This is a genomic window from Gallibacterium genomosp. 3, from assembly GCF_001678475.1.
GTDB lineage: Bacteria > Pseudomonadota > Gammaproteobacteria > Enterobacterales > Pasteurellaceae > Gallibacterium > Gallibacterium faecale.
In genome coordinates this window covers 1-57,671 of the sequence record NZ_JTJR01000007.1, presented here as the reverse complement: position 1 = coordinate 57,671, position 57,671 = coordinate 1, and the positions used below count along the sequence as shown (strand labels likewise).

The window sequence follows — 57,671 nt, the reverse complement described above, 5'->3', positions numbered from 1 at the left end:
TTCCCAACATCGTCAATTTCAGGCATTTCAACTAGCAACACGGTTCCAGATGGAATTAAACTACGATCAGAAGCAACTGAAGCTAATGGCACTAATGGCACACCAGCAGATCCTTTTACTTTGCCGTTAGGTACATTTTTGAAGAAAACATAAGATGCATTACGTTCTAATAACCCTTGCAAATGGCTTGGATTACGATTAGCCCAATCTTTAATCGTTTGTACTGACATTTTTTCTTTTTCAATTTCCCCATCTTCAACCAATAGTCGTCCAACACTAGTATAAGGAAAACCATTTTGTCCCGCATAAGCAAAATAGGTGAGATCATTGTTACCAAAATCAATATAACCACTGCCCTGTACTCCGAGTAAGAAGTTATCTAACATCGAATCACTATAAGCAAGCTCTAAACCTTTACCTTTTAAAGCGCCAGCATAAATTTGTGCTCTGGAAAAACGTTTGTAACGTGGCATTGCATAAATAGGATGCTGATATTTACCTTGTGGGCTGTGACGTGCATGAATAACCGGTGAGTAATAACCTGTCATCAACACATTTTGGAAACCATCTTCTCCTGCCATTTTTTGAATACCAATACCAAAGTTATTAAGCTGCGATACATCTGCTCCTGCTAATACCCAACTGGTAATTTTGTCATAGGTACTACGGAAATTAGCACTCAATCGTGGAGAAACATCGGCAATAATACTCAGTTGAGTCAAAAAATCGCCTTGGTTCACCACTGCACTTTGATTTTCTACCATTCCCACTGGCGTTAATGGCATCCGCATATAGCTGCGTCCTTGATAGACTGCCCCTAATTGTTCGTGTAATGAACGTTCTGAAATCGTTGATGAGGAATGATTAGATGAAGAACAACCTGCTAAAACTAATATTGCCGCCGCAACAGCAGCAAATTTTTTCATTTTTCTCATGGACAACAATAAAACCTCTAAACTTGCACAATGAATTGAATGTCAAAATGGAGATAATGATAACAATTTTATGACTTGCTTGCTGAAATTTCTGTGAAATGTTCGTTTTAATTTCGTTAATGATTATTTTTTTATCAAAAAAACTTTAAAATTTAAAAAAATCTTGCAAAAACGAAAAAAGCGAGTATAGTTACGCACATCTGACGCGGGGTGGAGCAGCTTGGTAGCTCGTCGGGCTCATAACCCGAAGGTCGTTGGTTCAAATCCAGCCCCCGCAACCAATCTTTCCTCTCTCTTTTATTTTTATAAATTAATCCTTGACTTCCTCCAACAGTAACCTTTATTATCCATTTATCATTTAATCCAATGTATAAATTATTATGTGCCATTCCGTTGATCCTATGACATCAGAAAAATCTTCTCACACTCACCATCACCATGATCATCCACATACTGACAATAAGCTGATTTTATTTTTCAGTTTTGCCTTAATTTCGGGTTTTATGTTAATCGAGTTTTGGGCAGGTTATGCTTTTCATAGTTTAGCGTTACTCGCCGATGCGGGGCATATGGCAAATGATAGTTTTGCCTTACTATTAGCATTAATTTCTCTCTTTTTATCCGCAAGAATGCAAAAAGGATTCGCTATTTTGAATGGTGTTTCTCTGTTAGTCGTTGCAATAGTTATCTTATTTGAAGCTGTACAACGCTGGCAACATCCATTAGTCATAGAAGCTCTACCAATGTTATCTGTTGCCGTAATCGGTTTAGTAGTAAATATGATTGTTGCTTTTTTAATGTTACGTAGTGATTTAAATAATCTAAACTTAAAAGCTGCTTACTTACACGTTCTAGCTGATGCTTTAGGCTCTGTGATTGCGATTATTGCAGGATTAAGTGCTTGGCTGTGGGCAATCAGTTGGGTAGATATTGTGGCTAGTGCATTATTAAGTTTGTTTATTTTTAGAAGTGGCTGGCAAATTGTGGTGCAAGCATATAGAAGCTTGCTAGAAATGAAATAAAATCTATTAAAAATAGATTTGGCAGTTTGGTAATAAAGTCTATTTAATATTTTTTAGATATTTTTGTTCTAATTAGCATTTAGATTTCGCCCTAAAGAACGACCTTCTTTTATTCGCAAGCAAGCTTGCTCCCTCTAACGAGCCGTTGCAAGCAACGTTCAAAAAGCTACGCTTTTTGTCATTGAGTTTGCAAAGAAAAGAAGGCAAAAGACAACGCAAAGCGTTGAAGGTTGCTGAAAGCAACAGCCTGAAGGGTAAGCGAAGCGAATAATGCAAACCCTCGCACACTTGTTGATTTAGATTTCCTCAACCAGCGTGCAAAATATACATCTAAATTTAGTATCACCTAGAACTAGGTCTGCGCCTCAGACCATTTATAAAGGAATTGCTACGGCTAAATGAGACGTATCATTTTTACGCTCAATCTGAAAACTTCGCTGTTCTGCATTTTGCTGATAACGTACTACACTAATACTACAATTAATCAAACTTTCACTCACACCGGGTTCTCGATGTGTTTGCCATGTATAGCCACCCAATAATGCAAGTAATAATCTTAATGTATGCCCGTGAGAAACGACTAAAATATTACCTTGATCATGAATTTGAATAATATCTTGTACTGCTTGCCACGCACGTGCTGCTAATGCAGAAAAAGGTTCTCCTTGGTTATATTGCTCAATATTTTGATCATAAATTTCAGGATACTTAACTAAATTTTGAAACGCCTCGGTATGACGAATAGTATCAATCTTAATTCCTTCCCATTGACCAAAAAATTGTTCATTCAATCCCTGATGTTGGAATAATGGAATAGCACGTTCTCCAATAACGTGTTTTGCAGTATCAATTGTACGTTGTAAACAACTTGAATAAGCAGCAACAAAAGGTATCTCTTTTAATGCTTCTCCCGCAGCTAAAGCACCATTAATTCCTTCACTGGTTAAAGGTGAATCGCCTTGCCCTTGCAGCAGCCCTGTTTCATTCCATTGTGTCCGACCATGACGTAAAAAATAAAAGGTAAGATCTTTCTGCATTGTTTCCTCTAAATATAAAAAAATAGCCCTCATTGTTTGAGGGCTGTTTTAGCATAATTATGCTTGTTGTTCTTGATCTGCATATTTTGCTGCAGTTTCTTTTAAAAGTGGCTGTAATTCACCTTTTTGGAACATTTCAAGAATAATATCGCAACCACCAATTAACTCACCTTCTACCCATAATTGTGGGAATGTTGGCCAATTTGCAAATTTTGGTAATTCAGCACGAATATCAGGATGTTGTAAAATATCCACATAACCAAAAGGCACTTGGCAATTAATAATTGCTTCTACTGCTCTCGCAGAAAAACCACATGATGGGAATTTTGGTGAACCTTTCATATAAAGAATAATTGGATTTTCACTAAGTTGTTGTTTAATTCTTTCAATAGTTTCCATAGACTAACCTCAAATGTTAAGGAGATAAGACAAAAAGTGGCAAGATTGTAGCACAAGCCTCTAGATAAACCAATCTTCCTCATTTGGGTTACCAGCTTCCGCCAGCACCACCCCCACCGAAACTACCACCACCAAATCCACCGCTGCTTCCGCCACCAAAGCCACCATCATGACGATCAAAATCATGTGGATTAATATAGATTCCACCATTTTGATAATGACGCGATCTTGGACTCACATAAGTTCTACGCTTATGGCGCTCACTTAAAAAGACAACCAAAAAGAAAAACGCAACCATTAACAGCGGAATAAAATCATATCGCTCTTCTTCAGCCAGTTGTTCTGGTTTAAATTCTCCTTGACTAGCCGCAATAATATATTTTAAGCCTTCAGCAATCCCTGTTGCATAACGATTCTCTTTAAATGCTGGCGTAATTACTTGGCGAATCACTTTACCTAAAAAAGCATCTGGTAAAGCCCCTTCTAAACCTTGCCCCGTAGCAATAAAAATCTTACGATCGTTTTTTGCAATCAGCATTAAAACGCCATTATTTAACTGCTTACGCCCAATTCCCCAACGATCGCCTAATCTAAATGCATAATCAGCAATTTCAACATCACCTGTGGAAGGAATCATTACCACCGCAATTTGTGAACTTGTCTTTTGACTATATGCCACTAATTGTTGCTCAATCGCTTGTTGCTGCTGTTGCGTTAATGTATGCGTATAATCATTTACATAGCGAAAAGGTTGTGGTGGTTCTGGATAAGTTGCTCCCCAACTTAATACCGGAAAAAATAACCAAAATAGCAAAAAATAAGCATACTTTCTCATTTAATCACCACTTCATTTGGTAATTCATTACGATCATTTTCTTGATATGGAAAATGTAACGCTAAACGCTCTCCAATCAATGCAATCGCACTCACAATTCCTTCGGTATATTGTTTTTGTTTTGCTGCCGCAATGATCAAGTCGCACGCTTGCTGCCAAAAGCCATCTTCAACATGATGATCGATACCTTGATCACCAATAATTGCACATTGCTTCGATTGAAAAGCGAGATAAATTAATACCCCATTTCGCTGTGCTGTTTTTTCCATTGCTAATTGTTGAAACAATTCCGTGGCTCTCTGTACACCAGAGATTTCGCGATCCGCAGGGAGTTTTCGTTCTACATAAACTCGCAATTCCGCCGAAGTTTGCAATTCTAAACGAGCAATCGCCCGCTCTACACGGGCTTTATCTATCGGTTGTTTGAATAACATAATGTTTTAATTTATTAGTTAAAATTGACTGTTGGTGCTTTTTCTGCTCCCGCATCTGCTTTGAAATAAGGTTTTTCATTAAATCCCAATAACATTGCCACTAATTTAGTTGGGAAAGTGCGGATTTTTTTATTATATACTTTAGCTGCTTCATTAAATGTATTACGAGCAACATTGATACGATTTTCAGTACCTTCTAATTGCGTTTGTAAGGTTAAAAATCCTTCGTTCGCTTTTAGTTCAGGATAGTTTTCTACAGTAGCCAATAAACGTGATAATGTAGAACCAACTTGATTTTGTTGTTGTTGAAATTGAGCTAATTGTTCTTCTGTCATATTCGCAGGATCAATTTTAATTTGTGTTGCTTTTGCTCTTGCTTCAACCACATTAGTTAATGTTTCTTTCTCAAAATTAGCTTGGCCTTTAACGGTATTAACTAAGTTTGGAATTAAATCTGCTCGACGTTGATATTGGGACTCAACATTCGCCCACACAGAATCAATATCTTCTTCCGCTTGCACCAAACTGTTATAACTTCCCATTACAGTGAACCCAAGAACAATCGCAACTAAAATCGCAATTAATGTACTTTTTTTCATATATTCCTCTTTATGATTGAATTAACAACGTCATAAAACGACATAGTCTGTTTAATAAAGCTATTTATTGTAATGCAATTTACTCACTGGCTAAACTTCTATCCGACTTAATGATGATTAATTGTGCGCTTATGCCTCTATTACTAAATAACAATTAATATTTGTGATTTGCTTCACAGATTTTAATGAAATTATCCACTCGGAAAGGAGTAGAATAGCCAAGCTCATTATCGCAATAACTTCAAGGAGAGAACAATGAGAACATTAAAGTTAAGTGTTTTGGCTATTTCTGCTGCATTAGCATTATCTGCTTGCAGTACACAGCAAAATGTTGAACAACAAGCTGCACAACGCTTAGTTGATCAAGCTACTTTTGGTGTGAACTGGGTTCAACAATCTGGTGAATATCAAGCTTTAGCTTATCAAGCCTTTAATATTGCTAAAGTAAGCTTTGATAAAGCCAAAGTACAAAAAGGGAAGAAAAAAGCAGTTGTTTCTGACCTAGATGAAACCTTATTAGATAATAGTGCTCATGCTGCATGGCAATCTAAAAATTTACAACCTTACACTAGTGAAGGTTGGACTAAATGGGTAAATGCACGCCAAACTGCCGCAGTGCCTGGTGCCGTAGAGTTTGCTAATTATGTAAATAACCATGGTGGTACCATGTTTTATGTGTCAAATCGTAAAGATAGTAATGAAAAAGCTGCAACTATTGATGATATGAAACGCCTTGGTTTTACTGGTGTTAATGATAAAACATTATTATTGAAGAAAGATAAATCAGCTAAATCTGCTCGCTTTGCAGAAATTGAAAAAATGGGTTATGAAATCGTGATGTATGTTGGCGATAATCTTAATGATTATGGTGATGCTACTTATCATAAACCAAATGCAGAACGTCGTCAGTTTGTCGCAGAAAATGAAAGCAAATTTGGTAAACAATATATTGTTTTACCAAATCCAAATTATGGTGACTGGGAAGGCGGTTTAGATCCTAACTATTTCAAAAAATCTGCTTCTGAACAACTAAAAATCCGTGAAGCAGCATTAAAAGCATGGGATGGTAAATAATCTTTTAGATTATTTTTGTATATCAGGTAGTGAATTATCAAGAATTCACTACCTTTATCTGTAGAAGATCAAACCTAATCTGACAGTCCCCATTTAAATTTAAATTATATCCTACTGATCACAAATGCCTTAAATAGCATTACTATTTAAGGCATTATCTGCCAAACTCTTTTTAAATCATTATTTAATTTAAATAAGTAAATACTCTTACAACTTTCTTAACACCATTGATAGTTCGCACCGCATCTACCGCAGCATTTGCTTGTGCTTGTGTCAAACGACCTAATAGATAAACGATACCATTTTCTGTCACGACTTTTACATCTGTCGCTTTCACATTACCATTCACAAAGAGTTTAGATTTTGCTTGAGTGGTAATCCAAGTGTCCTTGCTTGCTTGTGCAAAAGTGACTTTTGGTCCGATCTCAATTTGTTGATAAACATCGGCAATATCTTTCATACCTCGAGCAAGGTTAGTTGCAACCTCACGTAAATCTTCACTTGGCGCTTGTCCTACTAGCAACACTCTCGCATTATAAACAATCGCACTAATATGTGCTTGTTCATCAAGCTGTTTATCTTTACGTAATGCATCCGCAACACGCAATTCTAATGTTTGATCATCAATTTGAGTGCCAGTAGTACGTGGATCGGTAGCAACTTTAGTCGCTAATGCACCACCACCAAGAACTGCTGCGACACAGCCTTGTAATAAGAGGATAACCGCTAAGGTTGAACCTAATTTGATCAAGTTTTTCCACTGATGATTTTGCATCATTGCCTCCTTTATTGGGATTAATGAGAGAAAAGCGAAAAATCAATTAATTCGCATAAAGTATTAATAATAAATAAATGTTGTTCTAAAGTACGTACTTCTTTTTGCACTGGAACTGCGATGTTAATATCTTTTTCATCTAGCAGCCCATTTAGATGATCGCTTTTATCGCCTGTTAATGCAACCACTAAAATATCTTTTTCTTTTGCATTACGAATTAGTGAGAGCGAAATTTCTTCTGTATCTGGGGTCAAAACGACAAAAATATCGCCAGTTTGTATTAATGTATTAAACTGCTTTTGATATGCTTCTAATAAATTATTATCACTTAATAATGCTGCACCTACCGCACCATCTAATCCTAAATAAACTGCGGGAAAACTTGGACGTGCTAATTGGTAACGATTAATTAAGTTAGCAACAAAAAGTTGTGCATTGGCTGCAGAACGACCATAACCAAACACCACCATTTTATTACCACGTAATAGACATTGAGTTAATTCATTGGTCGTTTTTTCTAAGATTTCTGAAATAACGGCGGCAGTGGCTATATGCCCTTTAATGCTCTCTTCATATAATGCTTTTATTCGATCTAACATAAAATCAACCATTGAATTCAATAAAATTTTTTAACCATGTTAATTGATGTTGAGTGCCATCATAAGCGATCACATCAAATCGACAATCTACGGTATCTAAACTCTCTGCAAATTGACTTAACCATAAATTTGCCGCATTAATCCATTTCTGCTGTTTACGCCAAGAAACACTCTCTACGGCTGAGCCAAATTTATCACTCTTACGCTGACGCACTTCAACAAACACTATCGTTTGCCGATCTCGCATAATGAGATCAAGTTCACCACATTTAAATACCTGATTTGCAGCAATAAATACTAAACCTTTTTGTTCTAAAAAACGGCGAGCTTGTTGTTCAAACTCGCCGCCTTGTTTTCTTGGTTGGAATAACGCCATTATTTAGTTAATTGTCTTAATATTGCCGTTATCGTATTGCATCCAAGTCATTGCGCGCTCAATATTACAGCCATCGCCTGCGCTCAATACGCCAGTAAGCCCATTAATTGTGAAGCCTGGAATTTGACGCATTTCAGCAAATTTGTTAATCAACATCCAAGCATCAGCTCCCATTGCATATAAACGGAGTAATGAATAATCCCCATTCGCGAGTTTTAATGCTTGTTGATAGCTTGCTGAATTTATATCGCTTAAGAACGGAATATCACTAAATTTTACGCCATTCATTGTTAAACGATAATCTGGACCATTATTGGCTGAATTACTACGTGACATAGTATAAATCGCAATGTCATGTGCATCAGAATTATCTAATGCAGTTTTGATCTCTTGTAATTGTTGGCTATCCGCAACAACATAAATTGCATTCACTTTTCCTGACATAGTCGCATTTTTAATATTTGCTAAAATATCATCCACTAAATTGTAGTAGTAAGTGTTAGCATCTGTGCCGGCTAAACTTTGCCATTTCGCATTAAATGCAGAAGAACTACGCTGACCTAAATCATTTTGTGGTACAAACACAATCGGGTTAGTTTCGCCGTCATTCCACATTTTTACTGCTGCTGATTGCGCTTCATCTTCTGGTGATAAACCATAATAACAAACACCTTGTAATGGACGCATACTTGGTGCAGTATTTAAGGTTAAAACGCTTAATCCTTGCATTGCATTACTATTTAATAACGACTCTACATTATCCTTTAATAAAGGACCAACAACTGCTTGCGCACCTTCTTGTTTTGCTTGATTAACTAAATCCGCAACCGGTGTTCCCGCCATCGTATCATATGCTTTTACAATAATTGGTGAATTACCATGTGCATCATTAAACCCTTGTTGGATAATTTTACCGATAAGCTCTCCATTACCACTTAACGGAAGCAATAATGCAACTTGTTGGATCTTTAAATCTTCAAAGTTAACTACGCCGCGTAAATCGGTTGGTAATAGGAATGCTGCTGGGTGGTTGGTATATATTGTTTTCCAATTTTGGATTGCGAAACGCATTTGATCTGGTTGAGAAATATGATCATTATAAACTTTAGCTAAATCTACCCAGCCTTTTAATGTCGCATCATTTGGATCAACGATTAAGCTATTTAGCATATTTTTATCTAAACGTCTTAATAAGCGCCAAATTATATCGTTATTTTGTTGTTTACGCTGCATATCACTAATGAAGCGATCCATTTGCACATGCGCATTAACTGCCCCCATTGTATCTAGGCTATTTTCTGCAACCTGTGCTAATACATCATAATAGCGTACTTTTTGTGAATTACTTAAACTATTGATATCTAATGTATTAAGTAACCCAGTTGCATTACTATTATCATGCTGTGCAGCAAATAATCTCGCTTTTAAGAGTGAAGCATCTAGTTGTTGAGGCTTATCCAATGCTTTGAGAGAAGAGAGTAAACTTTCCGCCCGAGCTACTTTGTTTTCACTTAATAAAGCACGCACTGCCAATAATTGGTAATTTGTGCGTTCTTCTTCATCTTGACTACTGTTGGCTTTATCTAAATAAAAATCTGAACTTGCGTAAGCATCATTTTGCAACATCGAATTACCTGAAGTAATTAATGAACTACAACCTGCGATGCTAAACATCACAAAAAAAATCAGTAAAAGATTTTTTAAATTCATTCGTTGTAATAGAATGTTTAACATATTCATCCCTATGATAATTTGAACTATCATGACAAAAGAAAACCGCTCAACTTACTGTTGAGCACCTGTGAAATCTTACTTATCTATTAGTTTAAAAGCAAATAAAAGACTTAATTATGAGCAATTTATTTGGCACATTGTATATTGTTGCTACACCAATCGGAAATTTAAATGATATTAGCCAACGTGCGTTGGATATTTTAACTCAAGTTGATCTTATTGCGGCAGAGGATACTCGCCATAGTGGATTGTTACTCAATCATTATGCGATTAAAAAACCTTTATTCGCTCTACACGACCACAACGAACAGCAAAAAGCTACTTTATTGATTGAGAAATTACAGCAAGGTATCAATATTGCGTTAATTTCTGACGCGGGCACACCTCTAATTAGCGATCCAGGTTTTCATCTCGTCAGAGCTTGTCGTCAAGCTGAAATTCAAGTTGTACCTATTCCTGGCTGCTGTGCTGCAATTACTGCATTATCTGCTGCGGGAATTGCCTCTAATCGCTTTTGTTTTGAAGGTTTTTTGCCAGCTAAAAGTAAGGCTCGCCAAGATCGTTTAACCGAATTAAAAACAGAAGCTCGAACCTTAATTTTTTATGAATCAACTCACCGAATTTTGGATACATTACAAGATATGTTGTTGATCTTTGGTGAAGATCGTTACCTGGTCATGGCACGTGAGTTAACAAAAACATGGGAAACTATTTATGGTAACACGCTAGCTGAATTAATTACTTGGTTAAAGCAAGATGCTAATCGCTGTAAAGGGGAAATTGTCCTTGTAGTGGAAGGTGCTCCTGAATTAGATAAATCTAATTTTAGTGAGCAGGCTCTTCTCAGCTTACGATTAATCAGCCAAGAATTACCATTAAAAAAAGCAGCAGCGATTGTTGCCGAAGTTTATGGTTATAAAAAGAATGCACTCTATCAATATGGCTTAGATCATTTTACGACTGAGCGTTAATCACAGAGAAAGGAATTATTATGTATCGTCATCACTATCTTGAAATGCAAGAACATTACCTTTATGTGCCATATTTTGATCATATGCGCCGGGTACGTGTTCTTTTGCCAAAAAACTACCATCAAAAAGAATGGCAACGTTATCCTGTACTCTATATGCACGATGGACAGAATGTCTTTTATAGCAAAGAGTCCTATTCTGGTTATTCATGGAAAATTATTCCTACCATCAAACATCACAAGGAATTTCCCAAAATGATCATTGTTGGTATTGATAATGCTGGGACTGAACGCCTTGATGAATATGCCCCTTGGAATACAGACGTTGGTTCGCCTGATATGCGACACATCGGTGGACTTGGTATGCAGTATGGACAATGGGTTGTTGAAGTGGTTAAACCTTTTATTGACCAACATTATCGGACATTACCTGAACGTGAACATACCCTGTTAGCAGGTAGCTCAATGGGTGGGATTATTACTGCCTATATGGGTGCCGCTTACCCGCATATCTTTGGGCATTTAGGCGTCTTTTCTCTAGCCTCTTGGTTTAGTGAATCAGCCTTTCTTGACTTTATTCATCATCATCCACTTGATCAAGCAACAAAAGTATTTATTCAAGTTGGGACTAAAGAGGGAGATGATGCCGATGCACAATTTATTTCTAATATGAATCAAGCTTATATCGACTGTACTTTACGTTATTATCAAGCGTTAATTCGCGGCGGGCATCCACTAGATAATATCTGTTTACGTTTAATGGCAAATGAAATCCACCATGAAAAACATTGGGCTGATCATTTTGTTGAATTCTTACAGTTTGCATTTTTTAAAGAGTAGATAATGATTTTTATACGTTTATTTTTAGTTGGCTTAATATTATTTATTGCTCTTTTTTGCTTTATTCCCGTTGTGATGGCTTTTGACGCAGGAATCAAATTATGGAATAGCCTTTTTTTCATTGGATATATACTCTTTTTTGGTTCCATTTTACTCTTGGTTGTGTTACCAGAGAATATATTAACGCCAAAATTATATCTTAGGATCTGTACTACTGGCTTTGTTATTCCACCATTGTTATTTTTTATTTTACTAATGCTTCCAAATTCCTAAACGATAGATTTATTGCTGCTGGCGTTTTATCATAGTAATCTCAAATTAATTCACTGAGATAACCTTATGGAATATATCTTTACCAGCATCTTTCCCGTATTTGGGTTGATATTAATTGGCTATTTCTTTAAACGTATTTCCTTTCCATCGCATGAGTTTTGGCCTCTGGCAGATAAACTCACCTATTTTATATTAATGCCCTCGCTATTAATTATTGAGCTAACCAATGCAAAATTTTCACCCGATAGTTTGAATTTAATCTTAGTTGTATTGTTATCGCTATTTGCCACTTTACTCGCCTTAATTCTGATTAATCTTCTGTTTAAAACGAGTAACGCATCTTTTACTTCTATCGTGCAAGGTGTCATCCGTTTTAATACCTATGTTTTTTTAGCATTGGCAAGTGCTTTATTTGGCAGCGAAGGGTTAGTGTTAAGTGCGATTATTCTTACCGTAGCGATTCCTTTTGTGAATGTCTGTTGTGTGACGATTTTTGCTTTCTATTCTGATAACAATAAACTTGGTTTCAACTATCTTATTAAATCAATTATCAAGAATCCTCTTATTATCGCTTGTTGGGGCAGCGATCAATCTATCTGGATTAGGAATGCCGGTCAGTCTAGAAAATTTATTAAAGATTCTAAGCAAAGCCGTATTACCACTTGGATTACTTTCTATTGGTTATGCGTTAGTGATTCGGGACTTAAATAGTTCAAAAGGTGATCTATTTATCAGTTCACTTGCAAAATTTATTCTATTACCATTTTTTATGTATCTGTTTGCCCGATGCTTTGATCTCAGTCCATTAATGCAAGCAACGTTAGTCTTGTTTGGTATTATGCCTACCGCTCCCAGCGCTTTTATTCTTGCTCGACAACTTGGTGGAAATTTACCATTAATGACTAGTATTATTACTACGCAAACTTTAGTCACTGTGATTTGGATTGTGTTGTTTTTGCAGCTTTTTGTGTGAGTTACCGTAATAAAAAGCTAGCAAGCTCTTTTTAGAGTTAACCAAACCTAAAATTAATCACAAATCTTAATAAAGGCTTAATGGGTCCCCCTCTCACACTTGCCCGAATGCAAATAAGATTGTCAGGCAAAAAAAGTGATCATTTTTCGAACATAGTGAGAAAAATCTCTGTTTTTTGCCGCCCGGAAAATCTTATTGGAATGAGGAGCAGCAAGTGTGCGAGGGTGTGTTTCTTTTGCTTCATTTTCTTTACACAAGTAAAGAAAATGAAGTCGCCCTTTAGGGCGAAACCTAAATGATCGTTAAAGAAAAATATTAAATAGATTTTATCCTAAAACTAAAAAAGGGCTTATTAGCCCTTTTCCCTTAAATAATACCTTGCTCTTCTAGTTTTCCTAAGAAAAACGGCATTTGCACTTTCCACCAAGGCCAATCATGATCAACATCATGCCCCCAAAAATCGAACCATGCTGGAACTCCTTTGTGCTGGAAAGCTTCTTGCAAACGTGCTGTATCTGCAATATGTTGCTCTTCCCAAGCCCCTTGTCCTACGGCAACAATATAGTGATTTTGACGATAACGATCTAAAAACCAGCTATCATATTGTCCCCATAGATAATCAATCGGAGAGTTAAAATAGACCACTTCATCACCATAAAATTCTCCGGTGAAGAAACGTGCATCATATACACCACTTAACGCAATTGCGGTATCAAACAGATCAGGATGACGTAAGGCAAAATTAATCGTATGAAATGCCCCCATGCTACACCCTGTTGCAATCATTGCTTCATACCAGTTCGATTCATAACGAATCAAAGGTACCAATTCATTGACAATATAACGATCATAAGCATTATGTGCTAATGCCATATCATGACCTGATTTATTTGGGGCTAACCAAGACTCTTTATCTAAAGAGTCTGGGGTATAGAATTTCACTAATCCACGATCAATAAATGAACGGCACGCTTCAATCATCCCAAAATCACCATACTCATTTTGGCTACCGCCTGATGATGGGAACACAATAATTGGCTTCCCTGCATGTCCATAAACATTGAAATACATTTCCCGCCCAAGTTCACCACTCCAATGGCTTCTTCTTTCAAAATGCATAATCCTCTCCTTACTGTTTAGCGTGTGCAAATTGAATAATTTCACGCATTTGTTCTATGGTTTCAGTACGTGCCAAAATACCTTCTTCCCCCATAATTTTAGCAAAAATACCTGGCACATTTTGCACACTAATAATATTGCCACTAAAGCGTTCACAGATAGCTTGCGTTGAATTCACATAATTTTTATTGGCTTTACGTGAAATATAAACCACATTCCAAGGGTGAGTAATCTGGGAGTAGAATTTATTCTCTTTAACGATATGTGCATATTCATTAAATACATCAAAATCATTAGCATAGTTCCACATATCAATCGTTAAACCACCTGGTGGACGGCAGTTAATTTCTAATGGCATTAATTCGTTTGTTTTTTTCACACGGAAAAATTCAAAGTGGAAAAAACGTTCACGCACTTTAAACGCTTCAACACACTGTTTACCTAACTCTACCAATTCAGGGGAAATTTCGCGCGGTACGTAATAGAACATATCGCCATCTTTCTCAACTGTATCTAATACCGCTTCGGAATACTCAAGGCTCGCATAAAAAACAATATTGCCATTAATATCAGCCAGTCCATCAAAGGTAACAATATCACCGTCAATAAACTCTTCCATGATGTATTCAACATTTAGATTTTTATAACCAAAAAATGCCTCTAACTCTTCACTAGATTTAATTTTATAAGTGTCGCTTGCACCAACACCTGAATTCGGTTTAATAATCACTGGGAAATTTAATTCTTTTGCCAAATCGCGAGCATCTTGATCATCTTTGAATACACGACCTTTTGCTACCTTTAACCCTGCGACACGAAAAATTTCTTTCATTTGTGATTTGGTTTTAATTGCGTGCATATCTTCATTTTTATAACCAAACACATTGAAATCTGTACGTAGTTTAGCGTCTAACTCTAACCAATATTCATTATGTGATTCAATACGATCAATACGACCATATTTATGGGCAAAATAACCAACGGCACGATAAACCTGATCATAATCTTCCATATTATCGACACGATAATATTCCGTTAAGGCATTACGTAATCCCTCACTTAAAGATTCATATGGCGCATCTGCAATCCCTAATGTATGAAAGCCGTTTTCCCGCAATCTAACCGCAAACGTTTCAAAATTCATTGGAAAATGTGGTGAAATCATCACAAAATTTAACGGTCTTGACATTCAATTTCCCTCAAAATAAAAGTTGATAATTGTGTTGTGCATAAGATCGTAAGATCCGCTGTTTATTTTGCCATAAATTCTATTTTTTTGTGCAGAAAAGATCCGTATAAAAATAGTCAAAACTGATAATTTAAAGTAGAATAAGCGCCTTTTCATCTAAACCACACAAAAAGCGAGAATTATGTCAACACAATTTGTTTATACCATGCATCGCGTGAGCAAAGTTGTGCCGCCGAAGCGTCAAATTTTAAAAGATATCTCTTTAAGCTTTTTTCCAGGTGCCAAAATTGGTGTATTAGGCTTAAATGGTGCTGGAAAATCTACACTATTACGGATTATGGCTGGCGTAGATAAAGAGTTTGAAGGTGAAGCGCGTCCACAACCCGGTATTAAGATTGGTTATTTACCACAAGAGCCGAAGTTATCTCCACAGCAAACTGTACGTGAAGCTATCGAAGAAGCTGTTGCAGAGGTAAAAAGTGCATTAACGCGTTTAGATGAAGTTTATGCGTTATATGCCGATCCTGATGCTGATTTTGACAAGTTAGCTGCTGAACAAGCTAAATTAGAAGCAATTATCCAAGCACATGATGGGCATAACTTACAAAACCAATTAGAACGTGCTGCCGACGCATTACGCTTACCTGATTGGGACAGTAAAATTGAACATCTTTCTGGGGGTGAACGTCGTCGTGTTGCACTTTGCCGTTTACTATTAGAAAAACCAGATATGCTATTACTCGATGAACCAACTAACCACTTAGATGCTGAATCAGTTGCTTGGTTAGAACGTTTCTTGCACGATTACGAAGGTACTGTGGTTGCTATTACCCACGACCGTTATTTCTTAGATAACGTTGCTGGTTGGATTTTAGAGTTAGACCGTGGTGAAGGTATTCCATGGCAAGGTAACTACTCTTCTTGGTTGGAACAAAAAGAGAAACGTCTTGCACAAGAAGCTGTAACAGAATCAGCTCGTCAAAAATCAATTGAGAAAGAGCTTGAATGGGTACGCCAAAATCCAAAAGGTCGCCAAGCGAAAAGTAAGGCACGTATGGCGCGTTTTGAAGAACTTAACTCTAGCGAATACCAAAAACGTAATGAAACCAACGAACTCTTTATTCCGCCTGGCCCACGTTTAGGGGATAAAGTGATTGAAGTAGTAAATTTATCTAAATCATACGGTGATCGTACATTAATTGATGATCTCTCTTTCAGTATTCCGAAAGGGGCAATCGTTGGGATTATTGGGGCGAATGGTGCAGGTAAATCAACCTTATTTAGAATGTTATCAGGTCAAGAACAACCAGATAGCGGGTCAATTACGTTAGGTGATACGGTAGTGCTCTCTTCTGTTGAACAATTTAGAGATAATATGGACAACAGCAAGACCGTTTGGGAAGAAGTTTCTGGTGGATTAGATATTATGAAAATCGGTAACTTTGAAATTCCGAGCCGTGCTTATGTTGGGCGTTTTAACTTTAAAGGCGTAGATCAACAAAAACGTGTTGGCGAACTTTCAGGGGGTGAGCGTGGCCGTTTACATCTTGCTAAGTTATTGCAACGTGGTGGGAACGTGTTGTTACTCGATGAACCAACCAATGATCTTGATGTTGAAACCTTACGTGCTTTAGAAAATGCGATTTTAGAATTCCCTGGTTGTGTGATGGTAATTTCGCACGACCGTTGGTTCTTAGACCGTATTGCCACTCACATTTTAGATTACGGTGATGAAGGAAAAGTCACTTTCTATGAAGGTAACTTCACTGACTATGAAGAGTGGAAGAAGAAAACCTTTGGTGCCGATGCAGTACAACCAAAGCGGATTAAATATAAACGTATTACTAAGTAATCCTAATTGATAAAAAATCCTGTTGTTTAATTGAATAACAGGATTTTTTACTCTCTTCCTTTTATGATTTCCTCTCTTATTTTCTGCTTTTTTATGCTAGAATCTGCAACCGTTTTTGTTCATCTATATTTGGATATATTGGAGAAAATATGAAAGTTTTAGAAGGTCAAGTTGCTGCACCAAATGCCAAAATTGCAGTGGTGATCGCTCGTTTTAATAGTTTTATTAATGATAGTTTATTAGAAGGCGCGCTTGATGCCTTAACCCGTATTGGGCAAGTAAAAGATGAAAATATTACTATTGTAAAAGCACCAGGTGCTTATGAATTACCTCTTGTGGCTCGCCGTCTTGCTTCCAGCAAAAAATTTGATGCAATTGTTGCATTAGGTACGGTGATCCGCGGAGGTACAGCACACTTTGAATATGTGGCTGGTGAAGCAAGCAGCGGTCTTGGTCAAGTTGCTATGCAAGCAGAAATTCCTGTTGCTTTTGGTGTACTCACTACTGAAAACATTGAACAAGCGATTGAACGCGCTGGTACTAAAGCAGGAAATAAAGGGGCTGAAGCTGCATTAGTAGCTTTAGAAATGGTTAACTTATTAGCTCAAATTTCAGAATAATGACTCAACAAGCAAAACCAACAAAACGTCGTCGTGCTCGTGAATGTACAGTTCAAGCACTTTATTCTTGGTTTGTATCACAAAATACACCTGAAAAAGTTGAACTAGATTTCATCACTGATGAAGATATGAAAGGCGTGGATTTGCCTTATTTTCGTAAATTATTCCGTGAAACAGTGAATAATATTGATACCATTGAACAACTCTTTAGTCCGTATTTGGATCGTTCTATTGATGAATTAGGTACGATTGAGCGTGCTATCCTCTCAGCGGCAACTTATGAATTAAAATTTGCCCCAGATGTCCCTTATAAAGTTGTCATCAATGAGGCCATTGAAGTAGCAAAAACTTTTGGTGCAGAAGACAGCCACAAATATATTAATGGCGTATTAGATAAACTCGCACCACAACTTGGCCGTAAATAATCTTGGCGTATATTCACCTTATCTTGCAAAAGATAAGGTGATCTCAACAAAGGATGTGAGAATATGACAGGTAATGGCGAATTCGATATTATTCGGCGTTATTTTGCTTCCTCAACTCGTCAGCCACGGCGAGATGTTTGGTTATCAATCGGTGATGATTGTGCAATTACTGAAATCAAACCAAACCGCCGCCTCGCTATGACAACGGATACCTTAGTCGAAGGTACACATTTTCTACCGACTATTTCCCCAGCTGATCTTGCCTATAAAGCTGTTGCGGTCAATTTAAGCGATTTAGCTGCAATGGGTGCTGAACCAGCATGGATTAGTCTGGCATTAACCATGCCCAAAATTGATCACCAATGGCTTGAACAATTTAGTCAAAGTTTCTTTGCTATTCTTGATCACTATAATGTTGATTTAATCGGTGGTGATACTACTCGCGGTTTGTTATCTCTCACTATTACTGCACACGGTTTAGTCGCAAAAGAAAAAATTTTATGCCGACATACTGCAAAAGTAGGCGATTGGATTTATGTATCTGGTACCTTAGGTGATAGTGCAGCCGGACTTGATCTTCTATTAAACAATACACCTATTGAAAATGAGGAACAGCGTTATCTATTACAACGCCACTTACGCCCTACACCGCGTGTATTAATGGGAATGGAATTAGCAGGAATCGCTAATGCGGCAATCGATCTCTCTGATGGCTTGATTTCAGATTTACAACACATTTTAGATCGCAGTCAGTGTGGTGCGGTGATTGAATTAGATCAGTTGCCTTTATCACCACAGCTCCTAAGCCAATACTCCTTAGCACAAGCACAGCAATTTGCCTTAGCTGGCGGTGAAGATTATGAATTATGCTTCACTGTTGCGGAACAGCAGCGTGAAAAAATGGAGCGTACTTTACGTTATCTCGGCGTTCCATACCAATGTATTGGACAAATTCGTGCTAATAAACAATTACAATTTATGCAAAATAATAAACCAGTAGAGGTAGCAGTTTCCCATGGCTTTGACCACTTCAGCGAAAAATAATCATGCGGCATTGCAAAAAACTAAATTAACTAATCCTATTCATTTCCTTGCTCTCGGCTTTGGTTCAGGCTTAATTTACCCTGCACCGGGGACTTGGGGAACATTAGCAGGATTAATTACCGGCATTATTTTATTGCAATGGATTACTCCGCCAATTTTTTTAGTATGTACGCTAGTTGCTTTCTTATTGGGTATTTATCTTTGCGGAAAAACAGCAGAAGATATGCAAGTTCACGATCATGGTAGTATTGTATGGGATGAAATTGTCGCAATTTGGTTAGTGCTTAGTGCATTACCTGATTACTCTTGGATGTGGTATTTAGCTGCATTTGTGTTATTCCGTTTGTTTGATATTCTCAAACCAATGCCTATTCGCTATTTTGATCGTAAATTAAAAACCGGCTTTGGTATTATGTTCGATGATTTACTTGCAGCAGTTTACGCCATTCTTGTGCTGCTACTTTGTCAGTGGATGTTATAAAAGGATTTAAATATGTTGTGGAATATTATGATTGTTCATCTATTAGGCTTGATGACCCCCGGCCCTGACTTTTTTTATGTCAGCCGTACTGCAGCCAGTAATTCACGAAAAAGCGCTATTTGTGCAGTAATTGGCATTACGATAGGTGTTGCCTTTTGGGCAACTTCTGCGTTATTAGGTTTAGCCATTATTTTTGCTACCAGCCAGCTTTGGCATGGTGTGGTAGTGTTACTTGGTGGTGCTTATTTAAGTTATATTGGCTACAAAATGCTAAATGTACGAGCTAATGTCACGTTTGATCAGGATAACTCACATCCTACTGCCCCAGCAGTTAGCTCAATTAAACAAGAAATCTTAAAAGGGTTATTGGTTAATCTTTCTAATGCAAAAGTGGTAATCTATTTTAGTAGTGTGCTTTCTCTGTATTTAGCCAATGTTAATGGTATTCAACATATCTTAGCCGTATTGGCCGTGATCTTGTTAGAAACTTTCTGTTATTTCTATGTGATTTCACTCCTCTTTTCTCGACCTATCGCTAAGCGCTTTTATAGTAAATATAGCCGTTGGTTAGATAATGCTGCTGGTATTGTATTTCTTGCTTTCGGTCTTTATTTAGTTTACTCAGGTATCCAGTACCTACTTTAATAAATCCTTTAAATTTTTCTTCATTGCCTGGATTTGTGATTCATATAAGACCTTGCTCTCTTGCTCATCAATCATATACATAATGGTTTGCGACAAGGTCATTTTCATTTTGCGGGAATAACGAGAAAGGCGATGCCAAACAGCATAATCAAGATCAATCGATTTCTTTTTCGTTGTTTGTTTTTCTGCATTAAAAAAGCGCTTACGTTTTGCACGAATCGCCTGATCAAGTTTAATTACTAAATCTGGCGACATATGGGTTTCAATCCACTGTTTAACATCATCTGTCTGATGTTCTAACTTTGTGAGCTGCTGAATTTTATCTTCCGCCATACTTTGCTCAAGATAACGAGTGATATTAATTCCCTCTCGTGCTTTACGTGTTAAGTAAAGCCATTTCCAATGCGTTTCTTGATTGTCGAGTTTTTGGTAGCGCATAATAACCTCACAAAGTTAAAGTCGTTTAACCGCAAAATCAGATCGGTGATTTAGCTTTATCCTAGAAGCTAACTAAATAAATCACTCGATCATTATTTCTTACAGTGACAAGGTAACTCGATGATTATAGAGTTTTTTTTGCGCTTAAGCTATTTCTCTGCTAACTAAAATTTATAGCCCGATCAATTTATCACGCAAAATTCCTAACCATTCACGTAACACTAATCCTGATTGATAAAAGCTCACTGGCTGCGGCACAAATTTCAGCAAGCCACTACTTGAGGCACGCTGACTTAATATTGGTGCAGGTAATACTTCAAAACCTTGACGCTGGAAAGCAGCACTCGCGCGGCGCATATGCCATTCATTAGTGACTAAAATCACACGCTGAATGTGTTGCCCATCAACGCTTTGATCAAATAATTTACGCAAATACATTGCGTTCTGTTCGGTAGTATTAGATTTATTATCTAACCATTTTGCTTCAATTTGGAAAAAACGTTGTAACTCACTACCCATCACTTTGGCTTCATTATCAACACCACCACTGATGGCTATTGGTAATCCTGTCTTTTGATGTAAATAAACCGCATAACGCATTCTTTCTAACGGAAGCGCTGCGGTAGTGGAATAAGATTCTGGATAGTCGCTATACCGTAATCCACCACCAAGAACAACAATTACTTGCCCTTGCTGATAAATTTCTGGATTAGGACGCTCTAACGCAATCGAATGAATTAACAAATTTGAAAAAAATGGGGTACTAATCAGATAACCAACAACTAGAGATAGACCTAACATCGCTTTTGCCGTTTTCTGAAAACGCGTAAATAATAAGATAAAGGCCAATAACCCTAATAAGATTAAATTAAAAGGCGGTAAAATTGCCGCCTCAACGACTTTTTTCAGGATAACTTCAAACATTTTGTTTATCTTGATCTAATTTTGCTTGCTGACGTAACTGTTCTGCAACTAAGCGTATCGCTTCACCACTACTCACACCTTGCTGCATAAGCTGTTGAATTTTTTCTACTGCTTGTTGTTGCTGTTCATGCGTTAAATTTAATGTATCTAGCATAACTTTTGCTCTCAATCGTTAAAAAAACAATTTGCGACCTTGATATAACACTTTTTCTAAGATGTTGCTTGCACTTTCTTCTGCTTGTTTACCCAATTTTTGGGCAAGCGATTTTTTCGCACAATATTTCACTAACAAGACATCTTTCTCTGTTATTGCCTGCAAGATAACATCATCACTGGTTTTTATTTTATCAATAAGGCCCAAACCTAAAGCTTGTTTGCCAAACCAATGTTCTCCTGTTGCTACTTGTTCAATTTCTACTTGTGGACGGTGTTCAGCAACAAATTGTTTAAATAATTGGTGAGTTTCTTCTAATTCTTGTTGGAATTTTTGTTTACCTTTTTCAGTATTTTCACCTAATACCGTTACAGTGCGCTTATATTCTCCCGCAGTCATCACATCCACATCGACATCATGCTTTTTCAATAAACGATGAATATTTGGGACTTGAGCTACAACGCCGATCGAACCAATAATCGCAAATGGTGCTGCAATGATCTTATTCGCTACGCAAGCCATCATATATCCACCACTGGCTGCGACTTTATCTACCGCAATGGTTAATGGAATATTATGATCGCGTAAACGTTGTAATTGCGATGCCGCAAATCCATATCCATGTACTACTCCGCCCGGACTTTCTAAACGTAATAACACTTCATCTTTATCAGGACGTGCTACGGCTAAAATGGCATTTAATTCTTCACGTAACGCGTTAGCGGCATTGGCTTGAATATCACCATTAAAATCCACCACAAATAAGCACGGCTTTTGCTGAGAAAACAGATCTTGATCTTGTTGCTCTGTTACTGATTTTTCTGCTTGTTTTGCTTTTTTCTTTGCTGCTTTTGCTTCTGCTTTTTCTTGTTTTTTTCGACTTTTCGCTAACTGCTTTGCTTGTTGCTCATCTAAGCGAAACTCTTTCAATAATTGTTGTTGATCTTCATACTGTGCATTCAAATTAGTAATCCGCAATTCGCCTGCTTTACCTTGATTTTTCTGCTTCAACATCACAATAATGGCGAAAATCACCCCAATCACTACAACTAATGTGATAAGTTCTAAAATAAACACACTATAATTGATGAAAATATCTGACCACATAACCTTGGTTCCTTACGCTGTTATCTTCTCTCAAAGCGGCTTATGATACTCGATTTTTCCTTTTTATTCATTAATCAATCACATTATGCAGATTAATCCCAATAAAAATGCCAACATACGTTTTCTTTCATATGTTGGCATTCATTCTGCTGAATTGGTCCTTAGCGCTGGGCTAATTTTGCAATCTCAATAATCACTTGAGTTGCTTGCTGCATTTCGTGCAAACTGGCTAATTCATGCTTGCTATGAAAATTATAAGCCCCAGTAAATAAATTTGGACAAGCAATTCCATTAGCGGATAACCATGCCCCATCTGTTCCGCCACGGATAATCTTCCGTTTTGGCACAATCCCACAATTTTTCATAGCTAACTCAGCCACTTCAATACTTTGCGGCACCTTAGAAACGGCATTAGACATATTGTAATAACTGTCTTCAATCGTAATGAATACCCGATCTGCAAGTTGATGCGTTTGAATAAATTGTTCTACTAATTGTGTTAATAAATTCTTACGTTGGATAAAGCCATCTTCACTAAAATCACGAATGAGATACTTCATTTCACAGTGTGCAATATCACCCGTAATACTATCCAAATGGAAAAAACCCTCACGATCCGCAGTATGCTCTGGCACTTCTGTGACAGGTAATAATTGATGAAATTGACAAGCTAATGCCAACGCATTGATTAATTTATCTTTTGCATATCCTAAATGAATTGATTCGCCTTTAAAGCTAATCGTTGCTGTCGCTGCATTAAAGTTTTCAAATTCAACCTCACCAACACCGCTACCATCAATGGTATAAGCCCAATCACAACAGAACTGTTCGATTGGAAAATATTGCATACCCGCCCCGATCTCTTCGTCAGGCGTAAAGGCTACTCGAATATTCACACGCGGTAATCGATAACTAATAATAGTCGCTAATGCTGTCATAATTTCGGCAATACCAGCTTTATTATCTGCTCCTAACAACGTCGTGCCATCAGTTACGATCAAGGTATGTCCAACCAACTTTTGTAAAAAAGGCGAAGTCACTGGGCTAATAAATTCTTCTCCTAAACCTAAAGCAATATCACCACCACGATATTCTTGGATCACTTCTGGTTTAACATCTTTACTCTTAACACCGGGATAAGTATCCAAGTGGGCAATCAATCCAATCGTTGTATGATTTCCCGGAATATTTGATGGCAACAAAGCCGTTACGACACCATGGGAATTCATCTCAACTTGAGCCAGCCCTAATCCTTTTAATTCATCTCTTAAATACTCAGCTAATAACCATTGTCCACGGCTACTTGGTGAGTGTTTCACGCCTTCTTTGGACTGAGTATCAAAGCTGATATAGTTTAAAAAACGATCTAATAAGGCATTTCGCAATGTTTGTTCTGAGTACATCTTATTTCCCATTATTTGCTAAAAAGTTCATACTAAATTCAGGCATAAAATGCTATCATATCTGCTGTTTCACAATATGATATAAATCAACACCTTTGGTGAAATTTAGCGTTAAAACTTCGTTAAATTTCATCTATTTTTTTAAAATCCTAAAAAAATTTTTAATATAGGCTTTTAATTATTAGGGGATCACTATATCATTGCGAATTTCTTGTAGATGTAATTCTCGTGGGTATGTGAATTTATTGACTTAGGAGGAAAAACAAAGCTAGTGGAAAATCCAGTACAACAAAAGCCAATTATTGAACTACAATCTGTAACCAAATCTTATGATGGCAAAACTATCATTAAAGATATTAATCTTACTATCAATAATGGTGAATTCTTAACTATTTTGGGGCCTTCTGGCTGTGGTAAAACCACTATTTTACGCTTAATTGCAGGTTTTGAAGAAGTTAATGCTGGACGCATTATTTTAGATGGGCAAGATATTACTTCTATTCCCGCAGAACAACGCAATATTAATACCGTGTTCCAAAGCTATGCGCTATTCCCACATATGACAATTTTTGAAAATGTGGCGTTTGGTTTGCGTATGCAAAAAGTACCGAATGAGGAAATTAAACCTCGCGTTCTTGAAGCGTTAAGAATGGTTCAATTAGAAGAGTTCGCAGATCGTAAACCTGCACAACTTTCAGGTGGTCAACAACAACGTGTCGCGATTGCACGTGCGGTGGTAAATAAACCAAAAGTTCTCTTACTGGACGAATCCCTTTCTGCATTAGATTATAAACTTCGTCAACAAATGCAGAACGAATTAAAGGCTTTACAACGTCAACTTGGGATTACCTTTATTTTCGTTACACACGATCAAGAAGAAGCATTAACTATGTCTGATCGTATTATTGTGTTGCGTCAAGGTAAAATCGAACAAGACGGTACACCTCGCGAAATTTACGAAGATCCGAAAAGTTTATTTGTGGCGAAATTTATTGGTGAAATCAATATTTTTGACGCTACTGTGTTACAACGCATTGATGAAAAACGGGTACAAGCTAATGTTGAAGGGCGTATCTGTGAGATCTATGTAACTCGTCCTGTCACTCAAGGACAAAAATTAAAAGTATTACTTCGTCCTGAAGATATCCGTATTGAAGAAGTTCATGACAAAGAGGCTCATGAAGGCTTAATTGGTTATGTTTGTGAACGTAACTATAAAGGAATGACTTTGGAATCAACCGTACAATTAGAGTGCGGTAAACGGGTACTGGTAAGCGAATTTTTCAATGAAGATGATCCTGATGTTGATCACTCTTTAAATCAAAAAGTCGCAATAACTTGGGTTGAAAGCTGGGAAGTGGTACTTGACGATGATGAAGATAACAACGCGTAAATTTCAAAACTTTACTGTCGCCATCATCTTTGCATGGCTAATATTCTTTGTATTAGTACCGAATGTGTTGGTACTAATTACAAGTTTTTTAACTAGAGATAGCAGTAATTTAGTGGAATTTACTTTCTCACTAGATAGCTATAAACGCTTAATTGAGCCACTCTATGCACAAGTATTATGGAATTCCCTCTATATGTCGGGAATTGCCACTATTATTTGTCTAATTATTGGTTACCCATTTGCGTTTATGATTGCCAAAATGCGTCCTGCGTTTCGTCCAATTATGTTGTTTTTGGTAATTTTACCATTCTGGACAAACTCATTAATTCGTATTTATGGTATGAAAATCTTTCTTGGGGTAAAAGGGGTATTAAATAATACATTGTTATGGCTAGGCATCATTGATACACCGATTCGGATTTTAAATACCGAAGTAGCGGTTATCATTGGTTTAGTTTATATCCTATTACCATTTATGATTCTGCCACTCTACTCTTCTATTGAGAAGCTGGATCAACGCTTATTAGAAGCAGCGAAAGATTTAGGGGCAAATGCGTTTCAACGTTTTGTGAAGATTATTATTCCATTAACAATGCCAGGTATTATTGCTGGGTGTTTGTTAGTACTTTTACCAGCAATGGGAATGTTCTATGTCGCTGATTTACTTGGTGGTGCGAAAGTTCTATTAGTCGGTAACGTTATTAAGAGTGAATTCTTAATTGCACGTAACTGGCCATTTGGTTCTTCAATCAGTATTGCATTAACCATTTTAATGGCACTTTTATTATTCATTTACTACCGTGCAGGTAAATTATTTAACAAGAAATCGGAGTTGGAATAATGCGCAAAACATTACGTAATCTCTTTTTATTTTTGGTTTATGCCTACTTGTATATTCCGATTGTTATTTTGGTGATTAACTCTTTCAATTTAGATCGCTATGGTCTTTCTTGGAAAGGATTTAGCCTCAACTGGTATGAACGTCTTGCCAATAACAATACGTTATTACAAGCGGCTTTCCACTCAGTAACTATTGCTTTTTTTGCTGCAACCGTAGCTACCTTAATTGGTTTATTGACGGCGATTGCACTTTATCGCTATCAATTTAAAGGCAAAAAATTTGTGGGTGGGATGTTATTTATTGTGATGATGTCACCAGATATCGTGATGGCAGTATCTTTATTAGCCTTATTTATGCTAGTAGGTATTTCATTAGGTTTCTGGTCACTTCTATTTGCGCACGTGACTTTCTGCTTACCTTATGTGGTTGTGGCTGTATTCTCACGCTTAAAAGGTTTTGACGTAAAAATGTTAGAAGCAGCACGTGATCTTGGGGCAAGTGAAACTACAATTTTACGCAAAATCATTGTGCCTTTAGCGTTACCAGCAATTATTTCAAGTTGGTTATTAAGTTTTACCATCTCATTAGATGATGTGGTGGTATCTTCATTTGTTACTGGTGTAAGTTATGAAGTATTACCATTGAAGATTTTCTCTTTGGTAAAAACTGGGGTAACACCTGAAGTGAATGCATTGGCAACCATTATGATTATCTTCTCTTTAACGTTGGTCATCTTAAGCCAACTTATTGCAAGAAAAGATAAAGCCTAAATTCATCATTCACAATGTATTATCTATAAAGAAAAACACCTACTGCAAGATGATCATCTAACAGTAGGTGTTTTATTTTGTCTTACTTCCCTTTAAATGTTCTGATAAAAAACTTTATTATTGCAACAATAATGGGTATCCATAATAAGATAGTTAAGCCAGGATATTCCACCATCGCTGCCAACATACCGAAGACAAATACAATTAATTGCAAAAATCTACAGAAACAAAGAATACAGCTTATTTTTAACCTTATTTGCCATAATAGCTCCCCATCATAAAAAGGGTCATTGATAAAAAACACTCTGAATCATACTATGATTTAGCGAGTTTCGTATTCTTTTTATAGGGGGAAAACATAAACTACTGCACAATTCATGTTACATCTATTATCTTTAATATTATTTCTCTTTAATTTGCTTCAATAGATTTTTTCCCCTAATATTCACTCTTGTTACTTTAGACATAAATATAGTAGATAAATAATAGTTATGAATATTTTGCATATCTATATTGTGATATAAATCTATTTAATAGAAATTTTCAGATTAAATCGTATTTATTAGGATTAATGGTTGCCTTATTGGTTAACTGTTTATACAATGGCTTTCCTTGTCTGATGTGTTTTCCTAACACGTTATCCATCAACAAGTACCTACAAAAATCATTTTGATTTTTATATCCGCTTGGCTTTGGTCGAGCTATGGCTTTAATTAACTATAACGGAGAATTTTGTGAAAAAAATCACTACTTTATTAGGTATTAGTACGCTTGCTCTTGGTATTCATGCGGTTGCTCATGCAGAGGGTGATACCGTTTATCTTTATACTTGGACAGAATATGTACCTGACGGTTTATTGGATGAATTCACCAAAGAAACTGGTATTAAAGTAAACGTGTCTAGTCTTGAATCCAATGAGACTATGTATGCTAAATTAAAAACTTTAGGTGATAGTGCGACTTATGATGTTATCGCACCATCTAACTACTTCGTATCTAAAATGGCAAAAGAAGGAATGCTAATGCCTTTAGATCATAGTAAATTGCCTGTGATTAAAGATCTCGACCCAGATATGTTGAATAAGCCTTATGATCCAGGTAATAAATATTCTCTTCCACAACTTTTAGGTGCACCTGAAATTGTATTCAATACTGACACCTATAAAGCAGAGCAATTTAAATCTTGGGCAGATCTTTGGAAGCCTGAATTTAAAGGAAAAGTACAATTATTAGATGACGCTCGCGAAGTATTTAATATTGCTTTATTAAAACTTGGTGAAGATCCAAATACTAAAGATCCTGCCGTCATCAAAAAAGCATACGAAGAGTTATTAAAATTACGTCCAAACGTATTGGCATTTACTTCTGACAACCCAGCAAATTCATTTATTGCCGGTGAAGTTGAATTAGGTCAATTATGGAATGGTTCTGTTCGTATTGCGAAAAAAGAAGGTGCGCCAGTGAATGCCGTGTATCCAAAAGAAGGCCCTGTATTATGGGTTGATACATTAGCAATTCCAAAAACTTCTAAAAACCCAGAAGCTGCACACAAATTAATTAACTATTTATTAAGTCCTAAAGTCGCTGCTCGTTTAGCAACTGAAATTGGTTATCCAACGACTAACCTTAAAGCGAAAGCTATGTTGCCAAAAGAGATTACTGAAGATCCTAGTATCTATCCACCTGCGGATGTGCTAAAAAACAGCTACTGGCAAGACGATGTTGGTGATGCAATTCAATATTATGAAAACTATTACCAACAACTAAAAGCAGCTGAATAATCTATTTATTCTCTGTCACATTTATCTAATGCACCCTCTTTTTAGAGGGTGTATTGTTTGTAAGACAATTAATTTTTCACTGAAAGTTATCAACAATAAAAATAAGAATAAAAAATGAAAAAACAGAATACGACTTTTTTAATCCTTGGCATCATTATGATTGGTGTCGTTTTACGGATGCCCTTTACGGCGATTCCACCAATTTTACAAGAAATTGCCACTGAATTTTCTATTCCAATTAGTTCCTTAGGTATTTTAACGACATTGCCACTATTAATGTTTGCGTTAGTATCACCTTTCGCTGCACGCCTTGGACAAATTTTTGGTATTGAAAAACTCTTTGCCATCGTCTTGGTATTAATGATGATTGGTTCAACATTACGTATCTTTTCTTTACCACTTTTATTTGTAGGAACGCTAATTATCGGGCTAGGCATTGCCATATTAAATGTACTGCTACCAAGTGCAATTATGGCTAATTATCCAAGTCGCTTAGGAAAACTAACCTCACTCTATTCTTTAGCAATGACTTTCGCCACCATCATTGGTTCTTCATTAGCAATTCCAATTACTGAAATGAGTAATTGGCAAACAATGATTTTGATTTTATCCGCTATCTTATTAGTCGCTTTTATCATTTGGTTACCTAATGTTAAAAATAACCACTATTTAGAAAAACACCAAAATCATACTCAGCAAACTTCCCTATTCAAAAATAAATACACTTGGTGTTTAGTTATTTTTGGTGGTTTACAATCTCTTTATTTCTATACTACGTTAGCTTGGCTACCAACAATGGGACAACAAGCAGGGCTTTCAGCAAGCACAACTGGTTACCTATTAGGTATCTATATGTTGGTCACCATTCCTTTGATAATGTTTTTACCATCTGCTTTTATTCGTTGGTCCAAAGAAAAACGCCAAACCGTTATTGCAGGCTTTATGGGAATTTCATTTATCGGAATTGCGATGATGTTGCTTGATTACAATAGTTTTACCTATTGGCTACTCGTTAATATCTTCACTGGTTTAGCAGGGGGTGCTTTATTCCCTTATTTATTAACTATGTTATCTGTTAAAACAACCTCTCCAACTAATGCAGCACGATTATCTGGTATTGTACAATCCGGAGGCTATCTATTAGCAGCTTGTGGTCCGATTTTATTTGGCTATGGCTATGGTTTCTGGCATAGTTGGATACCGCAAACTTGGGTATTATTAATTTTAGTTGTCATTATGGCTATTGCTGCTTGGTTTGTTGAAAAAACAGATAAAATTATCTAATTTATTGCAGGAAATCGGCATTTTGCCGATTTTCTTATTGTTGGAACGCACATATAAATTTTAAAGATTATGGTTAAAGAGGATATCGCCACAATTCTACAATATGCTATTCCCGCATTAATTTGGGTTTGCCTGGTATCTATTACCCTGCGTTTATTAACCAAACAGCAAGCAATTTCTGTTACGCTCTCTTGGTTAATGATCGTTTATGTTGTGCCGGTTATCGGGATTATCGCTTATTTTATTTTTGGCGAAATTAAACTTGGTTCTCGCCGAGCTAAACTTTTCCATCAACTACGACCAAAGTATATTGCTTGGTTTGAACAATACCAACAATACAAAAACATTATCGAAAGTAGTGAAACACTACGTTATAAGCCTCTTTTTGACTTATGCCAACAACGCCAGAAAATTCCTTGTATCCTAGGTAATGATCTGCATATCTTTAATACGCCAGAAACCATTATCCAAAGTATTATTCAAGATATTGAGAAAGCAAAATTCTCTATCAATATGACGTTTTATATCTGGCAAAGTGGCGGTTTAATTGAGTACGTTGAACAAGCATTAATCCAAGCACACCAACGAGGCGTGAAAATTCATATTTTACTGGACTCTGTTGGTAGCCGCGATTTTTTACAGAGTGAACACTGCCAGCAATTACGCCAACAAGGTCTAGAGTTCTTTGAAGCATTACACGCTAATCCATTGCGAATGTTCTTAGAACGCATCGATCTTCGCCAACATCGCAAAATTGTTGTGATTGATAATCAAATTTCTTATACCGGTAGTATGAATATGGTTGATCCAAGCCAATTCAAACAGAGTGCTAATGTTGGACAATGGATTGATATTATGGTGAGAATGGATGGTCCAGTTTCTTCTATTCTCAATCATCTACACGCTTGGGATTGGGAAATTGAAACTGAGCAACAGCAATCACTGGCATTTTCACTATGCCCATTATTGCCAATTGAACATGATAACTCTCATGCAGTACAAATCCTGGCAACGGGACCAGGTTTCCCCGATGATTTAATGTCACAAGCATTACTCACAGCTATTTTTGCTGCTCGTAAATCTATTACTATTACTTCGCCTTATTTTGTACCAAGCCAAAGTATTGAAGATGCACTAAAAATTGCAGCTCAACGAGGCGTAGAAGTAAATATTATTCTGCCAAAAAAAAATGATTCCACTATGGTGCAATGGGCGAGCCGCGCCTTATTTGATAATTTATTAGCTGCTGGTGTAAAAATTCACCAATTTACTGGTGGCTTACTGCATACAAAAAGCATTTTAATTGATCAACGTTTGGCTTTAGTTGGCAGCGTAAATATGGATATCCGCAGCTTTATGCTTAACTTTGAGGTGATGATTATTGTTGAAGACCGAGATTTTGCTAAAGAAATTGCAGCACTACATCACAGCTACTATCAACAGACAATGCCACTTGATTACCAACAGTGGCGAACTCGCCCGCTATGGCAACGTATTATTGAACGCTTATTTTTCTTTTTCAGTCCATTATTATAAAAAGTATAAAAGGCGAAAAAATGCAGTGTTATTACAAAACATTTTCTCAGTTGACCACTCAAGAACTTTTTCAAATTTATCAAGCTAGAACCGCCGTTTTTGTTGTGGAACAACAATGCCCTTATCAAGAAGTTGATGCCATCGATCTTGAAGCAACACATCTATGGCTAGCTGTCAATCATAAATTAGTAGCCTATGCAAGAATTTATCTGCAACATCAAGCTGTTCATTTTGGACGGGTATTAGTCATACCTGAATATCGTCATCAAGGCATTGCTAAACAGCTACTTGATCAGATACTTCACTTTATTAGCAATACCTTTCCTAATAAACCGATTGTGATTCAGGCACAACACTATCTACAAGCGTTTTATCAACAATATGGATTTATTGTTACATCAGAGGTTTATCTTGAAGACAATATTCCACACATTGATATGTGCAAAAATAATTAAAACACTTTAATAATAATAAGTAGTAAATCAAATAATAGTGGTGCAATCAGTGAGGTAATAACGCCACACAGCACTAACGCGATCGAGCTGTATGTTCCGGCTTTTTTATCAATTTCCATACAAGCTGCTGTACCTAATGCGTGCGACGCAGTACCAATCGCTAATCCAGCTGCTTCACTACGCTTAATCCGTAATAATTTAATAATGCTGTAACCAAAAACAGAACCAATTAAGCCAGCAATAATCACTAATACAACTGTGATCGTAGGCACCCCTCCAATGGTTGATGAAACTGCCATCGCAAGTGGTGTGGTGATAGATTTACCAAATACTGTCGCCATCACTTGTTCATTACCGCCCAATATGAATGCCATAAATGATCCACTTAACATCGCTAAGGCAGAAGAGACTGTTGTAATAAATAAGATGCTACGCCAATATTGCTTAATCTGTTTTAATTGTTCATATAAAGGCAAAGCAAGGGCAACAATAGACGGGCCTAATAACGCATTTAATGGTTTATTCCCCGTAATGTAATCGTGATAAGGAATATGAAAAATTAATAAAATCGCAATTAATAAACATACAGTAATCACGAAAGAGTTAAAGATAATTGATTTAACTCTTTTGTTAATTGCTACAGCAAGTGAAAAGGCAATAATTGTCATCAAACAATATAAATAGATCATTTTGCACCTCGCATACTGCGTTTTTTCACTTTTTTACGGCGTCTGGCAAATGAATTAAGAGAGAAAAAATAATCTGCTAATAAAGCAGTAAATACAATCGTCAAGCAGGTACTGAAGATAGTAGGAATCAATAATGACATTGCTTGTTTAGTTAAAATGTCAAAATAGTCAATAATTCCAACACTTAAAGGAATAAACAATAATGACATATAACGAATTAATAAGGCACCACTAGGTAATACCCACTCTTCTTTGATTAATTTTAAGACTAATCCCGCAAATAAAAGCAATAATCCCCAAATACTTGCTGGGATTCCAATAGGTAAAATATAATTAATGCCCTCACCAAGATATAACATGGCGTATAAAATAGCGAGTGAACGACAAAGAGCTACGATTTTATAAAACATCATCGATAGAAATGTGTAATAATATTGAGCCTATTCTACTCCCATTTTGTGATCAATGTCACTTTTTTAAAAATTTTTAATCATATGAAAAAACTTATCATTGCATTGTTATTTATTTTATTTACTAGTCATACTTTTGCTGCACGTGAAATCCAATGTAGAGTCGTTGCGATTAGTGATGGCGATACCTTTACCTGCCTATTACAAAATAATAAACAGATAAGAGTACGCTTAGCTCAAGTCGATGCCCCAGAAAAAAAACAACCTTATGGTGATCGTTCTCGTCAATTATTATCTCAACTTATCTTTAAGAAAAACGTAAAAATTACCTCCAGTGAATACGATCGTTATGGTCGTGTTGTAGGACAGGTATTTGATGCTAGTGGTAAAAATATTAACTTAGTTATGGTACAACAAGGGCTTGCATGGGCTTATCGTGAATACATGAACGACAACCAATATTTACAAGCCGAAAATGAAGCACGCCAAAAACGCCTTGGTTTATGGCAAGGTCAAGACCCTATTTATCCAAGTAATTGGCGTAAACATGAAAGAAATCCATCTGTACCATTAGCTAAAAATCCTGCTACACCCGTACTCGCATTACCAAAACCAGGCACAACAAGCAGTACAATCAAAACAATAGGCTGCAATACACATCGTTCTTGTAAAAGCTTTTCCTCTTGTGAAGAAGCTACTCGCTTCTTTAAGCAATGTGCTGCCGATTATTTAGACGGCAATAAAGATGGTATTCCTTGTAACTCGCTATGTCGTTAGTTAATTTTATGTATAAGCCTTTTGATATCGATCGCTTTCGGGCGCAATTTCCTTTTTTACAACAACACCCTACTGCTGTTTACCTTGATTCAGCAGCGACAACATTGCGCCCATCCGCTTTAATTGAAGCAACTTCACAATTTTATTGTTCTGCTGGTTCCGTCCATCGTAGTCAATATGATTGGCAACAGACCCAACAATTTGAGCAAGCTCGTCAGCTGGTAGCAGATTTATTACAGGCAGAAGATCAAACTTGTATTATTTGGACTTCAGGTACAACGCATAGTTTAAATAGCATTGCATACGGTTTACTCCACCGCTTCCAACCTGGTGATGAAATTATTATTAGTGAAGCAGAACACCATGCTAATTTCGTTATTTGGCAACAGCTTGCTCAGCAACACCAATTCAAACTTATTGTGTTGCCCTTACTCCCTGATTATCAGCTTAATCTTGAAGCATTAAAGACAGCTCTTTCATTACGTACAAAAGTAGTCGCGCTTAATTTTGTTTCAAATGTCACTGGATATCGACAACCGATTGAACGAATTACTCCGCTGATCCGTCAAACTTCTCCAAATGCGATGATTGTATTAGATGCAGCACAAGCTGTGCTTCATCAACCCATCTCATTACAACAACTTGATGTTGATTTTCTTGCTTTTTCCGCTCATAAACTATTCGGACCTACCGGATTAGGGGTACTTACTGGCAAAAAATCTGCCTTGCAGCAACTTACGCCACTCTTTTTTGGCGGTAAGATGGTGAAACAAGTAACGCAACAACAAACAACTTTGCAAGAACTTCCCTATCGTTTAGAGGCTGGTACACCAAATATTGCAGCAGTAATTGGATTTGGTGCTGTATTACAATGGTTGCAGCAATACGATTTTTCACAATTAATGGCTTATACTCAACAGCTTGCTCAACAATTCCGTCACCGTTTTGCCCAATATCCAAATTGTCAATTATTTAGTGATCCACATAGCCATATTATTAGCTTTACCTTTACTGGAATTGATAATAGTGATCTAGCTACCTTACTTAGTGAACAACAAATTGCATTACGTACTGGGCAACATTGTGCGCAGCCTTACTTACACTTTCTGCAGCAACGCGGCACCTTACGTCTTTCTCTTGCACCTTATAATCATCAGCAAGACTTTACACGATTTTTTCAAGCATTAGATAATGCCTTAGCCCTTTTGGAGGAAGAATGACATTTGCTGAAATCGAAGCACTTTTTACAAAAAGTGATAATTGGGAACAGCGTTACCGCCAATTAATTTTATTAGGTAAACAACTCCCTAAACCTGATACTCAAATACTAGAACAAATTCCTTTGGTCGAAGGCTGTGAAAGTCGTCTATGGTTTAAAATCGACTACCAACAGCAACAATGGCACATTATTGCATACAGTGATGCGCGTATTTTAAATGGGATTTTATTTATCTTAATTACCGCACTATCAGAACAAACAACTGAACAGTTAGCACATTTTCAAATTACACCACTGTTACAACAATTAAAAATTGATCAACGTTTAAGTGAAACTCGATTAAATGGACTGAAAAATATTGAAAAAATCATTAGCAAAACTGTTACTGAATTGTTATAGTTATTCACGCAAAGTTTAAATCAAAATTTGCAATTATTTTTTATTTAGAATAGCTCATTGCTATTCTTTTTTTATGAACAAAGGAGTGATGATGAATACAAAATCTTTGATCAAAACAGCATTATTTAGTAGCTTACTTGCTTTCAGTTCAATCAGCTTTGCTGATACCGTTGTACAAGAAATGCAATCCTTCAAAGAAAATATTGGCCCTGTATTAAAAGCTGAAAATGCAGAAATGATGCAAAAACATCTTGGCGAATTAAAAGCTGCGGCTCAACGCTCTCTAGAACTTGTTCCAGGAAGTTTAGTGAAAAAAGGCAAAGACAGCGCTGAATTTAAAGATTATCAACAAGGAATGCAACATTTCATTGCAGTCATTGATGAATCTTCTGCTTTAGCCGCAAAAGGTGAGCTTGAACAAGCTAAAGAAAAAGCCAAAGATCTTCTTTCTATTCGTAATGAATACCACAAAAAATATAAGTAAACATCTAGAAAAAAGTATAAAAAAAGGCTAAGTATCAACTACTTAGCCTTTATCTCATAGAGTAATATTATAAAATAAAGCGACTTAAATCTTCATTTTCAACAACATCACCAAGCGCTGATTTCACATAAGCTTCATCAATCACCACTTTTTCACTGCTCATATCAGATGCATCAAAAGAAATTTTATCCATTAAACGTTCTAACACTGTGTGTAAACGTCTTGCGCCAATATTTTCTGTTTTCTCATTTACTCGGAATGCAGCTTCAGCAATCGTTGCAATTGCATCATCAGTAAACTCAACAGATACCCCTTCTGTCTGCATTAGTGCCTTATACTGCTCAGTTAATGACGCATTCGGCTCAGTCAAAATACGTTCAAAATCTTTTGCAGTTAATGCCCCCAATTCCACACGAATTGGTAAACGGCCTTGTAATTCTGGAATTAAGTCAGATGGGCGAGCCACTTGGAATGCACCAGAAGCAATAAATAAAATATGATCTGTTTTTACCATACCATGTTTAGTATTAATGGTTGAACCTTCTACTAATGGTAATAAATCACGCTGTACACCTTCACGTGATACATCTGGTCCACTGGTTTCACCACGTTTACAAATTTTATCAATCTCATCAATAAATACGATTCCGTGTTGTTCTACTGCTTCGATTGCTTTTTGTTTTAACTCTTCTGGATTAATTAATTTTGCAGCTTCATCTTCAATTAAAACCTTTAACGCATCTTTAATTTTCATTTTGCGTTTTTTGGTTTGCCCGCTCGAAAGATTTTGGAACATTGACTGTAATTGGCTGGTCATTTCTTCCATTCCCGGCGGAGCCATAATTTCTACGCCAACAGAACCACCTGCTGCCACATCAATTTCAATCTCTTTATCATCTAATTGACCTTCACGTAATTTTTTACGGAAAATTTGGCGTGTATTACTGTGTGTATCTGTACTTTCTACATTGCCCCATTGATCTTTCGCTGGTGGTAATAACACATCTAAAATACGTTCTTCCGCGGCTTCTTCGGCACGATAGCGATTTTTATTAATTTCTGTTTGACGCACTAATTTCATTGCAACACCAGCCAGATCACGAATAATTGAATCCACCTCTTTACCGACATAACCAACTTCAGTGAATTTCGTCGCTTCCACTTTAATAAATGGCGCATTCGCTAATTTCGCTAAACGGCGCGCAATTTCTGTTTTACCCACCCCAGTAGGACCAATCATTAAAATATTTTTTGGTGTTACTTCATGACGTAGTGGCTCTGGTAACTGCATTCGACGCCAACGATTACGCAATGCAATCGCCACTGCACGTTTTGCATCAGATTGTCCAATAATATGTTTATCTAATTCAGAAACAATTTCACGAGGAGTCATCTCAGACATATTTTTATCCTTCTTCTATTTTATGTGTTGCCTGACTGACAACACCCTATTATTTCCCTGTTTCGTCCGCTTATGCCATATTATGGCAACTCTTCAATAGTGAAATTTGTATTAGTAAATACACAAATATCACCCGCAATTTTTAGTGACTTTTCTACAATCTCTCGTGCAGAAAGATCGGTATTAGCAACTAAAGCTCGTGCTGCTGCCATAGCATAATTACCGCCTGAACCAATAGCTAAAATTTGATCTGCTTCAGGCTGCACTACATCACCTAATCCTGTAATAATCAGCGACTCTTTGGCATCAGCCACAATTAACATCGCCTCCAATTTGCGTAACGCACGATCAGTACGCCACTCTTTTGCCAGTTCTACTGCACTTTTTAATAAGTGGCCTTGGTGCATTTCTAATTTGCGTTCAAACAATTCAAATAAGGTAAAGGCATCTGCTGTACCACCAGCAAATCCTGCTAATACTTTATCCCCATATAAACGACGTACTTTGCGTGCATTACCTTTCATTACGGTATTGCCTAGTGAAACTTGTCCATCTCCACCAACAACAACATGCCCATTACGGCGAACACTTACGATTGTAGTCATAATTTTTTTCCTTCTTCTACAATTTACACAATGCTTCCCTATATGGGTGCAAGCAATTCGGTTTCAAGTTAAAAACCAAATAAAAATATCGCCTGCAAATTGACAGGCGATATCTTTTTTCTAAATAAATGAATTAAGCTAATTTTGCTCTTCTTGCTTTTACTGCTGCAGCTAAATCGTACAACACTTTTTCAGTATCTTCCCAACCAATACAAGCATCTGTCACACTTTGGCCATATACCAATGTTTTACCTTCAATGATATCTTGACGGCCTTCAACTAAGTTACTCTCTACCATCACGCCAAAAATATGTTGCGAACCTGCACTGATTTGGCGACAGATTTCATTACACACATCAAGTTGCTTCTTGAATTGTTTTGAACTGTTAGCATGGCTAAAATCCACCATTACATGAGGAATGCGACCACTCTTTTCAATATCTTTTACTGTTTTCAGAATATCTTCTTCAGAGTAGTTAGGACCTTTGTCGCCACCGCGTAAGATAATGTGACAATCTGGATTTCCTTTCGTCGCCACAATCGCAGAGTGACCAAATTTAGTAACCGATAAGAAATAGTGAGAAGCTTCTGCTGCACCAATTGCATCTAATGCGATTTTTACACCACCATTAGTCCCATTTTTAAATCCAACGGCACAAGAAAGACCCGATGCAAGCTCACGGTGTACTTGCGATTCGGTTGTTCTGGCTCCGATAGCTCCCCAACTCATAAAGTCCGCAATATATTGTGGCGTAATCATATCTAAAAACTCACCCGCAGCAGGTACACCAAGATCATTTACATCTAACAACAATTTACGGGCCATTCTTAGACCGTCATTTAATGCGTAGGTATGATCAAGGTGTGGATCATTGATTAATCCTTTCCAACCAACTGTTGTCCGTGGTTTTTCAAAGTAAACTCGCATTACTACTTCTAATTCATCTTTTAATTCATCACGTAATACTTTCAATCGTTTTGCATAATCTAATGCAGCAGCGGGATCATGAATTGAACAAGGTCCAATTACCACTAATAAGCGATCATCTTCACGATGTAAAATATTGTGTACTGCTTGGCGAGTTTGCTTAACGGTTTTAACTGCGGTTTTACTTGCTGGATATTTTTCTAATAATGCGATTGGAGGTAATAACTGCTCTACTTTTGCGATACGAACGTCATCATTTTCAATACGAATATCTTTTTTAATTACTGCCATTGATTCACTCTCTTGTATTTTTGTACTACTAAACTAGTCCAAATGCTAGCATATACAATTTTAATTTCAACTATTATTTAATGATTATTTAAAACTTTTGCAGGCTCTAAACGTGCAGCTCGAATTGCTGGATAAAGTGATGCCAATAAACTTAGCACTAATGTTGCTACAAACACTAAACCAACATCAGTAAAATGTAATTCACTTGGCATAAAATCAATAAAATACACACCATCTGATAAAATCTTAGTATGCAAAATCTTTTCAATAGCATAAATAATTTCTGTTAAATTTAATGCCACCATCACACCCAAGACAATTCCCCACAAACAACCTTTCATTCCTGAAAATAACCCGTACCATAAAAAAATACGACGGATAAAACGACTATCAGCTCCTAAGGTTCGTAAAATTGCAATATCACCTTGTTTATCTTTCACCGCCATAATCAAGGTAGAAATAATATTAAAACAAGCAATGCCTATCACTAATACCATAGCAAGATACATTACAGTTTTAATCAAAGAAATATCTCGATACATATAACCAAAACTATCAATCCAGGTGTTTGCGACTAATCCCTGTGGATAATTTGCCAATGCAGAATAATCAAATTCATTAACAGAAAATGGCGATTTAATCGCTAACTCTACACCTGTTACTTGATTTTCTTGATAATTGAGATACTGCTGTGCAATTGATAATGGAATGAATGCATAGCTATGATCAAGCTGTCCATCTAAACGTAAAATCCCAGTGACTTGTAAACGGTGACGCTCTGGTTGAGCCATCTTACTTACGTCTTGATGTGTCTGGTTAGAAACCAATAATGATACCCAATCACCTTCTTTAACCCCAAGATCTTTTGCAATACCTGAACCAAGAATAATCCCTTGTTTTTCTGCTACAAATTTCTGCCATGCATTATGTAAGACAAACTGTCCCACAGCACTCACCTGTTGCAACATTGCAGGCTCAATGCCTTTCACCTGAATCACTTTTAATTTTGCTCCAGATTCTGCTAATGTCGTAAATGATACATAAGGTGAGAAACCTGAAATTTGTTGATTATCTTGTAATGCTTGATGTAATTGATGCCAATTTTCAACCGGCTGGCGATCATAGCCTGTAATAGAAATGTGTGGTACAACCGCAAGAATACGATGATTCAGTTCTCGTTGAAACCCATTCATTGCACTCAAGCCAATGATGAGTACCGCAACCCCTAATGCAATCCCCAAGGTTGAAAACCAAGCAATCAACGAAACTAAACGATTTTTTTGCTTACCTCGCTGATAACGCCAACTGATAAAAAATGGCGTACTCATACGGTTTCCTCCGCCGTTAATACACCATCTCGCATTCGATAGCGTTTTTGCAATTTTGCCGCTAAATTTAAATCATGTGTTACCAATAAAAAAGCAATGCCTTTTTCTTGATTTAACTGTTGTAATAATTCAAAAATATGCTCTGTTGTTTTTTGATCTAAATTTCCTGTCGGTTCGTCCGCTAACACTAAATCAGGGTTATTCACTAGCGCTCTTGCAATCGCTACCCGTTGACGTTCACCACCTGATAGTGCTGATGGGCGATGATCAATGCGATGGGCTAAACTTACCGCTTTTAACATCTCTTCTGCTTGAGTATAAGCAATATCACGTTTTTCACCTGCAATTAGCATTGGCATTGCTACATTTTCTAATGCAGAAAAATCAGCCATGAGATGATGAAATTGATAAACAAATCCTAAATGGCGATTACGTAATTTTGCAATTTGGCTATCAGATAATTGCGATAATTGCTGCCCATTTAACCAAACTTCACCTGCTGTTGGTTTATCTAATCCACCCAGTAAATGCAACAATGTACTTTTACCTGAACCTGAACTCCCTACAATAGCGGTTAAATCATTTGCTGCAATCGAAAAAGAGATTTCTTTTAGTACTGACGTTGCTTTATCGCCTTCTTGATAAACTTTTGATAATTGCTGGCAAGCCAACAACGCAGTTGTTTGATTTAAATTAGACATAGAATTACTCATAACGCAACGCCTCCGCTGGTTCAACTTTCGCTGCACGATAAGCAGGATAAAGCGTAGAAACAAAAGATAAAGTTAATGAAAAAAGAATAATCGTTAAAATTTGTGGAATATCAATTTCGCTTGGTAAAGCAAACCCTTGTGGATTTAGCCAAGCTAATAATGGCGTTAAATATTTTGTCGCTAATATGCCAAGTACCGCACCAAGCAAGGTACTCAATACCCCAATTACCATACCTTGATAGATAAAAATTTGCATAATTTGTTTGCGAGCTAATCCTTGTGTTTGCAAAATCGCGATTTCGCCTTGTTTGTCTAACACCATTAGACTTAAAGAGGTCACAATATTGGCAATGGCGACTAAAATAATTAATCCCACCAATAAAGACATCATATTTTTTTCCATTCTAACGGATTGAAAAAACTCACCTTTTTGAGCCCGCCAATCGCTGATTTTCCATTCAGTACTAGGAAAATAATCAGGTAACTCTGTAATTAAAAAAGGATCTTGTAAAAATAGACGTTCACCTTGTACCTGATCTGGCTTAATCCGCAATAACCTACCAACATCTTGTAAATTAGCAAAAATCTGTTCATCCATACTCCATTCAGGATAAATTGCAGCAACAGTGAATAAACGCTGCACTGGAATTCGCCCTAATGGGGTATAAACACTGTTTTCAGGAATTAATAAGCGAACTTTATCACCAACTTGTAATTGATTTTGTTGTGCCAAGCGACTACCAATAATAAGATTAAATCCATTCGCTGGTAATAAAGTGTCTATTGTTTCAGGTAATGAGGCTAATAATGGATCATCTTGTTGTTGCTGCACACCGATTAATTGTGCAGCACTTAGCCCATTACTACTTTGCATAATCACTTGAGCCAAATTAATAGGTACGGCTTTAGTGATAAAAGAGGGTAATTTAGGCAGTTGTTGCTGTTGTAACGATAGTGTTTGTTGTTGTGGAGAAACAATAGCTTGCGGAATATGAGATAAAACGTTCTGCTTTTGGTAACTTTCTAATCCATTCATTACTGACAACACAATGATCAATGCCATTACCCCTAGCATAATGCCAATACTTGCCAGGCGGGTCACTAAACGACCAAAGCGATCCCCACTTTTAGAACGCCAATAACGTAATGCCACTAGTAGTGGAACATTTACCGACATAATTTTCCCTTTTATTGTTTACAACTTACAGAATAAATCCGTCCATTAATAAATGGACGGATTCTTCTCTTGATTATTTTTTATCAGCTTATTTGCCTGTTGCGACAAATTCTTCGATATTTTGCGCAACTTTATTTACTAATGTGGTAACCGCTGAATCTGACGCCCAAGCAATATGTGGCGTAATTAATAAATTCGGCATCCGTTTTGTTGCTTCCATTAAGACATTACCTTTTTCTGGTGGCTCTTGGCGCATTACATCAATCGCTGCACCTGATAATTGCCCAGAAGTTAATGCGTCTAACAAGGCTTGTTCATCAACCAAAGGCCCACGTCCTGTATTAATTAAAATAGCACCTCGTTTACATAAAGCTAATGTTTCATGATTAATTAAATTTTGGGTTGTTTCCGTTAATGGACAATGTAATGTCAAGATATCTGCTTGTGCTAACACGTCTTCAAATTTGGTATAACCCTCACGAATTGTTGCTGCACCTCGATGCTCTGCATACAGAACTTTCATTCCTAATAATTCAGCCAAACGCCCTACTTCTTGGCCTAAATTACCACGACCAAAAATCCCCAATACCGAGCCTTTTACATCTTTAATTGGATAGTCAAAATAACAGAATTGAGGATTATCAACCCAACGATCAGTAAGTTGATCACGATACCAGCCCATTAAACTATGACGTAATGAATAGATCATTCCTAATACGTGTTCTGGGACAGTAACTGATGAATAGCCTGTTACATTTTTTACAACAATGCCTAATTCTTTAGCGGCAACTAAATCAACATTGTTGGTTCCTGTTGCTGTAATGGCAATTAATTTCAATTTAGGTAGCTGTTGCATAACCTCTCGGCTAAATACAACTTTACTGGTTACTGCAATATCAACATCCTGCATTCTTTCAATCACTTGAGCAGCAGAGGTATGTTCATATTCAATCCATTCATGTGCAAAGGTAGGACGAGGAATTGGGATGTGTTTTGGAATGGCAGTACTATCTAAAAAGACTATTTTCATTACAGGCTCCTTATTAAATTTAGTAACAAAAACGTTTTCAAGATAACAATAAAACAGAGGGTTGCAAAGTAGAAATTATTAATTTAGTGACTGTTGTCCAATTTCTACGCAGCCCTCTATTTTTCATAGATTAGCCTAATTAGCAGTATCTAATTCAGCAAAACTTTTCACTAAATCATCCACTGCTTTCATTTGTGCCACAAATGGTTCAAGTTTATCTAGTGGTAACGCTGAAGGACCATCACATTTTGCTTTTTCTGGATTCGGATGCGCTTCTAAGAATAATCCAGCTAAGCCGATAGCTAACCCTGATCTTGCTAATTCTGTTACTTGTGCACGACGACCGCCAGAAGCTGCACCAAATGGGTCACGACATTGTAGTGAATGTGTTACGTCAAAAATCACAGGACAGCCTTTTGACACTTGTTTCATAATACTGAACCCAAGCATATCAACTACCAAATTGTCATACCCAAAGTTAGTACCACGATCACACAGAATCACTTTATCGTTACCACACTCTTCGATCTTTTCAACAATATTTCCCATTTGACCTGGGCTTAAAAATTGAGGTTTTTTCACATTGATAATTGCCCCGGTACGAGCCATTGCTTCAACAAGATCGGTTTGTCTTGCTAAGAACGCAGGTAATTGAATAATATCAACAACATCTGCTACTGGCTGGCATTGGTAAGTTTCATGCACATCAGTGATAATTTTTACCCCAAATGTCTTCTTCAATTCCTCAAAAATTTTTAGGCCCTCTTCCATTCCTGGACCACGATAAGAATAAATTGAAGATCGATTAGCTTTATCAAAAGAGGCTTTAAATACATAAGGCACTTTGAGTTTATCTGTCACTTTGACATACTGCTCACATACCTGCATCGCCATATCTCGGCTTTCTAACACATTCATTCCACCAAAAAGAACAAATGGTTTGTCATTGGCAATGTCGATATTGTCTAATTTAATTAGTTTATTTTGCATAATTTTTCCTTCAATTTATTGGAATGAATACGGTATTGCTTCTAAATCTTGTAATTGCAATCTGACTAATGGTGCAACTGGATCTTCTGGGCATTGATCAACAAAATACTGTAAATCAGGAACTGCTAAATGAAAACATTCCATATTGCCGTAAACTACACCTCTATCACGTATTTCATAAGGGTCATTCGGATCTTCTGCTAAATGGTGTTCGATTAGTGCTAATGCTTGTTCATTTTTACCTTCACGAATTAATGCATTCTTTAGCACTTGATAAATCCGATCTTCTAACTCAACTAAGTCTGCACTACGTACATACTCTTCTGTTAATTGTGTACCAAATCCTAAATAGCCTTCCAACCACGTTTTCATCATTTCGTGAGGCACATATTGTCCATCCCAAGGATTAATAAATGCTACCTCATCCCCAACATCTGCTCTTAATAACAGTTGTGTTGGAAAATTAATGCCAGTGATCGGTAAGTCATATTGTCCAGCTAAAAATAACACCATAGAACCTAATACGGCTGGTGTTCCCTCTTTTGTCTTCAACACATTTGAAAGCATTAAATTTGAAGAGTAGAAATAGGTTTCCCGATCACAGAAAAACCCTTTTTCACCATAAAAAAACTGTAATAACAGATGGATCCGCATCTTAGGATCCGTTTCACCATCAAAAAATAATTTCAATTCACGTGTAAGATGCCCCATACGTCCATAAATACTTGATTTACTACAAGTAGGATCAATTACTTGATTCAACGATAAAATATATTGAAACAGTTGTTTTTTTTCTTCTACTCGTAAACTGTACTCTCTTAATTTTTTATCTGCATCTTCTTGCTTATTCATTTTGTTATTATCCACTCCATTTCGCAAAAGTGACTCTTGGGTTACCGCCATAATCATTTATTGTTTGTATCTGTTGCCAATTATAGCGTTTGAACAATGTTTGCACGGCTTCTGCCTGCTGCCAACCATGTTCAAGTAATAACCACCCTTGTTTACGAATAAAACGTCTGCCTTGATCGATAATATATTCAATATCCGCCAAACCATTATTCTCAGCAACTAAGGCTGAACGCGGTTCAAAACGTACATCACCTTGTTGCAGATGAGGATCATCCGCAGCAATATAAGGCGGGTTACTCACAATTATCTGAAATTGTTGTGTTGAAAGCGCAGAAAACCAATTACTCTCTAGAAACTCAACTTGTGTTAATTGATTCCGTATCGCATTCTGCTTTGCCAAGGTAACAGATTCTGCAATCCGATCTACACCAATAATTTGATAATTTTTTTGTTGTTGCTGCAACTCATAAGCTAACGCTAAAGCAATTGCACCAGTACCTGTGCCTAAATCTAATATTCTCAACGTTTCGTTTGAAGCAAACTGATTAGCAATCAACGATAATGCTGTTTCAACTAAACACTCTGTATCTGGACGCGGAATTAAGGTTTTATCCGATACAGCTAAGTCTAGTGTCCAAAAACCTCTCTCTCCCACAATATATGCAATCGGTTCCCCTTGTAAACGTCTTGTCATATATTCTGTTAATCGCTGTTGTTGTTGTAGAGATAATGGGGTTTCCGCAAATGCCATTAATTGTGCTGACGATTTTTGTGTTACAAATTGCAATAAAGCTTGTGCATCAACTTTTGCTTCAGCAATACTCTGCTTTACGCTTAGCTGCTGCACAGCTTGTTGTAACCAAGTTTGATAACTTAGCACCGAATTATTCATTTTCTGATAATGCAGCCAGTTGTTCTGCTTGATATTCCGTAATAATTGGTTGAATTAAATCTTCAATTTTTCCATTCATCACTTCATCTAAACGATAAAGAGTCAAATTAATACGATGATCTGTCACCCGTCCTTGTGGATAGTTATAAGTACGGATTTTATCTGAACGATCACCTGAACCTAATAAACTACGGCGAGTATCAGCCTGTTCTGCAGCTTTCCGTTCTTCTTCTGCTTGTACTAATCGAGAGGCTAATACTGACATCGCTTTCGCTTTATTTTTATGTTGTGAACGTTCATCTTGGCACTCTACCACGATCCCTGTTGGAATATGTGTGATACGTACTGCAGAATCAGTCGTATTAACGTGCTGACCACCAGCACCAGAGGAACGATAGGTATCAATCCGTAAATCAGCAGGATTAATTTCTGGTAATGCAGACTCCGGCAATTCAGGCATCACTGCAACTGTACACGCTGAAGTATGGATACGCCCTTGTGATTCTGTTTTTGGTACACGTTGTACTCGGTGACCACCCGACTCGAATTTTAGCTGACCATAAACATTTTCACCGCTAATTTTAACGATTATTTCTTTATATCCACCTTGTTCGCTTTCATTTGCACTTAACACTTCTGTACGCCAACGTTTACTTTCAGCATAACGGCTATACATTCTGAATAAATCGCCAGCAAAAATCCCAGCTTCATCACCACCTGTTCCAGCACGAATTTCTAAATAGCAGTTATATTCATCATTTGGATCTTTTGGTAATAACAAAATTTGTAATTGTTGCTCACTCTCCTCAATTCCCGCAGTACAGGCTGCAATTTCTTCTTCAGCCATCTCTTTCATACTTGGGTCATCAAGTAAAATTTTCGCCTCTTCTAAATCGTTATTAAGCTGTTTCCAACGTGAAAAACATTTCACCACATCTTCTAATTGCGCATACTCTTTTGAGTAAGCTCGAAATTTTTCTTGGTCACTAATCACTGAAGGATCACCAAGCAAGGCTTGTAATTCTTCATAACGTTCATCTAAGGTTTCTAATTTACTAATAATTGAGGCTTTCATCATTCACCTTTGTTGTTATTGTCAATATTACGCTTAAAGTCAAAAATCCGCTTATTCTAACGAATAATCGGAAAGATGAAAAAGAAAATATCGATAAATTTGTGATTGTCCGATATTCATTAATCAATTTCCGCAATGGAAAATATCTTCACTTATTGGAAAAATTTCTGATGTCATTTTTCACTTATGTTATGTCGTATCTAACCTATTTATTCAGAAGCTATTTTTTAAATTTGTGACTTAGATCTCACGTGGGTGTGCAAAAAACAAGCCATTGAGCTAAATAAAATCATAAACTGTAAAAAATAGATTACATTGTAAACCTTTTTCTATAAAATCTGCGCCGTCATTCACAATCAGCGAGATTTTATTATGAAAAATAAAACGTTAGGGAGTTCCTTAATTGTTGCAGGAACGACCATTGGCGCCGGAATGTTGGCAATGCCACTAACTTCTGCAGAAATGGGATTTATTACCACATTAATTTTGCTCTTTTTATTATGGGCATTACTCTCTTATAGTGCTTTACTTTTTGTTGAAGTCTATCAAAAGGCAGACCGCAAAGATGCAGGGATTGCGACATTAGCAGAACAACATTTTGGTATGGTCGGTCGTATTTTAGCTACCCTCTCTTTAGTCATTTTTATGTACGCCATTTTAACCGTGTACTCTTTAGGCGGTGGTGATTTATTTTCCCCATTTTTAACCTTTGCCGGTGAACACGCGAATACCGTAGCAATTATTACTTTCGTAGTTGTGTTTGCCATTATCGTAACGATTGGCACTGGTGCAGTTGATGGCTTCACTCGTTTACTCTTTATTGCTAAATTAATTGCCTTTGCAACTGTACTTTTTCTAATGTTACCTAAAGTTACCTTAGAAAATTTAGGTGCTATGCCACTCCACCATTTTTTAATTATTTCAGCCAGCCCCGTCTTTTTTACTTCCTTTGGCTTCCATGTTGTTATTCCAAGTATTAATAACTATTTAGATGGTGATATTCGCCGCCTACGTATTGCAATTATTGGTGGTACAGCTATTCCTTTATTCGCTTATATTTTATGGCAAATGGCGACACACGGCGTATTTGAACAAGTTCAATTTATCCAAATTATTCGTAACGATCCGACTTTAAATGGATTAGTCCAAGCGACATATCATGCTACTGGTAGTAATACTATTAGCTGGATTGTACGTACTTTCTCTGCTCTTGCCTTAATTACTTCTTTCTTAGGTGTATCTCTTGCTTTAGTAGATTGTCTAGATGATTTATTAAAACGAGTTAATATTAATGCATCTCGAATTAGTATTAGTTTGCTAACTTTCGTACCAACTTTATTAATTGCACTCTTTTACCGTGATTTCCTTGCAGTTCTTACTTATGCAGGACAAATGTTCACTTTCTATGGTTTAGTCTTACCGGTAGGAATGGCTTGGATGTTACGTAGAAAATATCCTGATTTACCTTATCGAGTTATCGGTGGTAATTTTGGTTTATTCATCGCATTAATATTAGGTTTACTCATTATGAATGTTCCATTCTTAATTAGTGCGGGTTACTTACCACCAGTTGTTGGTTAAATACCAATTTGTCATCAATGTTAAGCTAAGATGACAGTTACCTAGATTAAAGCCATTTTATTTTTTCAAAATAAGATGGCTTTTCTACAATCAACTTGCTAAAGCTAATAGTTCTTGTGCATTTGCTAATGAAGTTTGAGTTACTTCACTGCCACCTAATAAACGCCCTAACTCTTTCACTCTTTCATCATTATTTAGCAACATCACTTTTGTTTCTGTCTTACCTGATCTACAGAATTTCTCAACTTTATAATGATGATGACCATGCGAAGCAACTTGTGGTAAGTGGGTAATACATAAAATCTGTACAGACTCGCCAAGTGAACGCAATAATTTTCCAACTACATTAGCTGTTGCACCACTAATTCCGACATCAATTTCATCAAAAATAATTGTTGGTACTGCATTCTTATCAGAAGTAAGAGTTTGTAATACCAATGCAATACGAGATAGCTCCCCACCTGAAGCATTCTTATGTAATGGCTGTGCGCTTTCACCTAAATTACTCATTAACATAAATGTAATTTGGTCAAATCCATTCACAGACAATTTTTCTTTATCTGCAACACATTGAATATCAAACTCCGCATTCTCCATCGCAAGTTGTTTAATTTGTTGTGTAACTGATTTCGCTAATAAAATTGCACCTTGCTGACGACGTTCAGATAATTGCTGGGCAACAGATAAAACATCTTGGTAAGCTTGCTGTTCCAACATAACAAGCTGATCTTCACCTTCAATATATTCTGCTAATGTTTCATATTCTCTTTTTAATTGCTGATGATAGGAAGGAAGATCAGTTACTGTTACATGATGTTTTTGCGCTAATTGCAGTGCTTGCTTAATCCGAATTTCAGTATGCGCTAATAATTCAGGATCATCCTCAATACGATAAGCCAAATGTTGAATTTCGGAAAACGCTTCTTGGATATGAATTTGTGCTTGTTGAATTAACTGCTGCGCATTATGAAATTGCTCATCAGCTTCCACCAATTCATCAACATAATGTGCTGCTTTGCTTAATAAATTCTCAATATTAGCAGTTTCATTTTCTGCTAATAATTGCAATACCGCTTGAGACCCCTTCGTCAATAGATCACTATTAGCAAGTCGTTTTTGTGTCATATCGAGCTCTTCAAACTCACCTGCTTTTAAAGCAAAATCATTTAATTCCTCAATTTGATAATGCAACAACTGCTTTCTTGCTTCATTTTCTGCACATTGTTGACGAAATTCAGTAAGATTTTTTTGTTGTTTTTTCCAATAATGATACTGTTCTGCAAGTTGTTGTAACAAGCTACGGTTGTGACAAAATGCATCTAACAGCGATAATTGATAATCCGGTTTTAACAAGCGTTGAGATGAATGTTGTCCACTAATTTGTACTAATAAATCACCTAACTCTCGTAATTGAGCCGCAGGGACAGGTTGATTATTGATAAACCCTTTTGAACGCCCATCAGCACTAATAGTTCGCCGTAAAATACACTCATCTGGAGAATCTTCATCATCTAACTCATGTGCTTTTAGCCATTGTTGTGCTTCTATGTTTTCTTGTAGAGAAAATACTGCACTCACATCTGCTCTTGATTCACCTGAACGTAACATACTACTTTCAACACGTTGCCCTAAACATACTTCTAACGCATCAAGGGCAATCGATTTTCCTGCTCCGGTTTCTCCCGTAACAACTGACATTCCTTGAGCAAAATCAAGCGTAAGATGATTAACAATAGCAAAATTATTGATTTGTAATTGAGTGAGCATAAGAAACCTCCAATACTGTATAAATATCAGTATATACTGTTTTTTTATACAGTAAAGTATTTCTTATCTCCATTAGAATAATTTTTTCAGCCAACCTAATTTAGAACTGAGAATGTTGTAATAGTTGTAATCTTGTAGATGTAACAACTTCATTCGTAAATCGCTTTTCTTCACCACAATAACATCATCAATACAGAATGGAATATTGACCTGGCTATCACAACTTACTTCCAGTTGTCTGACATTATATTGCGCAAAACGGAAATGTAGTTTGCTGTCACCATCTACCACTAAAGGTCGGGAGGATAAAGTGTGTGGGAACATTGGTACTAAGGTAATCGCATTGAGTAATGGCGTTAAAATTGGCCCCCCAGCAGATAATGAATAAGCGGTTGATCCTGTTGGCGTTGCAATAATTAATCCATCAGAACGTTGTGAAAAGCAGAATTTATCATTGATATAAACCTGAAAATCAATCATATGTGCAATTTTTGCGGGATGAATAACAACCTCATTAATCGCTTGATTTGATGAAATCACTTCACCATTTCGCTCTACATACACATCAAGTAAAAAACGTTCTTCTACAAAGAATTCGCCACGATCTAAACAAGCTGATAGCTGTTCATACACCTGATCTGGGTCAATATCTGTTAAAAAACCTAAATTCCCTCGATTAATGCCAATTAACGCAGTGTTATACCGTGAAAGAACTCGTGCTTTCCCTAGCATATTGCCATCACCACCAATCACAATAACTAATTCAGCAGCTTCACCAATTTCATCTAAAGTCGCAATAAAACGCGATTCTAGACCTAAAGCTAGACCTACTTCAGGTTCGACTAAAAAATGATAACCACGATGTCTTAACCAAATAAATAGATCTTGGTGCATCTGTAATCTATCATCATGGCGTGGTTTACCCACAACGCCGATGGTTCTAAATGAGCGATGCAGTGAATGACGATGTTCCTTTGTGTTAAATTCTTGCATAACAATTACCCAGTTGATAACATTTCAATCCTTGAATTGCACGAAATGCGTCATATATTAGCACAACTTTTGCCGATAAATTTGACTTAATCACACTCTGTAAGTGAATAATTAGCGGCAATAGTATTTTTTTGTTAAACTAGCGCGCGTTAAAGCATCTATTTGATTTTGGAGAAAACTATGTCTGAACAGCAAACAACTACTGAAGAACAAGTACTAAATAAAGAAGAATTAAATGAACAAGTCACTGAGAATAATCAAGAAGTAGAAACCGCCAATGCAGAGGTTGATCCATTGACTGAAGCACTCGCAAAAATTCAAGATTTAGAAAGCCAATTAGAAGAAGCTGCAAAAAAAGAACAAGATATTTTATTAAGAACTCGTGCTGAAATTGATAATATCCGCCGCCGTACAGAAGCTGATGTAGAAAAAGCACATAAATTTGGATTAGAAAAATTTGCAAAAGAAATTTTAAATGTTATTGATAACTTAGAACGTGCAGCAGCAACCCCAAATACTTCAGAAGATGAAAGCGTAAAAGCGTTATTTGATGGTGTTGAGCTCACATTAAAAGATCTGATTTCTACTGTAGCTAAATTTGGTATTGAACCTGTTGGTGTGGTTGGTGAAACCTTTAACCCAGATTTACATCAGGCGATCTCAATGCAACCAACTGAGGGCTTTACCACAAATCAAATTACTACCGTGTTACAAAAAGGTTATTTATTAAACGGTCGTGTTATTCGCCCAGCAATGGTAATGATTGCAGCTTAATCGTTTTTACCTAAGCCTCTTATACAAGAGGCTTTTCTTTATCTTTTGAATCCCCTTTCAATATTGATTAGAATAACCTCTCTTTCATTACATAGGGAATCTATTGTGATTAACAGAACACCTTTACGTCTTGCGCTTATTTCAAGTTTGACCCTTTTATTTATTGGTTGTGCTAGTCAAGAACAATTTAGTACGCCAGAAGTGACACTTCCACACACCAGTCCTATTTGGCAACAACATCAACAAGCAGTCAATGCAATTTCACATTATGCGGCTGATGGTCAATTAGGTTATATTGGCAACAATAAACGTTTTTCATCTTCTTTTAACTGGCAATACCTTGGCGAACAACATTATCGTCTCTATTTTTCATCCTTGCTAAGTCGTAGTACCTTAACTATTGAGAAAACACCGTCTAATACTGTAATTTTCGACAATAAAGGTAACTATTATGCTGACAAGGATATTCATCAACTACTCCAAGATGTAATCGGTTTTGATTTCCCAGTAGAAGAGTTTCCTAATTGGATTAAAGGCGTACCAGGTAACACGCAAACTTATGTTGTAAATCAACAAGGTCTATTAAGCCATTTCAATTACCAATGGCAAGGTGAAAACTGGAAAGCCCAATATATGAGCTATAACCAAAGCCTATCGCCTAAATTACCAGAAAGTTTATTGATTAGTGGTCCTGATAAAAAACTAAAAATTCAAATTAAAGAATGGAAATTTTGATGTCGGTAAATGATTCTATTGTGGGTAAAGCATTCCGCTTTCCTTGCCCAGGAAAATTAAATCTTTTTTTATATATTAATCATCGTCGAGCTGATGGTTATCACGAGTTACAAACACTGTTCCAATTTTTAGATTATGGTGATTGGTTAACCATTACAATTAATAACACTGGTAAGATTGAGTTAGCCGATCAATTAGTAGGTGTTGCTATGGAGCAGAATCTTATTTACCGTGCTGCAACCTTATTACAAAAAACTACAAATACCCAATTTGGTGCTACCATTCAATTAGAAAAACGATTACCTATGGGCGGTGGTGTAGGTGGTGGTTCTTCTGATGCGGCAACTACCTTAGTGGCATTAAACTTTTTATGGCAAACTCACCTACCCTTGGAAACATTAGCTGAATTAGGCTTACAACTTGGTGCAGATGTTCCTATTTTTATTCATGGTAAAGCGGCTTTTGCTGAAGGTGTTGGTGAGAAAATTAGCTATTGCCAACCACAAGAGAAATATTATGTTGTAATAAAGCCTTCAGTAGATATCTCTACGGCAAAGATCTTCCAAGATCCCAATTTACCAAGACAAACGCCGAAAAAACCGCTTACGGTATTACTTACAGAAAATTATACAAACGATTGCGAAAAAGTTGTGCGAGATCACTATCCTGAGGTTGAACAAGCTATTCAGTGGTTGGTACAATATGCACCGACCCGTTTAACAGGAACTGGTGCGTGTATTTTTGCGGAATTTGACTCTCAAGAGCGTGCATTAGCTGTATTTCAACAACGCCCAGCCCATTTATCAGGGTTTGTTGCCAAAGGGGTAAATGAGTCGCCTTTATATCTTACTCTTAAGCAATTACAAAAATATTTTTAGTGGATTGTTTTTCAATCTGGATCTTTAACACCAAAACCGAGGTTTACAATGCCTGACATTAAGCTGTTTGCTGGTAACGCAACACCAGAACTAGCAAAGAAAATTTCTGAACGTCTTTATACTTCTCTTAGTGATGCAATCGTTGGCCGTTTTAGCGATGGCGAAATCCAAGTCCAAATTAATGAAAATGTGCGTGGTTCCGATGTATTTATTGTTCAATCTACTTGCGCACCAACCAACGATAACCTGATGGAACTTGTCGTAATGATTGATGCATTACGTCGTGCTTCTGCTGGTCGTATTACTGCAGTAGTGCCTTACTTCGGTTATGCACGTCAAGATCGTCGTGTGCGTTCTGCTCGTGTACCAATTACGGCAAAAGTTGTCGCAGATATTTTATCTAATGTTGGCGTTGACCGTGTTTTAACTTGTGACTTACACGCAGAACAAATTCAAGGTTTCTTTGATGTACCTGTTGATAACGTTTTCGGTTCTCCTGTCTTAATTGACGATATTTTGAAAAAACAAGATTTAGAAAATCCAATCGTCGTTTCTCCAGATATTGGTGGTGTAGTGCGTGCGAGAGCGGTCGCTAAATTATTAAATGATACCGATATGGCAATTATTGATAAACGCCGTCCACGTGCTAATGTTGCTCAAGTAATGCATATTATTGGTGATGTTGCTGGTCGTGATTGTATTTTAGTTGATGATATGATCGATACTGGTGGTACATTATGTAAAGCAGCAGAAGCATTAAAAGAACGTGGTGCAAAACGTGTATTTGCTTATGCAACCCATGCGGTATTCTCAGGTTCTGCGGCTAAAAATATTGCAAGCCCAGCCTTAGATGAAATTGTAGTAACTGATACTATTCCACTTCGTCCAGAAATCATTGCACTTAATAAAGTAAGAGTCTTAACTTTATCTGGTATGTTAGCTGAAGCGATTCGTCGTATTAGCAATGAAGAGTCTATTTCAGCAATGTTTAATAACTAATTTAATTTTCTTAACCCTGCCAAAGAGCAGGGTTTATTTTTAGCATTGCTCTCTTTCATTAATTAATCATTCCAACAAAGCTAAAAACTCTGCTACTGTATGAAATGAGCCAAAAATCAAGATTAAATCATTTTTATTACTCTGATTTAACGCATTTTCTATACTTTGTAACATTGAATCAACTGCTTCTGAATTAACGTGTTTACCTTCTTTTCCGGCAATCACTTTCAATTTTTGCTGTAATACTTCTCCAGTCTGTCCGCGCTCACCCGCTAGAGGAACACAAGTCCATTTAGAAACACATGGTAATAATGGCTGTAATACCCCTGCTGCATCTTTATCCTTTAAAATTCCACATACCACATAGAGATGTTGATATTCTGTTTGTTGTAATTGTGTTGCTAAATAGCGCGCAGCATGAGGATTGTGTCCAACATCTAGTACAATTTGCGGCATAGTTTGTTCATTAAGCTTGAATCGCGTTGCTAATTGTTGTCGTTGTGCCGTCGTTAAACGTTGAAAACGCCCCGTCAATGTTACTGTTGCCAGACTATCCACCACTACCTGTTTTTCAATCTTAAACGGAAGAAATTGTAAGGCAGCTAATGCCGTCGCCGCATTTTGTAACGGGATATGACATAAAGGTAGTTGCTGCCATGGTTGTTGTGAAGATTGCCAATTCCAGCTATTTTCGTTTTGTTGATAATCAAAATCTTGTCCTCGATACAATGTAGGGCAAGCTAATTTCTCGGCATAGGATTTAATTGAGTTTGGACAATCAGGTTCACCAACAACCAGCGGAGTATGAGGACGACAAATTCCCGCCTTTTCAAAGCCAATTTTTTCTCGGGTATCTCCTAAAAAAGCAATATGATCAAGATCAATAGAAGTAATAATCGCTAAGTTAGTATCAATAATATTGGTCGCATCTAAACGTCCACCTAATCCAACTTCTAAGATAATTACATCTAAATTCGCTTGTTCAAATAACCATAATGCCACTAATGTACTAAACTCAAAATAGGTTAAAGACTCGGTGCGTTGAGATTCAATCGCAGAAAAAGCAGCGGTATGTTCCTGATCTGCAAGATCTTGCCCTTGAATTCTTACTCTCTCGTTATAACGTAAAATATGTGGCGATGAATAAACACCTACACGATAACCTGCTTTTAATAATATGGTTTCTAGTAAACGACACGTTGTACCTTTTCCATTAGTTCCAGCAACAGTAATCACAAATGCTTTAGGTTGTAATAAGTTTAATTGTGCAGCGACTTTTTTAATTCGCTCCAATCCCATATCAATGTTTTTATTGTGTAGATGTTCTAAATACTCTAACCACTCTGCTAGTGGTGTTGTTACTGTTAAATCACGTTTTATCATACATTATCCTTAGTTTCTGCTTGCGTATCATAGTGAATATTGCCTAAAATCGCCAGCTGTCAATTTATTCTCTAATTTGAATTTAATAGGAAAAAATATGTCATCTTTATTTATTGCCATTTTTTGTAGTGTGGCGGTGAGTGTTTTTTTGAAAATTGCACGCAGCCAACAAATTGTGATCTCGCAGGCTATTGCTTGTAATTATCTTATGGCAGGCAGTTTAACTTACTTTATTCTTCAACCTGATTTTATGGGCTTATCATTTAGCGATGCATTACGCCAAAATGAACATAGTGCTATTTTTCTATTACTCGGTTTCTTATTGCCAACAATTTTTTTAGTTATGGCAAAAGCTGTTGAATTTAATGGTATTGCTCGCGCTGATGCAGCACAACGCTTATCGCTATTTTTACCAATTCTAGCCGCTTTCTTATTTTTTAATGAGTCACTCACCACACAAAAAGGCATTGCGATTATTTCTGCTTTTCTTGCATTATTCGCGTTAGTATTTAAAAGTGGCTCACAAAACTCGGCAGGTGGTATTAAGGGGTTCTTACTGCTATTTTTGGTTTGGATTGGTTATGGCGTAATTGATATTTTATTTAAACAAATTGCAAAATTCAGGGTCGCGTTTCCATTTGCCTTATTTACTTCATTTGTTATTGCTGGCTGCTTTATCTTTGCCTATTTAATTTTTACGAAAACTCGCTGGCAAGGCAAAAGTATGCTCGCTGGGTTATTATTGGGCGCATTAAACTTCCTTAATATTCTGTTCTATATCAAGGCCCATCAACAATTAAGCGAAAATCCATCATTAGTCTTTGCAGGAATGAATATTGGGGTAATGATTTTAGGGGCTATTATTGGTTTAGTTGGCTTTAAAGAAAAACTGAATAAAATTAATCTTATTGGTATTGGATTAGGGATTGTAGCAATTATTTTATTATTGGTGTAGTAGACAAAA

General features: G+C 36.7%; 62 protein-coding genes and 1 tRNA gene (1 of these 63 running past the window's edge). 30 read left to right on the top strand and 33 right to left on the bottom strand.

Going from position 1 to position 57,671, the window contains the following annotated elements; all coding sequences use genetic code 11:
- A protein-coding gene (gene mltA / locus QV06_RS01540; RefSeq protein WP_065236629.1) for a murein transglycosylase A crosses the window boundary here: on the bottom strand, positions 1-935 show its 5' portion. 157 nt of this gene lie to the left of the window's left edge; only the first 935 of its 1,092 coding nucleotides appear in the window; the start codon lies at positions 933-935; the stop codon falls past the left edge of the window.
- 204 nt (positions 936-1,139) lie between these two features.
- On the opposite strand from mltA, the gene QV06_RS01535 reads away from it, so the two are divergent.
- A tRNA-Met gene (locus QV06_RS01535) sits at positions 1,140-1,216 on the top strand.
- Positions 1,217-1,336: 120 nt separating this feature from the next.
- The gene (locus QV06_RS01530) at positions 1,337-1,957 is read left to right on the top strand and encodes a cation diffusion facilitator family transporter (protein WP_065236650.1); all 621 of its coding nucleotides are present in this window, start codon (positions 1,337-1,339) and stop codon (positions 1,955-1,957) included.
- Positions 1,958-2,331: 374 nt separating this feature from the next.
- Here QV06_RS01530 and QV06_RS01525 read toward each other — a convergent pair whose 3' ends face one another.
- From QV06_RS01525 to QV06_RS01505, 5 genes are all read right to left on the bottom strand, one after another.
- Positions 2,332-2,994, bottom strand: coding sequence for a histidine phosphatase family protein (locus QV06_RS01525; RefSeq protein ID WP_065236628.1), 663 nt, complete (start codon positions 2,992-2,994; stop codon positions 2,332-2,334).
- A gap of 57 nt (positions 2,995-3,051) precedes the next feature.
- Positions 3,052-3,393: a Grx4 family monothiol glutaredoxin gene (grxD, locus tag QV06_RS01520; protein ID WP_065233493.1), complete on the bottom strand. Its 342-nt coding sequence runs from the start codon at positions 3,391-3,393 to the stop codon at positions 3,052-3,054.
- An 88-nt stretch (positions 3,394-3,481) separates the two neighbouring features.
- Positions 3,482-4,228, bottom strand: a complete 747-nt coding sequence (locus tag QV06_RS01515) for a TPM domain-containing protein (protein ID WP_065236627.1) — start codon at positions 4,226-4,228, stop codon at positions 3,482-3,484.
- Positions 4,225-4,665 carry a TPM domain-containing protein gene (locus QV06_RS01510; protein ID WP_065236626.1) on the bottom strand — a complete coding sequence of 147 codons (441 nt, stop codon included), beginning with the start codon at positions 4,663-4,665 and terminating at the stop codon, positions 4,225-4,227. The genes QV06_RS01515 and QV06_RS01510 overlap by 4 nt, the downstream gene beginning before the upstream one ends.
- An 11-nt stretch (positions 4,666-4,676) precedes the next feature.
- Positions 4,677-5,261, bottom strand: coding sequence for a LemA family protein (locus QV06_RS01505; protein ID WP_065236625.1), 585 nt, complete (start codon positions 5,259-5,261; stop codon positions 4,677-4,679).
- Between the two features lie 255 nt (positions 5,262-5,516).
- Between QV06_RS01505 and QV06_RS01500 the strand changes: the two genes are divergently transcribed.
- The gene (locus tag QV06_RS01500; protein WP_065236624.1) at positions 5,517-6,335 is read left to right on the top strand and encodes a 5'-nucleotidase, lipoprotein e(P4) family; all 819 of its coding nucleotides are present in this window, start codon (positions 5,517-5,519) and stop codon (positions 6,333-6,335) included.
- A gap of 184 nt (positions 6,336-6,519) precedes the next feature.
- On the opposite strand, the gene dolP is transcribed toward QV06_RS01500, so the two are convergent.
- Genes dolP through QV06_RS01480 form a run of 4 tightly spaced genes read right to left on the bottom strand, consistent with a single transcriptional unit; the run spans position 6,520 to position 9,819 of the window.
- A complete protein-coding gene (dolP, locus tag QV06_RS01495; RefSeq protein ID WP_065236623.1) occupies positions 6,520-7,110 on the bottom strand; it encodes a division/outer membrane stress-associated lipid-binding lipoprotein in 591 nt (196 codons plus the stop codon).
- A gap of 20 nt (positions 7,111-7,130) precedes the next feature.
- Positions 7,131-7,709 (bottom strand): D-sedoheptulose-7-phosphate isomerase, encoded by a 579-nt coding sequence (locus QV06_RS01490; protein ID WP_065236622.1) that lies wholly within the window; start codon positions 7,707-7,709, stop codon positions 7,131-7,133.
- 4 nt (positions 7,710-7,713) lie between these two features.
- Complete coding sequence (locus tag QV06_RS01485) at positions 7,714-8,085, bottom strand: YraN family protein (RefSeq protein ID WP_065236621.1); 372 nt, start codon at positions 8,083-8,085, stop codon at positions 7,714-7,716.
- A gap of 3 nt (positions 8,086-8,088) precedes the next feature.
- Positions 8,089-9,819, bottom strand: a complete 1,731-nt coding sequence (locus QV06_RS01480; protein ID WP_065236620.1) for a penicillin-binding protein activator — start codon at positions 9,817-9,819, stop codon at positions 8,089-8,091.
- A gap of 116 nt (positions 9,820-9,935) precedes the next feature.
- Here QV06_RS01480 and rsmI point away from each other — a divergent pair, with 116 nt between their 5' ends.
- The 4 genes from rsmI (at position 9,936) to QV06_RS11810 (ending at position 12,875) form a co-directional block, all read left to right on the top strand.
- A complete protein-coding gene (rsmI, locus tag QV06_RS01475; protein ID WP_065236619.1) occupies positions 9,936-10,790 on the top strand; it encodes a 16S rRNA (cytidine(1402)-2'-O)-methyltransferase in 855 nt (284 codons plus the stop codon).
- A 20-nt stretch (positions 10,791-10,810) separates the two neighbouring features.
- Complete coding sequence (locus QV06_RS01470) at positions 10,811-11,629, top strand: alpha/beta hydrolase (protein ID WP_065236618.1); 819 nt, start codon at positions 10,811-10,813, stop codon at positions 11,627-11,629.
- 339 nt (positions 11,630-11,968) lie between these two features.
- Positions 11,969-12,613 carry an AEC family transporter gene (locus QV06_RS11875; RefSeq protein ID WP_245174222.1) on the top strand — a complete coding sequence of 215 codons (645 nt, stop codon included), beginning with the start codon at positions 11,969-11,971 and terminating at the stop codon, positions 12,611-12,613.
- Positions 12,510-12,875: an AEC family transporter gene (locus QV06_RS11810; RefSeq protein ID WP_245174218.1), complete on the top strand. Its 366-nt coding sequence runs from the start codon at positions 12,510-12,512 to the stop codon at positions 12,873-12,875. The genes QV06_RS11875 and QV06_RS11810 overlap by 104 nt, the downstream gene beginning before the upstream one ends.
- Positions 12,876-13,241: 366 nt before the next feature.
- Here the strand turns inward: QV06_RS11810 and QV06_RS01460 are convergent, their stop codons facing one another.
- Positions 13,242-13,994 (bottom strand): esterase family protein, encoded by a 753-nt coding sequence (locus QV06_RS01460; RefSeq protein WP_065236617.1) that lies wholly within the window; start codon positions 13,992-13,994, stop codon positions 13,242-13,244.
- A gap of 10 nt (positions 13,995-14,004) precedes the next feature.
- The gene (locus QV06_RS01455) at positions 14,005-15,183 is read right to left on the bottom strand and encodes an ATP-grasp domain-containing protein (protein ID WP_065236616.1); all 1,179 of its coding nucleotides are present in this window, start codon (positions 15,181-15,183) and stop codon (positions 14,005-14,007) included.
- Positions 15,184-15,364: 181 nt separating this feature from the next.
- Here QV06_RS01455 and ettA point away from each other — a divergent pair, with 181 nt between their 5' ends.
- The 6 genes from ettA to QV06_RS01425 all read left to right on the top strand — a co-directional run bounded on the left by ettA (position 15,365) and on the right by QV06_RS01425 (position 20,250).
- The gene (ettA, locus tag QV06_RS01450) at positions 15,365-17,035 is read left to right on the top strand and encodes an energy-dependent translational throttle protein EttA (RefSeq protein ID WP_065236615.1); all 1,671 of its coding nucleotides are present in this window, start codon (positions 15,365-15,367) and stop codon (positions 17,033-17,035) included.
- A gap of 149 nt (positions 17,036-17,184) precedes the next feature.
- Positions 17,185-17,655, top strand: coding sequence for a 6,7-dimethyl-8-ribityllumazine synthase (ribH, locus tag QV06_RS01445; protein ID WP_065233507.1), 471 nt, complete (start codon positions 17,185-17,187; stop codon positions 17,653-17,655).
- Complete coding sequence (nusB, locus tag QV06_RS01440; protein ID WP_065236614.1) at positions 17,655-18,080, top strand: transcription antitermination factor NusB; 426 nt, start codon at positions 17,655-17,657, stop codon at positions 18,078-18,080. Before ribH ends, nusB begins: the two co-directional genes overlap by 1 nt.
- A gap of 63 nt (positions 18,081-18,143) precedes the next feature.
- Positions 18,144-19,124 carry a thiamine-phosphate kinase gene (gene thiL / locus QV06_RS01435; RefSeq protein WP_065236613.1) on the top strand — a complete coding sequence of 327 codons (981 nt, stop codon included), beginning with the start codon at positions 18,144-18,146 and terminating at the stop codon, positions 19,122-19,124.
- On the top strand, positions 19,096-19,605 hold the full coding sequence (locus tag QV06_RS01430) for a phosphatidylglycerophosphatase A family protein (protein ID WP_065236612.1): 510 nt from the start codon (positions 19,096-19,098) through the stop codon (positions 19,603-19,605). Before thiL ends, QV06_RS01430 begins: the two co-directional genes overlap by 29 nt.
- A 15-nt stretch (positions 19,606-19,620) precedes the next feature.
- Positions 19,621-20,250, top strand: a complete 630-nt coding sequence (locus QV06_RS01425; protein ID WP_209435867.1) for a LysE family transporter — start codon at positions 19,621-19,623, stop codon at positions 20,248-20,250.
- Here the strand turns inward: QV06_RS01425 and matP are convergent.
- From matP to pepT, 5 genes are all read right to left on the bottom strand, one after another.
- On the bottom strand, positions 20,242-20,688 hold the full coding sequence (matP, locus tag QV06_RS01420) for a macrodomain Ter protein MatP (protein WP_065236610.1): 447 nt from the start codon (positions 20,686-20,688) through the stop codon (positions 20,242-20,244). The genes QV06_RS01425 and matP overlap by 9 nt on opposite strands.
- 171 nt (positions 20,689-20,859) lie before the next feature.
- Positions 20,860-21,612, bottom strand: a complete 753-nt coding sequence (locus QV06_RS01415; RefSeq protein ID WP_065236609.1) for a YdcF family protein — start codon at positions 21,610-21,612, stop codon at positions 20,860-20,862.
- Positions 21,605-21,766 carry a YoaH family protein gene (locus QV06_RS11415; RefSeq protein ID WP_082985011.1) on the bottom strand — a complete coding sequence of 54 codons (162 nt, stop codon included), beginning with the start codon at positions 21,764-21,766 and terminating at the stop codon, positions 21,605-21,607. Before QV06_RS11415 ends, QV06_RS01415 begins: the two co-directional genes overlap by 8 nt.
- An 18-nt stretch (positions 21,767-21,784) precedes the next feature.
- Positions 21,785-22,873 carry a protease SohB gene (sohB, locus tag QV06_RS01410; protein ID WP_065236608.1) on the bottom strand — a complete coding sequence of 363 codons (1,089 nt, stop codon included), beginning with the start codon at positions 22,871-22,873 and terminating at the stop codon, positions 21,785-21,787.
- Positions 22,874-23,034: 161 nt separating this feature from the next.
- The gene (gene pepT, locus QV06_RS01405) at positions 23,035-24,276 is read right to left on the bottom strand and encodes a peptidase T (protein ID WP_065236607.1); all 1,242 of its coding nucleotides are present in this window, start codon (positions 24,274-24,276) and stop codon (positions 23,035-23,037) included.
- 271 nt (positions 24,277-24,547) lie between these two features.
- Between pepT and potA the strand changes: the two genes are divergently transcribed.
- The 7 genes from potA (at position 24,548) to QV06_RS01370 (ending at position 32,336) form a co-directional block, all read left to right on the top strand.
- Positions 24,548-25,669 (top strand): spermidine/putrescine ABC transporter ATP-binding protein PotA, encoded by a 1,122-nt coding sequence (potA, locus tag QV06_RS01400; RefSeq protein ID WP_065233516.1) that lies wholly within the window; start codon positions 24,548-24,550, stop codon positions 25,667-25,669.
- Complete coding sequence (gene potB / locus QV06_RS01395; protein ID WP_065233546.1) at positions 25,650-26,510, top strand: spermidine/putrescine ABC transporter permease PotB; 861 nt, start codon at positions 25,650-25,652, stop codon at positions 26,508-26,510. Before potA ends, potB begins: the two co-directional genes overlap by 20 nt.
- Complete coding sequence (potC, locus tag QV06_RS01390; RefSeq protein ID WP_065233517.1) at positions 26,510-27,280, top strand: spermidine/putrescine ABC transporter permease PotC; 771 nt, start codon at positions 26,510-26,512, stop codon at positions 27,278-27,280. Before potB ends, potC begins: the two co-directional genes overlap by 1 nt.
- A 761-nt stretch (positions 27,281-28,041) precedes the next feature.
- Entirely contained in the window at positions 28,042-29,061 is a 1,020-nt protein-coding gene (locus QV06_RS01385; RefSeq protein ID WP_245174220.1) for an extracellular solute-binding protein, read from the top strand.
- A gap of 114 nt (positions 29,062-29,175) precedes the next feature.
- Complete coding sequence (locus QV06_RS01380; RefSeq protein ID WP_065236605.1) at positions 29,176-30,345, top strand: MFS transporter; 1,170 nt, start codon at positions 29,176-29,178, stop codon at positions 30,343-30,345.
- 69 nt (positions 30,346-30,414) lie between these two features.
- The gene (cls, locus tag QV06_RS01375) at positions 30,415-31,881 is read left to right on the top strand and encodes a cardiolipin synthase (RefSeq protein WP_209435863.1); all 1,467 of its coding nucleotides are present in this window, start codon (positions 30,415-30,417) and stop codon (positions 31,879-31,881) included.
- A 20-nt stretch (positions 31,882-31,901) separates the two neighbouring features.
- Positions 31,902-32,336: a GNAT family N-acetyltransferase gene (locus tag QV06_RS01370; RefSeq protein ID WP_065236603.1), complete on the top strand. Its 435-nt coding sequence runs from the start codon at positions 31,902-31,904 to the stop codon at positions 32,334-32,336.
- Here the strand turns inward: QV06_RS01370 and QV06_RS01365 are convergent.
- Entirely contained in the window at positions 32,333-33,025 is a 693-nt protein-coding gene (locus QV06_RS01365) for a CidB/LrgB family autolysis modulator (RefSeq protein WP_065236602.1), read from the bottom strand. The genes QV06_RS01370 and QV06_RS01365 overlap by 4 nt on opposite strands.
- A complete protein-coding gene (locus tag QV06_RS01360) occupies positions 33,022-33,435 on the bottom strand; it encodes a CidA/LrgA family protein (RefSeq protein WP_065233524.1) in 414 nt (137 codons plus the stop codon). Before QV06_RS01360 ends, QV06_RS01365 begins: the two co-directional genes overlap by 4 nt.
- A gap of 84 nt (positions 33,436-33,519) precedes the next feature.
- On the opposite strand from QV06_RS01360, the gene QV06_RS01355 reads away from it, so the two are divergent.
- From QV06_RS01355 to QV06_RS01340, 4 genes are all read left to right on the top strand, one after another.
- Positions 33,520-34,212 carry a thermonuclease family protein gene (locus QV06_RS01355; protein WP_065236649.1) on the top strand — a complete coding sequence of 231 codons (693 nt, stop codon included), beginning with the start codon at positions 33,520-33,522 and terminating at the stop codon, positions 34,210-34,212.
- Complete coding sequence (locus QV06_RS01350; protein ID WP_065236601.1) at positions 34,203-35,432, top strand: aminotransferase class V-fold PLP-dependent enzyme; 1,230 nt, start codon at positions 34,203-34,205, stop codon at positions 35,430-35,432. The genes QV06_RS01355 and QV06_RS01350 overlap by 10 nt, the downstream gene beginning before the upstream one ends.
- Positions 35,429-35,830, top strand: a complete 402-nt coding sequence (locus QV06_RS01345) for a SufE family protein (protein ID WP_065236600.1) — start codon at positions 35,429-35,431, stop codon at positions 35,828-35,830. The genes QV06_RS01350 and QV06_RS01345 overlap by 4 nt, the downstream gene beginning before the upstream one ends.
- A gap of 88 nt (positions 35,831-35,918) precedes the next feature.
- Positions 35,919-36,314, top strand: a complete 396-nt coding sequence (locus tag QV06_RS01340) for a cytochrome b562 (RefSeq protein WP_167348595.1) — start codon at positions 35,919-35,921, stop codon at positions 36,312-36,314.
- Between the two features lie 67 nt (positions 36,315-36,381).
- Here QV06_RS01340 and hslU read toward each other — a convergent pair whose 3' ends face one another.
- The 11 genes from hslU to prfA form a co-directional block, all read right to left on the bottom strand.
- Positions 36,382-37,716 carry an HslU--HslV peptidase ATPase subunit gene (gene hslU, locus QV06_RS01335; RefSeq protein ID WP_065236598.1) on the bottom strand — a complete coding sequence of 445 codons (1,335 nt, stop codon included), beginning with the start codon at positions 37,714-37,716 and terminating at the stop codon, positions 36,382-36,384.
- 80 nt (positions 37,717-37,796) lie between these two features.
- Positions 37,797-38,321, bottom strand: coding sequence for an ATP-dependent protease subunit HslV (hslV, locus tag QV06_RS01330; protein WP_065233529.1), 525 nt, complete (start codon positions 38,319-38,321; stop codon positions 37,797-37,799).
- A gap of 133 nt (positions 38,322-38,454) precedes the next feature.
- Positions 38,455-39,540 (bottom strand): 3-deoxy-7-phosphoheptulonate synthase AroG, encoded by a 1,086-nt coding sequence (aroG, locus tag QV06_RS01325; protein ID WP_065233530.1) that lies wholly within the window; start codon positions 39,538-39,540, stop codon positions 38,455-38,457.
- Between the two features lie 77 nt (positions 39,541-39,617).
- On the bottom strand, positions 39,618-40,868 hold the full coding sequence (gene lolE, locus QV06_RS01320) for a lipoprotein-releasing ABC transporter permease subunit LolE (protein WP_065236597.1): 1,251 nt from the start codon (positions 40,866-40,868) through the stop codon (positions 39,618-39,620).
- Complete coding sequence (lolD, locus tag QV06_RS01315; protein WP_065233532.1) at positions 40,865-41,581, bottom strand: lipoprotein-releasing ABC transporter ATP-binding protein LolD; 717 nt, start codon at positions 41,579-41,581, stop codon at positions 40,865-40,867. Before lolD ends, lolE begins: the two co-directional genes overlap by 4 nt.
- The gene (locus QV06_RS01310; RefSeq protein ID WP_065236596.1) at positions 41,574-42,758 is read right to left on the bottom strand and encodes a lipoprotein-releasing ABC transporter permease subunit; all 1,185 of its coding nucleotides are present in this window, start codon (positions 42,756-42,758) and stop codon (positions 41,574-41,576) included. Before QV06_RS01310 ends, lolD begins: the two co-directional genes overlap by 8 nt.
- A gap of 88 nt (positions 42,759-42,846) precedes the next feature.
- On the bottom strand, positions 42,847-43,788 hold the full coding sequence (locus tag QV06_RS01305; protein ID WP_065236595.1) for a 2-hydroxyacid dehydrogenase: 942 nt from the start codon (positions 43,786-43,788) through the stop codon (positions 42,847-42,849).
- Between the two features lie 135 nt (positions 43,789-43,923).
- Complete coding sequence (kdsA, locus tag QV06_RS01300; RefSeq protein WP_065233535.1) at positions 43,924-44,778, bottom strand: 3-deoxy-8-phosphooctulonate synthase; 855 nt, start codon at positions 44,776-44,778, stop codon at positions 43,924-43,926.
- Between the two features lie 15 nt (positions 44,779-44,793).
- Positions 44,794-45,630, bottom strand: coding sequence for a SirB1 family protein (locus tag QV06_RS01295; protein ID WP_065236594.1), 837 nt, complete (start codon positions 45,628-45,630; stop codon positions 44,794-44,796).
- Between the two features lie 7 nt (positions 45,631-45,637).
- Positions 45,638-46,510 (bottom strand): peptide chain release factor N(5)-glutamine methyltransferase, encoded by an 873-nt coding sequence (prmC, locus tag QV06_RS01290; RefSeq protein ID WP_348536850.1) that lies wholly within the window; start codon positions 46,508-46,510, stop codon positions 45,638-45,640.
- A gap of 4 nt (positions 46,511-46,514) precedes the next feature.
- Positions 46,515-47,597, bottom strand: a complete 1,083-nt coding sequence (gene prfA, locus QV06_RS01285) for a peptide chain release factor 1 (protein ID WP_065233538.1) — start codon at positions 47,595-47,597, stop codon at positions 46,515-46,517.
- A gap of 372 nt (positions 47,598-47,969) precedes the next feature.
- Between prfA and QV06_RS01280 the strand changes: the two genes are divergently transcribed.
- Positions 47,970-49,178, top strand: coding sequence for an aromatic amino acid transport family protein (locus QV06_RS01280; RefSeq protein ID WP_065236592.1), 1,209 nt, complete (start codon positions 47,970-47,972; stop codon positions 49,176-49,178).
- A gap of 90 nt (positions 49,179-49,268) precedes the next feature.
- Here the strand turns inward: QV06_RS01280 and recN are convergent, their stop codons facing one another.
- Both recN and QV06_RS01270 read right to left on the bottom strand, forming a co-directional pair.
- Positions 49,269-50,945 (bottom strand): DNA repair protein RecN, encoded by a 1,677-nt coding sequence (gene recN / locus QV06_RS01275; protein WP_065236591.1) that lies wholly within the window; start codon positions 50,943-50,945, stop codon positions 49,269-49,271.
- Positions 50,946-51,017: 72 nt separating this feature from the next.
- On the bottom strand, positions 51,018-51,938 hold the full coding sequence (locus QV06_RS01270; RefSeq protein ID WP_065236590.1) for an NAD(+) kinase: 921 nt from the start codon (positions 51,936-51,938) through the stop codon (positions 51,018-51,020).
- 180 nt (positions 51,939-52,118) lie between these two features.
- Between QV06_RS01270 and grpE the strand changes: the two genes are divergently transcribed.
- The 4 genes from grpE (at position 52,119) to QV06_RS01250 (ending at position 55,324) form a co-directional block, all read left to right on the top strand.
- Positions 52,119-52,712 carry a nucleotide exchange factor GrpE gene (grpE, locus tag QV06_RS01265; protein ID WP_065233542.1) on the top strand — a complete coding sequence of 198 codons (594 nt, stop codon included), beginning with the start codon at positions 52,119-52,121 and terminating at the stop codon, positions 52,710-52,712.
- A 105-nt stretch (positions 52,713-52,817) separates the two neighbouring features.
- Positions 52,818-53,447, top strand: coding sequence for a lipoprotein insertase outer membrane protein LolB (lolB, locus tag QV06_RS01260; protein ID WP_245174217.1), 630 nt, complete (start codon positions 52,818-52,820; stop codon positions 53,445-53,447).
- Complete coding sequence (ispE, locus tag QV06_RS01255) at positions 53,447-54,325, top strand: 4-(cytidine 5'-diphospho)-2-C-methyl-D-erythritol kinase (protein WP_065236589.1); 879 nt, start codon at positions 53,447-53,449, stop codon at positions 54,323-54,325. Before lolB ends, ispE begins: the two co-directional genes overlap by 1 nt.
- 48 nt (positions 54,326-54,373) lie before the next feature.
- Complete coding sequence (locus QV06_RS01250; RefSeq protein WP_065233544.1) at positions 54,374-55,324, top strand: ribose-phosphate pyrophosphokinase; 951 nt, start codon at positions 54,374-54,376, stop codon at positions 55,322-55,324.
- Positions 55,325-55,390: 66 nt separating this feature from the next.
- Here QV06_RS01250 and folC read toward each other — a convergent pair whose 3' ends face one another.
- A complete protein-coding gene (gene folC, locus QV06_RS01245) occupies positions 55,391-56,707 on the bottom strand; it encodes a bifunctional tetrahydrofolate synthase/dihydrofolate synthase (protein ID WP_065236588.1) in 1,317 nt (438 codons plus the stop codon).
- Positions 56,708-56,804: 97 nt separating this feature from the next.
- Here folC and QV06_RS01240 point away from each other — a divergent pair, with 97 nt between their 5' ends.
- Entirely contained in the window at positions 56,805-57,662 is an 858-nt protein-coding gene (locus QV06_RS01240) for a hypothetical protein (protein ID WP_065236587.1), read from the top strand.
- Positions 57,663-57,671: the final 9 nt, after the last annotated feature.

What these genes read in the sequence shown, in the direction of transcription:
- QV06_RS01295 (WP_065236594.1), bottom strand. Translation starts at nt 45,630, where the DNA reads ATGAATAAGCAAGAAGATGCAGATAAAAAATTAAGAGAGTACAGTTTA.
- QV06_RS01270 (WP_065236590.1), bottom strand. Translation starts at nt 51,938, where the DNA reads ATGCAAGAATTTAACACAAAGGAACATCGTCATTCACTGCATCGCTCA.
- QV06_RS01430 (WP_065236612.1), top strand. Translation starts at nt 19,096, where the DNA reads ATGGCTTTGACCACTTCAGCGAAAAATAATCATGCGGCATTGCAAAAA.
- QV06_RS01345 (WP_065236600.1), top strand. Translation starts at nt 35,429, where the DNA reads ATGACATTTGCTGAAATCGAAGCACTTTTTACAAAAAGTGATAATTGG.
- nusB (WP_065236614.1), top strand. Translation starts at nt 17,655, where the DNA reads ATGACTCAACAAGCAAAACCAACAAAACGTCGTCGTGCTCGTGAATGT.
- QV06_RS01525 (WP_065236628.1), bottom strand. Translation starts at nt 2,994, where the DNA reads ATGCAGAAAGATCTTACCTTTTATTTTTTACGTCATGGTCGGACACAA.
- ribH (WP_065233507.1), top strand. Translation starts at nt 17,185, where the DNA reads ATGAAAGTTTTAGAAGGTCAAGTTGCTGCACCAAATGCCAAAATTGCA.
- QV06_RS01240 (WP_065236587.1), top strand. Translation starts at nt 56,805, where the DNA reads ATGTCATCTTTATTTATTGCCATTTTTTGTAGTGTGGCGGTGAGTGTT.
- QV06_RS01455 (WP_065236616.1), bottom strand. Translation starts at nt 15,183, where the DNA reads ATGTCAAGACCGTTAAATTTTGTGATGATTTCACCACATTTTCCAATG.
- QV06_RS11415 (WP_082985011.1), bottom strand. Translation starts at nt 21,766, where the DNA reads ATGCTAGATACATTAAATTTAACGCATGAACAGCAACAACAAGCAGTA.
- rsmI (WP_065236619.1), top strand. Translation starts at nt 9,936, where the DNA reads ATGAGCAATTTATTTGGCACATTGTATATTGTTGCTACACCAATCGGA.
- QV06_RS01470 (WP_065236618.1), top strand. Translation starts at nt 10,811, where the DNA reads ATGTATCGTCATCACTATCTTGAAATGCAAGAACATTACCTTTATGTG.
- grxD (WP_065233493.1), bottom strand. Translation starts at nt 3,393, where the DNA reads ATGGAAACTATTGAAAGAATTAAACAACAACTTAGTGAAAATCCAATT.
- QV06_RS01250 (WP_065233544.1), top strand. Translation starts at nt 54,374, where the DNA reads ATGCCTGACATTAAGCTGTTTGCTGGTAACGCAACACCAGAACTAGCA.
- QV06_RS01350 (WP_065236601.1), top strand. Translation starts at nt 34,203, where the DNA reads ATGTCGTTAGTTAATTTTATGTATAAGCCTTTTGATATCGATCGCTTT.
- QV06_RS01310 (WP_065236596.1), bottom strand. Translation starts at nt 42,758, where the DNA reads ATGTCGGTAAATGTTCCACTACTAGTGGCATTACGTTATTGGCGTTCT.
- cls (WP_209435863.1), top strand. Translation starts at nt 30,415, where the DNA reads ATGGTTAAAGAGGATATCGCCACAATTCTACAATATGCTATTCCCGCA.
- aroG (WP_065233530.1), bottom strand. Translation starts at nt 39,540, where the DNA reads ATGGCAGTAATTAAAAAAGATATTCGTATTGAAAATGATGACGTTCGT.
- QV06_RS01530 (WP_065236650.1), top strand. Translation starts at nt 1,337, where the DNA reads ATGACATCAGAAAAATCTTCTCACACTCACCATCACCATGATCATCCA.
- QV06_RS01500 (WP_065236624.1), top strand. Translation starts at nt 5,517, where the DNA reads ATGAGAACATTAAAGTTAAGTGTTTTGGCTATTTCTGCTGCATTAGCA.
- QV06_RS01380 (WP_065236605.1), top strand. Translation starts at nt 29,176, where the DNA reads ATGAAAAAACAGAATACGACTTTTTTAATCCTTGGCATCATTATGATT.
- QV06_RS01365 (WP_065236602.1), bottom strand. Translation starts at nt 33,025, where the DNA reads ATGATCTATTTATATTGTTTGATGACAATTATTGCCTTTTCACTTGCT.
- QV06_RS01515 (WP_065236627.1), bottom strand. Translation starts at nt 4,228, where the DNA reads ATGAGAAAGTATGCTTATTTTTTGCTATTTTGGTTATTTTTTCCGGTA.
- QV06_RS01360 (WP_065233524.1), bottom strand. Translation starts at nt 33,435, where the DNA reads ATGTTTTATAAAATCGTAGCTCTTTGTCGTTCACTCGCTATTTTATAC.
- sohB (WP_065236608.1), bottom strand. Translation starts at nt 22,873, where the DNA reads ATGTGGTCAGATATTTTCATCAATTATAGTGTGTTTATTTTAGAACTT.
- lolD (WP_065233532.1), bottom strand. Translation starts at nt 41,581, where the DNA reads ATGAGTAATTCTATGTCTAATTTAAATCAAACAACTGCGTTGTTGGCT.
- QV06_RS01370 (WP_065236603.1), top strand. Translation starts at nt 31,902, where the DNA reads ATGCAGTGTTATTACAAAACATTTTCTCAGTTGACCACTCAAGAACTT.
- dolP (WP_065236623.1), bottom strand. Translation starts at nt 7,110, where the DNA reads ATGCAAAATCATCAGTGGAAAAACTTGATCAAATTAGGTTCAACCTTA.
- ettA (WP_065236615.1), top strand. Translation starts at nt 15,365, where the DNA reads ATGTCAACACAATTTGTTTATACCATGCATCGCGTGAGCAAAGTTGTG.
- QV06_RS01280 (WP_065236592.1), top strand. Translation starts at nt 47,970, where the DNA reads ATGAAAAATAAAACGTTAGGGAGTTCCTTAATTGTTGCAGGAACGACC.
- QV06_RS01480 (WP_065236620.1), bottom strand. Translation starts at nt 9,819, where the DNA reads ATGTTAAACATTCTATTACAACGAATGAATTTAAAAAATCTTTTACTG.
- QV06_RS01460 (WP_065236617.1), bottom strand. Translation starts at nt 13,994, where the DNA reads ATGCATTTTGAAAGAAGAAGCCATTGGAGTGGTGAACTTGGGCGGGAA.
- QV06_RS01355 (WP_065236649.1), top strand. Translation starts at nt 33,520, where the DNA reads ATGAAAAAACTTATCATTGCATTGTTATTTATTTTATTTACTAGTCAT.
- QV06_RS11810 (WP_245174218.1), top strand. Translation starts at nt 12,510, where the DNA reads ATGCCGGTCAGTCTAGAAAATTTATTAAAGATTCTAAGCAAAGCCGTA.
- lolE (WP_065236597.1), bottom strand. Translation starts at nt 40,868, where the DNA reads ATGAGTACGCCATTTTTTATCAGTTGGCGTTATCAGCGAGGTAAGCAA.
- thiL (WP_065236613.1), top strand. Translation starts at nt 18,144, where the DNA reads ATGACAGGTAATGGCGAATTCGATATTATTCGGCGTTATTTTGCTTCC.
- QV06_RS01305 (WP_065236595.1), bottom strand. Translation starts at nt 43,788, where the DNA reads ATGAAAATAGTCTTTTTAGATAGTACTGCCATTCCAAAACACATCCCA.
- ispE (WP_065236589.1), top strand. Translation starts at nt 53,447, where the DNA reads ATGTCGGTAAATGATTCTATTGTGGGTAAAGCATTCCGCTTTCCTTGC.
- QV06_RS01505 (WP_065236625.1), bottom strand. Translation starts at nt 5,261, where the DNA reads ATGAAAAAAAGTACATTAATTGCGATTTTAGTTGCGATTGTTCTTGGG.
- kdsA (WP_065233535.1), bottom strand. Translation starts at nt 44,778, where the DNA reads ATGCAAAATAAACTAATTAAATTAGACAATATCGACATTGCCAATGAC.
- recN (WP_065236591.1), bottom strand. Translation starts at nt 50,945, where the DNA reads ATGCTCACTCAATTACAAATCAATAATTTTGCTATTGTTAATCATCTT.
- QV06_RS01415 (WP_065236609.1), bottom strand. Translation starts at nt 21,612, where the DNA reads ATGTTTGAAGTTATCCTGAAAAAAGTCGTTGAGGCGGCAATTTTACCG.
- grpE (WP_065233542.1), top strand. Translation starts at nt 52,119, where the DNA reads ATGTCTGAACAGCAAACAACTACTGAAGAACAAGTACTAAATAAAGAA.
- matP (WP_065236610.1), bottom strand. Translation starts at nt 20,688, where the DNA reads ATGCGCTACCAAAAACTCGACAATCAAGAAACGCATTGGAAATGGCTT.
- folC (WP_065236588.1), bottom strand. Translation starts at nt 56,707, where the DNA reads ATGATAAAACGTGATTTAACAGTAACAACACCACTAGCAGAGTGGTTA.
- potC (WP_065233517.1), top strand. Translation starts at nt 26,510, where the DNA reads ATGCGCAAAACATTACGTAATCTCTTTTTATTTTTGGTTTATGCCTAC.
- QV06_RS01485 (WP_065236621.1), bottom strand. Translation starts at nt 8,085, where the DNA reads ATGGCGTTATTCCAACCAAGAAAACAAGGCGGCGAGTTTGAACAACAA.
- hslV (WP_065233529.1), bottom strand. Translation starts at nt 38,321, where the DNA reads ATGACTACAATCGTAAGTGTTCGCCGTAATGGGCATGTTGTTGTTGGT.
- hslU (WP_065236598.1), bottom strand. Translation starts at nt 37,716, where the DNA reads ATGTCTGAGATGACTCCTCGTGAAATTGTTTCTGAATTAGATAAACAT.
- QV06_RS01490 (WP_065236622.1), bottom strand. Translation starts at nt 7,709, where the DNA reads ATGTTAGATCGAATAAAAGCATTATATGAAGAGAGCATTAAAGGGCAT.
- QV06_RS11875 (WP_245174222.1), top strand. Translation starts at nt 11,969, where the DNA reads ATGGAATATATCTTTACCAGCATCTTTCCCGTATTTGGGTTGATATTA.
- potB (WP_065233546.1), top strand. Translation starts at nt 25,650, where the DNA reads ATGAAGATAACAACGCGTAAATTTCAAAACTTTACTGTCGCCATCATC.
- prfA (WP_065233538.1), bottom strand. Translation starts at nt 47,597, where the DNA reads ATGAAAGCCTCAATTATTAGTAAATTAGAAACCTTAGATGAACGTTAT.
- pepT (WP_065236607.1), bottom strand. Translation starts at nt 24,276, where the DNA reads ATGTACTCAGAACAAACATTGCGAAATGCCTTATTAGATCGTTTTTTA.
- QV06_RS01340 (WP_167348595.1), top strand. Translation starts at nt 35,919, where the DNA reads ATGATGAATACAAAATCTTTGATCAAAACAGCATTATTTAGTAGCTTA.